This is a genomic window from Candidatus Pelagibacter ubique HIMB140, from assembly GCF_025558165.1.
GTDB classification, from domain to species: domain Bacteria; phylum Pseudomonadota; class Alphaproteobacteria; order Pelagibacterales; family Pelagibacteraceae; genus Pelagibacter; species Pelagibacter ubique_T.
The window spans coordinates 230,687-288,357 of record NZ_LAMZ01000001.1 but is presented as its reverse complement, the minus strand read 5'-3'; the positions used below and the strand labels follow the sequence as shown (position 1 = coordinate 288,357).

Annotated in this window: 57 protein-coding genes and 2 tRNA genes (2 of these 59 running past the window's edge); 49 read left to right on the top strand and 10 right to left on the bottom strand. The window is 28.0% G+C overall.

Features of this window, described 5'->3' with window-relative positions:
* From lon to lpxB, 38 genes are all read left to right on the top strand, one after another.
* A protein-coding gene (lon, locus tag VP90_RS01660; RefSeq protein WP_262589311.1) for an endopeptidase La crosses the window boundary here: on the top strand, positions 1 to 2,197 show its 3' portion. 182 nt of this gene lie to the left of the window's left edge; only the last 2,197 of its 2,379 coding nucleotides appear in the window; its start codon lies off the left edge, out of view; the stop codon is at positions 2,195 to 2,197.
* A gap of 50 nt (positions 2,198 to 2,247) precedes the next feature.
* Positions 2,248 to 2,323, top strand: a tRNA-Val gene (locus VP90_RS01655).
* Positions 2,324 to 2,335: 12 nt separating this feature from the next.
* A tRNA-Asp gene (locus tag VP90_RS01650) sits at positions 2,336 to 2,412 on the top strand.
* An 87-nt stretch (positions 2,413 to 2,499) separates the two neighbouring features.
* Positions 2,500 to 2,868 (top strand): NADH-quinone oxidoreductase subunit A, encoded by a 369-nt coding sequence (locus VP90_RS01645; protein WP_262589310.1) that lies wholly within the window; start codon positions 2,500 to 2,502, stop codon positions 2,866 to 2,868.
* A 10-nt stretch (positions 2,869 to 2,878) separates the two neighbouring features.
* A complete protein-coding gene (locus VP90_RS01640) occupies positions 2,879 to 3,394 on the top strand; it encodes a NuoB/complex I 20 kDa subunit family protein (protein WP_425321967.1) in 516 nt (171 codons plus the stop codon).
* Positions 3,395 to 3,396: 2 nt separating this feature from the next.
* On the top strand, positions 3,397 to 4,002 hold the full coding sequence (locus VP90_RS01635; RefSeq protein ID WP_262589309.1) for an NADH-quinone oxidoreductase subunit C: 606 nt from the start codon (positions 3,397 to 3,399) through the stop codon (positions 4,000 to 4,002).
* Positions 3,986 to 5,161, top strand: coding sequence for an NADH-quinone oxidoreductase subunit D (locus VP90_RS01630; RefSeq protein WP_262589308.1), 1,176 nt, complete (start codon positions 3,986 to 3,988; stop codon positions 5,159 to 5,161). The genes VP90_RS01635 and VP90_RS01630 overlap by 17 nt, the downstream gene beginning before the upstream one ends.
* Positions 5,158 to 5,766 (top strand): NADH-quinone oxidoreductase subunit NuoE, encoded by a 609-nt coding sequence (nuoE, locus tag VP90_RS01625; RefSeq protein ID WP_262589307.1) that lies wholly within the window; start codon positions 5,158 to 5,160, stop codon positions 5,764 to 5,766. The genes VP90_RS01630 and nuoE overlap by 4 nt, the downstream gene beginning before the upstream one ends.
* Positions 5,759 to 7,090 carry an NADH-quinone oxidoreductase subunit NuoF gene (gene nuoF, locus VP90_RS01620; protein WP_262589306.1) on the top strand — a complete coding sequence of 444 codons (1,332 nt, stop codon included), beginning with the start codon at positions 5,759 to 5,761 and terminating at the stop codon, positions 7,088 to 7,090. The genes nuoE and nuoF overlap by 8 nt, the downstream gene beginning before the upstream one ends.
* Positions 7,083 to 9,113 carry an NADH-quinone oxidoreductase subunit NuoG gene (gene nuoG / locus VP90_RS01615; protein WP_262589305.1) on the top strand — a complete coding sequence of 677 codons (2,031 nt, stop codon included), beginning with the start codon at positions 7,083 to 7,085 and terminating at the stop codon, positions 9,111 to 9,113. Before nuoF ends, nuoG begins: the two co-directional genes overlap by 8 nt.
* A 1-nt stretch (position 9,114) precedes the next feature.
* Positions 9,115 to 10,113 carry an NADH-quinone oxidoreductase subunit NuoH gene (nuoH, locus tag VP90_RS01610; RefSeq protein ID WP_262589304.1) on the top strand — a complete coding sequence of 333 codons (999 nt, stop codon included), beginning with the start codon at positions 9,115 to 9,117 and terminating at the stop codon, positions 10,111 to 10,113.
* A 2-nt stretch (positions 10,114 to 10,115) separates the two neighbouring features.
* Positions 10,116 to 10,601: an NADH-quinone oxidoreductase subunit NuoI gene (gene nuoI, locus VP90_RS01605; RefSeq protein ID WP_075506642.1), complete on the top strand. Its 486-nt coding sequence runs from the start codon at positions 10,116 to 10,118 to the stop codon at positions 10,599 to 10,601.
* The gene (locus VP90_RS01600) at positions 10,602 to 11,234 is read left to right on the top strand and encodes an NADH-quinone oxidoreductase subunit J (RefSeq protein WP_262589303.1); all 633 of its coding nucleotides are present in this window, start codon (positions 10,602 to 10,604) and stop codon (positions 11,232 to 11,234) included.
* Positions 11,227 to 11,538, top strand: coding sequence for an NADH-quinone oxidoreductase subunit NuoK (gene nuoK / locus VP90_RS01595; RefSeq protein ID WP_075506644.1), 312 nt, complete (start codon positions 11,227 to 11,229; stop codon positions 11,536 to 11,538). The genes VP90_RS01600 and nuoK overlap by 8 nt, the downstream gene beginning before the upstream one ends.
* Positions 11,539 to 11,540: 2 nt before the next feature.
* Complete coding sequence (gene nuoL, locus VP90_RS01590; RefSeq protein WP_262589302.1) at positions 11,541 to 13,454, top strand: NADH-quinone oxidoreductase subunit L; 1,914 nt, start codon at positions 11,541 to 11,543, stop codon at positions 13,452 to 13,454.
* A complete protein-coding gene (locus tag VP90_RS01585; protein WP_262589301.1) occupies positions 13,454 to 14,935 on the top strand; it encodes an NADH-quinone oxidoreductase subunit M in 1,482 nt (493 codons plus the stop codon). Before nuoL ends, VP90_RS01585 begins: the two co-directional genes overlap by 1 nt.
* Position 14,936: 1 nt before the next feature.
* Positions 14,937 to 16,355 carry an NADH-quinone oxidoreductase subunit NuoN gene (gene nuoN, locus VP90_RS01580; RefSeq protein WP_262589300.1) on the top strand — a complete coding sequence of 473 codons (1,419 nt, stop codon included), beginning with the start codon at positions 14,937 to 14,939 and terminating at the stop codon, positions 16,353 to 16,355.
* Positions 16,355 to 16,891: a biotin--[acetyl-CoA-carboxylase] ligase gene (locus tag VP90_RS01575; protein ID WP_262589299.1), complete on the top strand. Its 537-nt coding sequence runs from the start codon at positions 16,355 to 16,357 to the stop codon at positions 16,889 to 16,891. The genes nuoN and VP90_RS01575 overlap by 1 nt, the downstream gene beginning before the upstream one ends.
* 5 nt (positions 16,892 to 16,896) lie before the next feature.
* Positions 16,897 to 17,643: a type III pantothenate kinase gene (locus VP90_RS01570; protein WP_262589298.1), complete on the top strand. Its 747-nt coding sequence runs from the start codon at positions 16,897 to 16,899 to the stop codon at positions 17,641 to 17,643.
* A 1-nt stretch (position 17,644) separates the two neighbouring features.
* Positions 17,645 to 19,303 carry a ribonuclease J gene (locus VP90_RS01565; RefSeq protein ID WP_262589297.1) on the top strand — a complete coding sequence of 553 codons (1,659 nt, stop codon included), beginning with the start codon at positions 17,645 to 17,647 and terminating at the stop codon, positions 19,301 to 19,303.
* The gene (locus tag VP90_RS01560; protein WP_075506651.1) at positions 19,303 to 19,548 is read left to right on the top strand and encodes a DUF1467 family protein; all 246 of its coding nucleotides are present in this window, start codon (positions 19,303 to 19,305) and stop codon (positions 19,546 to 19,548) included. Before VP90_RS01565 ends, VP90_RS01560 begins: the two co-directional genes overlap by 1 nt.
* 1 nt (position 19,549) lies before the next feature.
* On the top strand, positions 19,550 to 20,884 hold the full coding sequence (gene proS / locus VP90_RS01555) for a proline--tRNA ligase (protein WP_262589296.1): 1,335 nt from the start codon (positions 19,550 to 19,552) through the stop codon (positions 20,882 to 20,884).
* Complete coding sequence (locus tag VP90_RS01550; RefSeq protein ID WP_262589295.1) at positions 20,881 to 22,110, top strand: lipoprotein-releasing ABC transporter permease subunit; 1,230 nt, start codon at positions 20,881 to 20,883, stop codon at positions 22,108 to 22,110. The genes proS and VP90_RS01550 overlap by 4 nt, the downstream gene beginning before the upstream one ends.
* Positions 22,103 to 22,780 (top strand): ABC transporter ATP-binding protein, encoded by a 678-nt coding sequence (locus tag VP90_RS01545; protein WP_262589293.1) that lies wholly within the window; start codon positions 22,103 to 22,105, stop codon positions 22,778 to 22,780. Before VP90_RS01550 ends, VP90_RS01545 begins: the two co-directional genes overlap by 8 nt.
* Positions 22,773 to 26,189, top strand: coding sequence for a DNA polymerase III subunit alpha (gene dnaE, locus VP90_RS01540; protein WP_262589292.1), 3,417 nt, complete (start codon positions 22,773 to 22,775; stop codon positions 26,187 to 26,189). Before VP90_RS01545 ends, dnaE begins: the two co-directional genes overlap by 8 nt.
* A gap of 129 nt (positions 26,190 to 26,318) precedes the next feature.
* On the top strand, positions 26,319 to 27,137 hold the full coding sequence (gene rpsB, locus VP90_RS01535; RefSeq protein ID WP_262589291.1) for a 30S ribosomal protein S2: 819 nt from the start codon (positions 26,319 to 26,321) through the stop codon (positions 27,135 to 27,137).
* 1 nt (position 27,138) lies between these two features.
* On the top strand, positions 27,139 to 27,990 hold the full coding sequence (tsf, locus tag VP90_RS01530) for a translation elongation factor Ts (RefSeq protein ID WP_262589290.1): 852 nt from the start codon (positions 27,139 to 27,141) through the stop codon (positions 27,988 to 27,990).
* The gene (gene frr / locus VP90_RS01525) at positions 27,991 to 28,542 is read left to right on the top strand and encodes a ribosome recycling factor (RefSeq protein ID WP_262589289.1); all 552 of its coding nucleotides are present in this window, start codon (positions 27,991 to 27,993) and stop codon (positions 28,540 to 28,542) included.
* The gene (gene uppS / locus VP90_RS01520) at positions 28,539 to 29,213 is read left to right on the top strand and encodes a polyprenyl diphosphate synthase (RefSeq protein WP_262589288.1); all 675 of its coding nucleotides are present in this window, start codon (positions 28,539 to 28,541) and stop codon (positions 29,211 to 29,213) included. The genes frr and uppS overlap by 4 nt, the downstream gene beginning before the upstream one ends.
* Complete coding sequence (locus tag VP90_RS01515; protein WP_262589287.1) at positions 29,213 to 29,833, top strand: phosphatidate cytidylyltransferase; 621 nt, start codon at positions 29,213 to 29,215, stop codon at positions 29,831 to 29,833. The genes uppS and VP90_RS01515 overlap by 1 nt, the downstream gene beginning before the upstream one ends.
* 4 nt (positions 29,834 to 29,837) lie before the next feature.
* Positions 29,838 to 31,001 carry a 1-deoxy-D-xylulose-5-phosphate reductoisomerase gene (locus tag VP90_RS01510; RefSeq protein WP_262589286.1) on the top strand — a complete coding sequence of 388 codons (1,164 nt, stop codon included), beginning with the start codon at positions 29,838 to 29,840 and terminating at the stop codon, positions 30,999 to 31,001.
* Positions 31,002 to 31,011: 10 nt separating this feature from the next.
* Positions 31,012 to 33,252 carry an outer membrane protein assembly factor BamA gene (gene bamA, locus VP90_RS01505; protein WP_262589285.1) on the top strand — a complete coding sequence of 747 codons (2,241 nt, stop codon included), beginning with the start codon at positions 31,012 to 31,014 and terminating at the stop codon, positions 33,250 to 33,252.
* Positions 33,252 to 33,764, top strand: coding sequence for an OmpH family outer membrane protein (locus tag VP90_RS01500; protein ID WP_262589284.1), 513 nt, complete (start codon positions 33,252 to 33,254; stop codon positions 33,762 to 33,764). The genes bamA and VP90_RS01500 overlap by 1 nt, the downstream gene beginning before the upstream one ends.
* Positions 33,765 to 33,767: 3 nt before the next feature.
* Entirely contained in the window at positions 33,768 to 34,214 is a 447-nt protein-coding gene (fabZ, locus tag VP90_RS01495) for a 3-hydroxyacyl-ACP dehydratase FabZ (RefSeq protein WP_262589283.1), read from the top strand.
* Positions 34,215 to 34,265: 51 nt separating this feature from the next.
* Positions 34,266 to 35,246, top strand: coding sequence for a UDP-3-O-(3-hydroxymyristoyl)glucosamine N-acyltransferase (gene lpxD / locus VP90_RS01490; RefSeq protein ID WP_262589282.1), 981 nt, complete (start codon positions 34,266 to 34,268; stop codon positions 35,244 to 35,246).
* The gene (gene lpxA, locus VP90_RS01485) at positions 35,243 to 36,025 is read left to right on the top strand and encodes an acyl-ACP--UDP-N-acetylglucosamine O-acyltransferase (protein ID WP_262589281.1); all 783 of its coding nucleotides are present in this window, start codon (positions 35,243 to 35,245) and stop codon (positions 36,023 to 36,025) included. Before lpxD ends, lpxA begins: the two co-directional genes overlap by 4 nt.
* A 1-nt stretch (position 36,026) precedes the next feature.
* On the top strand, positions 36,027 to 36,812 hold the full coding sequence (locus VP90_RS01480) for an LpxI family protein (RefSeq protein ID WP_262589280.1): 786 nt from the start codon (positions 36,027 to 36,029) through the stop codon (positions 36,810 to 36,812).
* Positions 36,809 to 37,942, top strand: a complete 1,134-nt coding sequence (lpxB, locus tag VP90_RS01475) for a lipid-A-disaccharide synthase (RefSeq protein WP_262589279.1) — start codon at positions 36,809 to 36,811, stop codon at positions 37,940 to 37,942. Before VP90_RS01480 ends, lpxB begins: the two co-directional genes overlap by 4 nt.
* Here the strand turns inward: lpxB and gltX are convergent.
* From gltX to VP90_RS01440, 7 genes are all read right to left on the bottom strand, one after another.
* A complete protein-coding gene (gltX, locus tag VP90_RS01470; RefSeq protein WP_262589278.1) occupies positions 37,922 to 39,319 on the bottom strand; it encodes a glutamate--tRNA ligase in 1,398 nt (465 codons plus the stop codon). The genes lpxB and gltX overlap by 21 nt on opposite strands.
* A gap of 22 nt (positions 39,320 to 39,341) precedes the next feature.
* The gene (gene lexA / locus VP90_RS01465) at positions 39,342 to 40,019 is read right to left on the bottom strand and encodes a transcriptional repressor LexA (protein ID WP_262589277.1); all 678 of its coding nucleotides are present in this window, start codon (positions 40,017 to 40,019) and stop codon (positions 39,342 to 39,344) included.
* 89 nt (positions 40,020 to 40,108) lie between these two features.
* Complete coding sequence (locus VP90_RS01460; RefSeq protein WP_262589276.1) at positions 40,109 to 40,900, bottom strand: indole-3-glycerol phosphate synthase TrpC; 792 nt, start codon at positions 40,898 to 40,900, stop codon at positions 40,109 to 40,111.
* On the bottom strand, positions 40,893 to 41,885 hold the full coding sequence (gene trpD, locus VP90_RS01455) for an anthranilate phosphoribosyltransferase (RefSeq protein WP_262589275.1): 993 nt from the start codon (positions 41,883 to 41,885) through the stop codon (positions 40,893 to 40,895). The genes VP90_RS01460 and trpD overlap by 8 nt, the downstream gene beginning before the upstream one ends.
* A 4-nt stretch (positions 41,886 to 41,889) precedes the next feature.
* Positions 41,890 to 42,456 (bottom strand): anthranilate synthase component II, encoded by a 567-nt coding sequence (locus VP90_RS01450; protein ID WP_262589273.1) that lies wholly within the window; start codon positions 42,454 to 42,456, stop codon positions 41,890 to 41,892.
* Complete coding sequence (gene trpE, locus VP90_RS01445; protein ID WP_262589272.1) at positions 42,456 to 43,916, bottom strand: anthranilate synthase component I; 1,461 nt, start codon at positions 43,914 to 43,916, stop codon at positions 42,456 to 42,458. The genes VP90_RS01450 and trpE overlap by 1 nt, the downstream gene beginning before the upstream one ends.
* On the bottom strand, positions 43,913 to 45,334 hold the full coding sequence (locus VP90_RS01440) for a SurA N-terminal domain-containing protein (RefSeq protein WP_262589271.1): 1,422 nt from the start codon (positions 45,332 to 45,334) through the stop codon (positions 43,913 to 43,915). Before VP90_RS01440 ends, trpE begins: the two co-directional genes overlap by 4 nt.
* A 56-nt stretch (positions 45,335 to 45,390) precedes the next feature.
* On the opposite strand from VP90_RS01440, the gene tpiA reads away from it, so the two are divergent.
* From tpiA to VP90_RS01400, 8 genes are read left to right on the top strand one after another with little or no spacing between them, the layout of a single operon-like run.
* The gene (gene tpiA, locus VP90_RS01435) at positions 45,391 to 46,131 is read left to right on the top strand and encodes a triose-phosphate isomerase (RefSeq protein ID WP_262589270.1); all 741 of its coding nucleotides are present in this window, start codon (positions 45,391 to 45,393) and stop codon (positions 46,129 to 46,131) included.
* 6 nt (positions 46,132 to 46,137) lie between these two features.
* The gene (gene secG / locus VP90_RS01430; RefSeq protein ID WP_262589269.1) at positions 46,138 to 46,437 is read left to right on the top strand and encodes a preprotein translocase subunit SecG; all 300 of its coding nucleotides are present in this window, start codon (positions 46,138 to 46,140) and stop codon (positions 46,435 to 46,437) included.
* Positions 46,438 to 46,481: 44 nt separating this feature from the next.
* Positions 46,482 to 48,098, top strand: coding sequence for a CTP synthase (locus VP90_RS01425; RefSeq protein ID WP_262589268.1), 1,617 nt, complete (start codon positions 46,482 to 46,484; stop codon positions 48,096 to 48,098).
* Complete coding sequence (kdsA, locus tag VP90_RS01420) at positions 48,095 to 48,916, top strand: 3-deoxy-8-phosphooctulonate synthase (RefSeq protein WP_262589267.1); 822 nt, start codon at positions 48,095 to 48,097, stop codon at positions 48,914 to 48,916. The genes VP90_RS01425 and kdsA overlap by 4 nt, the downstream gene beginning before the upstream one ends.
* Complete coding sequence (gene eno / locus VP90_RS01415; protein WP_262589266.1) at positions 48,913 to 50,169, top strand: phosphopyruvate hydratase; 1,257 nt, start codon at positions 48,913 to 48,915, stop codon at positions 50,167 to 50,169. The genes kdsA and eno overlap by 4 nt, the downstream gene beginning before the upstream one ends.
* Positions 50,169 to 50,471, top strand: coding sequence for an FtsB family cell division protein (locus tag VP90_RS01410; RefSeq protein ID WP_262589265.1), 303 nt, complete (start codon positions 50,169 to 50,171; stop codon positions 50,469 to 50,471). The genes eno and VP90_RS01410 overlap by 1 nt, the downstream gene beginning before the upstream one ends.
* The gene (gene lipA, locus VP90_RS01405) at positions 50,461 to 51,381 is read left to right on the top strand and encodes a lipoyl synthase (protein ID WP_262589264.1); all 921 of its coding nucleotides are present in this window, start codon (positions 50,461 to 50,463) and stop codon (positions 51,379 to 51,381) included. The genes VP90_RS01410 and lipA overlap by 11 nt, the downstream gene beginning before the upstream one ends.
* Entirely contained in the window at positions 51,381 to 51,818 is a 438-nt protein-coding gene (locus VP90_RS01400) for a type II toxin-antitoxin system RatA family toxin (protein WP_262589263.1), read from the top strand. The genes lipA and VP90_RS01400 overlap by 1 nt, the downstream gene beginning before the upstream one ends.
* Here VP90_RS01400 and VP90_RS01395 read toward each other — a convergent pair.
* From VP90_RS01395 to ispF, 3 genes are read right to left on the bottom strand one after another with little or no spacing between them, the layout of a single operon-like run.
* Positions 51,815 to 52,282 (bottom strand): CinA family protein, encoded by a 468-nt coding sequence (locus tag VP90_RS01395; RefSeq protein ID WP_262589262.1) that lies wholly within the window; start codon positions 52,280 to 52,282, stop codon positions 51,815 to 51,817. The genes VP90_RS01400 and VP90_RS01395 overlap by 4 nt on opposite strands.
* Positions 52,282 to 52,773, bottom strand: coding sequence for a phosphatidylglycerophosphatase A family protein (locus VP90_RS01390; RefSeq protein ID WP_262589261.1), 492 nt, complete (start codon positions 52,771 to 52,773; stop codon positions 52,282 to 52,284). Before VP90_RS01390 ends, VP90_RS01395 begins: the two co-directional genes overlap by 1 nt.
* On the bottom strand, positions 52,770 to 53,870 hold the full coding sequence (gene ispF / locus VP90_RS01385; RefSeq protein WP_262589260.1) for a 2-C-methyl-D-erythritol 2,4-cyclodiphosphate synthase: 1,101 nt from the start codon (positions 53,868 to 53,870) through the stop codon (positions 52,770 to 52,772). Before ispF ends, VP90_RS01390 begins: the two co-directional genes overlap by 4 nt.
* A gap of 23 nt (positions 53,871 to 53,893) precedes the next feature.
* Between ispF and VP90_RS01380 the strand changes: the two genes are divergently transcribed.
* The 3 genes in view from VP90_RS01380 to trkA are tightly spaced (at most 1 nt apart) and all read left to right on the top strand, a layout consistent with a single transcriptional unit that may run on beyond the window.
* Complete coding sequence (locus VP90_RS01380) at positions 53,894 to 55,675, top strand: sensor histidine kinase NtrY-like (RefSeq protein ID WP_262589259.1); 1,782 nt, start codon at positions 53,894 to 53,896, stop codon at positions 55,673 to 55,675.
* Between the two features lies 1 nt (position 55,676).
* Complete coding sequence (locus VP90_RS01375; protein ID WP_262589258.1) at positions 55,677 to 57,032, top strand: sigma-54-dependent transcriptional regulator; 1,356 nt, start codon at positions 55,677 to 55,679, stop codon at positions 57,030 to 57,032.
* Positions 57,033 to 57,671, top strand: partial view of a Trk system potassium transporter TrkA gene (gene trkA, locus VP90_RS01370; RefSeq protein ID WP_262589257.1) — the beginning only. The gene runs 753 nt beyond the window's last position; only the first 639 of its 1,392 coding nucleotides appear in the window; its start codon is at positions 57,033 to 57,035; its stop codon lies beyond the right edge, outside the window. It abuts the gene before it with no gap.

Below are 57,671 nucleotides of genomic sequence, written 5' to 3'. Positions count from 1 at the left end.
AACAGACGTATTTATGTATGGTTGTGAGGGAAGCATCCTGCAATTATTAAAATTACCAGATGGAACTGTAAAAGTTTTAGTAGAAGGAATTAAAAGAGTTAAAATTTTAGACTTTAAAGATAACGAGAAGTTTATTACATGTGACTATACATATTTCAATGACATCTTACCAAAAGATGAGGATTTATTTCCTTTAGCAGCTACTGCTTTAAGAAGATTAGAAAAGTTAACTTCAATAAATAAGAAAATTTCAAACGAAACAATAAATACAATTAAGCAGTTAAAAGATCCTTCCCAAATAGCTGATAATATTGCTTCACATATCACAGCTACAATTTCAGAAAAACAACAAATTTTTGAAACCGTTGATGTTAAGAAGAGACTAAATGCCATAATTAAAATTATGGAAAATGAAACAAGTATAATCGGAGTAGAGAAAAGAATTCGAGGAAGAGTTAAAACTCAAATGGAGAAAACCCAGAGAGAATATTACTTAAATGAACAACTTAAAGCTATTCAAAAAGAACTTGGTGAGATTGAAGACGGTAAAGACGAAACTACTAGTTTAAATAAAGCTATCACAAAAGCAAAAATGCCAAAAGAAGTTGAAAAAAAGTGTCTTCAGGAACTTAAAAAATTGAAGAATATGAGCCCAATGTCAGCTGAAGCTACTGTAGTTAGAAACTACCTTGATTGGATGACGGAACTACCTTGGCACAAAAAAAGTGAAGTTGATATCGATTTAACTAAGGCATTAAATATTCTTGATAAAGATCATTTTGGTCTAGAGAAAGTTAAAGAAAGAATAATAGAATTTTTAGCTGTTCAAAAAAGAATGGAAAAAATTAAAGGCCCAATATTATGTTTGGTTGGTCCCCCTGGTGTTGGTAAAACATCTTTAGGTAAATCTATTGCAAAAGCAACTAACAGAGAATTTGTTAGAATGTCTGTGGGTGGAATGAGAGATGAAGCGGAAATACGAGGTCATAGAAGAACTTATATTGGATCATTACCAGGTAAAATAATTCAAATGATGAAAAAAGCTGGAACTAAAAATCCTCTGATTTTACTTGATGAGATAGATAAAATTGGAAATGATTATAGAGGTGATCCATCATCAGCACTATTAGAAGCGTTAGACCCAGAACAAAATACAACTTTTAACGATCACTATCTAGAAGTTGATTATGATTTATCTGATGTAATGTTTGTAACAACAGCAAATACTTTAAATATATTGCCTCCATTATTAGACAGAATGGAAGTAATAAGATTAGCTGGTTATACAGAGGATGAAAAAATTAGTATAGCAAATAAATATCTACTTCCCAAACAAATTAAAGATAATGGTGTTAAAGAAAAAGAAATGAGATTGGAAGATGATATCATAAAAGAAGTAATTAGAGGATACACAAAAGAGTCAGGAGTTCGAAATTTAGAAAGAGAAATTTCTAAACTTGCTAGAAAAGTTGTTAAAAAAATTGTAGCTGGTGAAGAAAAAGAAGTTCAAATTAATAATAAAAATTTATCTGATTTTCTTGGTGTAGCTAAATTTAAATTTGGTGAATTAGAATCTGAAAATAGGGTAGGTATTGTAACTGGACTTGCTTGGACTGAGTATGGTGGTGAAATTTTAAAAATTGAAACAGTAACCATGCCTGGAAAAGGAAGAATGCAAATTACTGGTAAGTTAGGTGATGTGATGCAAGAATCTGTAAAAGCTGCAAAATCTTTTGTTAGATCAAAATGTCTGGAGTATGGAATCATTCCACCTCTATTTGAGAAAAAAGATTTTCACATTCACGTACCAGAAGGAGCAACACCAAAAGATGGTCCATCTGCAGGAATAGGAATGGTTACTTCAATTGTTTCGTCGATTACAAATATACCTGTGAGAAGAGATGTTGCGATGACTGGTGAGGTAACATTAACAGGTCAAGTATTACCAATAGGCGGCCTTAAAGAAAAATTATTAGCTGCTCATAGAGCTGGAATTAAAGAAGTTTTGATTCCAAAAGAAAATGAAAAAGATTTAGTCGATATGCCTAAGAAAATTATAGATGATATTAAAATTACGCCAGTTGAATATGCTGATCAAGTAATTAAGATTGCATTAACTAAAGAACTTAAACCAACGGAATGGGTTGAGGTTGATTTGGCTAAAAAAGACGATAAATCTCAAGCTAGTATTCAATAATAATTAATTTACTTTATTTAAGTGTTGATGTAATAAGTAGCTCAGTTTTGGGGCGGTTAGCTCAGTTGGTAGAGCATCTCGTTTACACCGAGGGGGTCAAAGGTTCGAGTCCTTTACTGCCCACCAAACAAATTAAGTGGGGGTGTAGCTCAGTTGGTTAGAGCGATCGCCTGTCACGCGATAGGTCGAGGGTTCGAGTCCCTTCACTCCCGCCACTTTTCCCCAATAAACTGTCTGTTAATATTAATAAATGTGACTTATCTTCCCTTCAACATCAGATAAAAACTGATATATAGATTTTCATGTTATCTGAATTTTTAAAAGATTACCTACCGATTATTCTATTTTTAGTTATTGCTCTTGGTTTAAGTATTGCTTTTGTGGTGTTAAATTTTTTACTTTCTCCAAAAAAACCTGATCCAGAAAAGTTATCTGCATACGAATGTGGTTTCGAACCATTTCAAGACTCTAGAATGGAGTTCGATGTAAGATTTTATTTAGTTGCAATTCTATTTATCATATTTGATCTTGAAATTGCCTTTCTATTTCCATGGGCAATATCATTAGGAAACATTGGTCTATTAGGTTTTTCATCAATGATGATTTTTCTATTCATACTAACAGTTGGTTTTATTTATGAATGGAAAAAAGGCGCTCTAGATTGGGAATAAAATTAATTTAATGAACGATAAAATAGAACAAGTTCCTGAAGAGTTTAAACAACTTGCTAAAGATTTTAGTAAAAATGGTTTTATAACTACATCACTAGATAACTTAATTAATTGGTCTAGATCTGGCTCTTTGCATTGGATGACTTTTGGTCTTGCATGCTGTGCTGTTGAAATGATGCAAACAGCAATGCCTAGATATGACTTAGAAAGGTTTGGAGCTGCTCCTCGTGGATCACCAAGACAATCAGATGTAATGATTGTTGCTGGAACTTTGACAAATAAAATGGCACCAGCTTTAAGAAAAGTTTACGATCAAATGCCAGAACCTAGATATGTAATTTCTATGGGTAGCTGTGCTAATGGTGGAGGTTATTATCATTATTCTTATTCAGTTGTAAGAGGGTGTGATCGTATAGTTCCAGTTGATGTATATGTTCCAGGATGCCCTCCTTCTGCAGAGGCGTTATTATACGGAATTTTGCAATTACAAAAAAAAATTAGAAAAAAAGGATCTTTTATAAGATAGTTATGAATAGTTTAGAGGGTCTAGAAAAAAAAATTAATTCTGAGTTAACTACTAAAATTAATAATTCAGAAATAAAACACAATCAAATTTATCTAGAAACAGATAAAGATGATTTTTTAGATGTAATTTTATTCTTAAAAACTAATTTAGATACAAAATTTCGACAGCTAATAGATATTACAGTTGTAGATTATCCAGAAAATAACCAAAGATTTCAAGTAGTTTACTTATTTTTGAGTCATGAGTTTAATCAAAGACTAATTCTAAAATACTCTATTTCTGAAAATGAAGTTATACCTTCTTTAACAAGTGTTTTTCCTGCAGCAAATTGGATGGAAAGAGAAGTTTTTGATATGTATGGTGTAAATTTCAAAGATCATCCCGATTTAAGAAGAATACTTACTGATTATGGTTTCGAAGGACATCCTTTAAGAAAAGATTTTCCTTTAACTGGTCACTCGGAAGTTAGATACAGCGAAGATCAAAAAAAAGTAATCAGCGAACCAGTTAAACTAGAGCAAAACTATAGAAATTTTGATTACGAGAGCCCTTGGGAAGGAACAAAATACATTAAAGAAGAAATTGAAAACAATGACAAAAAAAATTAAAAATTTGAATCTAAACTTTGGTCCTCAACATCCAGCAGCTCATGGTGTATTAAGATTAATATTAGAATTAGATGGTGAGGTTGTTGAAAAAGCAGACCCGCATATAGGCTTGCTTCATAGAGGTACAGAAAAATTAATTGAAAACAAGACATACATGCAAGCCGTTCCGTATTTTGATCGATTGGATTATGTAGCTCCAATGAATCAAGAACATGCCTTTGCCCTTGCTGTAGAAAAAATTCTTAAAATAGATGTGCCGATTAGAGCTCAGTATATAAGGGTTATATTTTGTGAAATTGGAAGAATATTAAGTCATATTCTTAACGTTACTACTCAAGCGCTTGATGTTGGTGCCTTAACCCCATCACTTTGGGGTTTTGAAGAACGAGAAACTTTAATGACTTTTTACGAAAGAGCTTCTGGGTCAAGATTACATGCCAACTACTTTAGAGCCGGTGGTGTTCATCAAGACTTACCCAAAGGTTTAGAGGAAGATATCTTAAACTTTTGCGATACATTTCCAAAAGTGATTAATGATTTAGAAAGTCTCTTAACAGACAATAGAATTTTTAAACAAAGAAACGTCGATATTGGAATTGTAAGTAAAGAGGATGCTTTAGATTATTCGTTTTCAGGAGTTATGATCAGAGGATCAGGGGTGCCCTGGGATTTAAGAAAATCTCAACCTTATGATTGTTATGAGGATTTAGATTTTAAAATACCAGTTGGAAAAAATGGTGATTGCTACGATAGATATTTATGCAGAATTGAAGAAATGAAAGAGAGTGTTTCTATTATTAAACAGTGTTTATCTAAAATGGAAAAAGGTCCAATTAAATCATTAGATGGTAAAATTAGTCCGCCATCAAAAAAAGATATTAAACAATCAATGGAAGCGTTAATTCATCATTTTAAATTATTTACAGAGGGTTATAGAGTACCTAAGGACGAAATTTATACAGCTGTTGAGGCACCAAAGGGAGAATTTGGAGTTTATTTAATTTCTGATGGTTCAAGCAAACCCTACAAATGCAAGATTAGAGCACCAGGATTTTCACATTTGCAATCAATGGATTATTTAATTAAAGGACACATGTTAGCAGATGTACCAGCTGTTCTAGGTTCATTAGATATTGTTTTTGGTGAGGTGGATAGATGAGTTTAAGAAAACCAGCAAAAGATCAACCAGAAAGTTTTGAATTTAATGCTTCATCTTTAGAGGCAGCAAATAATATTGTTGCAAAATATCCAAAAGGAAAACAACAAAGTGCTGTGATGGCCTTACTTTATATTGCTCAAAGACAAAATAATAATTGGATACCATTAGCTGCAATGAAGTATATCGCTAAGTTTTTAGACATGCCTTATATAAAAGTTTATGAGGTAGCTACTTTTTACACAATGTACAATCTATCACCTGTTGGAAAATATTTTGTTCAAGTATGTACTACAACACCATGTATGATTAGAGGAGCAAATAAATTGGTTGAAGCTTGTAAGGAAAAAATTTCTGAAAATGAATGTGAATTATCAAGCGATAAGAATTGTTCATGGATGGAGGTTGAATGCCTAGGTGCTTGCGTGACTGCTCCTATGATGCAAATAAATGATGATTATTACGAAGATCTTGATAAAGAAAAAACATCTGAGATTTTGGATAAAATTTTAAATGGAGAAACTCCAAAACCTGGTTCATACAGAGGAAGAATTAATAATGAGCCAGAGAACAATAGAAAAACACTAACGGATTTAAAAAATGCTTAAAGATCAAGATAGAATTTTTCAAAATTTATATAATGATAAAGGCTCTGATGTAGCAGCGTCACAATCAAGAGGTGATTGGGTAAACACTAAAGAAATTACTGAAAAAGGAAGAGATTGGATTATTAATGAAATTAAAGATTCTCAGCTTAGAGGTCGAGGTGGTGCAGGATTTCCTACAGGTTTAAAATGGTCATTTGCACCAAAAGAAGTTGGATCAAGACCACATTATTTGGTTATTAATGGTGATGAGTCCGAACCAGGCACTTGTAAAGATAGAGATATTTTAAGATTTGAACCTCATAAATTAATAGAGGGTTGTCTAATAGCATCATACGCAGTTCAAGCACACGTCTGCTACATATATATTAGAGGAGAATATTTTGTTGATGGTCAAAAACTCCAAGCTGCAATTGATGAGGCTTATGAGAAAAAACTATTAGGAAAAAATGCAGCTGGAACCGGGTGGGATTTAGATATTTATATCCACTATGGAGCAGGAGCGTATATTTGTGGTGAAGAAACAGCATTACTTGAAAGTTTAGAGGGTAAAAAAGGTCAACCAAGATTAAAACCACCTTTCCCAGCTTTGATTGGTTTATATGGATGCCCAACTATAATTAATAATGTTGAAACGATTGCTGTGGTGCCAACTATTTTAAGAAGAGGAGCGAAATGGTTTGCTTCTTTAGGAAGAGAAAAAAATACAGGTACTAAAATATTCTGTATTTCTGGAAATGTTAATAATCCGTGTAATGTAGAAGAGGAAATGAGTATTCCTCTAAAAGAATTAATAGAAGTTCACGCTGGTGGAGTGATTGGTGGATGGGATAAGTTACAAGCTGTAATTCCAGGTGGATCCTCTATGCCTCTAATTCCAAAAGATAGATGCGAAACATTAAAGATGGATTTTGATGCGTGTGTCGAAGAAAAAAGCGGATTAGGAACAGCAGGAATAGTGGTTATCAATAAAGACCAAGATATTATTAAATGTATGGCGAGAATTGCAAGATTTTACAAACATGAAAGTTGTGGACAGTGTACACCTTGCAGAGAAGGTTCTGGATGGATGTGGAGAATGCTTGAACGTATGGCAAAAGGCGATGCAACTAAAGATGAAGTAGACATGTTAGGAGATGTTACAACTCAAATCGCCGGACATACAATTTGTGCATTTGGAGAAGGTTCTTCATGGCCAGTTCAAGGTTTGTTGAGACATTTTAAAAAAGAAATTCAAGAAAGAAACAATTTGGACCCAATTGTTCAGAAAAAAAATAATATACCTTATTTGGTTGATCAACATTTATTAGATAAAAAAAATGCTTAAATTAAAAGTAAATGACATTGATGTAGAAGTTGAAGAAGGACTAACAGTTCTTCAAGCCTGTGAAAAAGCAGGAGTTGAGATACCTAGATTTTGTTATCATGAAAAATTATCTATAGCTGGAAATTGTAGAATGTGTTTAGTTGAAATGGAAAAATCACCAAAACCCATTGCATCATGCGCAATGCCTGCAGCTGAGGGAATGAACATTAAAACAAATACAAGTTTAGTTGAAAAGGCTAGAAAAGGTGTAATGGAATTTTTACTAGCAAATCACCCATTAGATTGTCCTGTGTGTGACCAAGGTGGTGAGTGTGATCTTCAAGATCAATCAATGTTTTATGGGGTAGATAAATCAAGATTTAAAGAAAACAAAAGAGCAGTTCCCGAAAAAAATATGGGACCATTAATCAAAACTCAAATGACAAGATGTATACATTGTACAAGATGTGTGCGTTTTGCTACTGAAGTTGCAGGCGTTCCGGAACTTGGTGCTATAGGTAGGGGTGAGGATATGCAAATTACAACATATCTTGAGCAATCAATGCAATCTGAATTATCTGCCAATGTAGTTGATTTATGTCCTGTTGGAGCTTTGACATCAAAACCTTATGTTTTTGAAGCAAGACCATGGGAATTGAAAAAGACTGAAACGATTGATGTTATGGATGCGATAGGTTCAAACATTAGAGTTGATACATACGATTGGGAAGTAAAAAGAGTACTTCCAATAATAAATGAAGATATTAATGAAGAATGGATTTCAGATAAAACTAGATATGCGTGTGATGGCTTACTTCATCAAAGATTAGATACCCCATATATTAAATACAATGGTAAATTTGAGAAAGCTTCGTGGCAAGAAGTTTATAAAATAATAAAATCTAAATTAGAAAATACATCAAAAGAAAAAGTATCTGGTTTTGTTGGAGATTTAACAAACATGGAAACTGCGTACATTTTTAAAGAATTTTTTGACCGAACAGTTGAAACTGATAATTATGAGTCAAGATCAGATAATAGATATATTAATATTTCAAAAAGAGAAAATTATTTGTTTAATTCCTCAATTAACGGAATTGAAGATGCTGATTTAATTTTATTGTTGGGCACCAATCCTAGATACGAAGCCACAATCTTAAATGCAAGAATTAGAAAATCTTATCTAAATAATAGTACAAGAATTGTATCATTAAATGATTGTGGAAATCTAACATATCCTTATGAAAGTTTAGATGGTCAAACTAAAACAATCAAAGAAATTATAGATGACACACATAAACTTTCAAAAGAAATAGAAAGTGCAAAAAAACCAATGATAATAATTGGCGAGTCTTTGTTAAGATTAGAAAATGCAGAATATTTGTTTGATAATTTAAAAAATTTTTTGAATAAAAAAAACAAGTTCTCAGAAGATTGGAATCCATTGAATGTTTTATCATGTGATGCGGCAACTGTAGGAAATCTTGATTTAGGAGTTTTAAATAATAAAACAAATTTAATAGAAGATTTAAAATCAAATAAATTTGAAATAGTGTTTTTAATAGGTCAAGATAATTTAAATTTTGTTAAAAAAAACGAGTTTGTTATTTACCAAGGAAGCCATGGTGACAAAGGGGCAGAGTGTGCAGATATAATTTTACCTGGTTCAGCTTATACAGAACAAGACGGTTATTATACAAATATAGAGGGAAAAATTCAAAAAGCATTTAAGGCTTCTTATCCTCCGGGAGATGCAAAAGAGGATTGGCAAATAATAAATGAACTAGCTGAATTCATGAATAATAGAAAATTGTTTAATGATAAAGAAGAGCTAGATAGCAGCATGTTAAATTATTTAAAATTGCAAAGTGAAATACAAACTGAACAAAATAATAACAACTCGAATTCTGATTTTAATAATGAAAATTTAAAAATTGAAATTAAAGATTATTATTTTTCTAATGTTGTTGCTAAATCATCAAAAACAATGATCGAGTGCAATAATGCAAAAATGAATTTAAAATTAACAGGCACAGAAGGTTAAGATGGAGTATTTAAATATAGTCTTTCAAGAGGTATACAAAATTCTATTTTTGTTAGTTCCAGTATTGGTTTCTGTAGCTATGATTGTTTGGCTAGATAGAAGAGTTTGGGCTTTCGTTCAAAAAAGACAAGGACCAAATGTAGTGGGACCATTTGGATTACTTCAATCATTAGCTGATGCTTTGAAATATATTTTTAAAGAAATCATCATTCCATCAAGCTCTAACAAGGTAATCTTTATATTAGCACCTATTGTTACTATGACATTAGCTTTGATTGCGTGGGCTGTTATACCATTTAGCGCAACCCAGGTTTTAGCGGATATTAATGTCGGTATACTTTATCTATTTGCTGTTTCATCCCTAGGTGTTTATGGAATAATTATGGGAGGATGGGCTTCAAACTCTAAATATCCTTTCTTAGGTGCAATTAGATCTGCGGCTCAAATGGTATCATATGAAGTTTCAATTGGGGTTATTATTATCAATGTATTGTTGTGCGTAGGCTCATTGAATTTGAATGACATCGTAATTGCTCAACAAAATCTATGGTTTGTAATTCCGTTATTTCCAATGTTTGTAATATTTTTTATCTCTGCTTTAGCTGAAACTAATAGACCACCTTTTGATTTACCTGAAGCTGAAGCAGAATTAGTTGCTGGATACCAGACAGAATATTCAGGAATGATGTATGCAATGTTTTGGTTAGGTGAGTATGCAAACATCTTATTGATGTGTGCTATGGGAGCTATATTATTCTTAGGTGGCTGGCTATCTCCAATAGATATTTATCCATTTACTTTAGTTCCAGGCGCAATTTGGTTAATTTTAAAAATTTTACTTTTATTTTTCTTATTTGCTTTAGTAAAAGCTATTGTACCAAGATATAGGTATGACCAATTAATGAGATTAGGTTGGAAAGTATTTCTTCCTTTGTCCTTAACTTGGGTTGTTTTAACTGCAAGTTATTTATTTTACTTTAATCTTTTACCAACAAATTAATTATGAATTTATCTAGATTTTTTAAAACTATTTTCATGGTAGATTTTGTAGGAGGATTATTCATTGCAATAAAAGAATTATTTAAACCAAAAAAAACAATCAATTATCCTTTTGAAAAAGGAAAAATTAGCCCAAGATTTAGAGGTGAGCATGCTTTAAGAAGATATCCAAATGGAGAAGAAAGGTGTATTGCATGCAAACTTTGTGAAGCTGTATGTCCAGCCCAAGCAATTACAATTGAATCTGCTCAAAGAGAAGATGGCAGTAGAAAAACTACTCGTTATGACATTGATATGATGAAATGCATTTATTGTGGTCTATGTGAAGAAGCTTGTCCTGTTGATGCTATAGTCCAAGGTCCAAATTTTGAATTTTCGACTGAGACAAGAGAAGAATTATATTACACAAAAGAGAAATTATTAGATAACGGCGACAGATGGGAGAATATTCTAGACGCTAATATTAAAGCGGATAGTTCACATAGATAAATGATTGCTCACGCTATTTTCTTTTATGTATTTTCTATAATTGCTGTTGTTTCAGCTATAATGGTAACCGCTTCTAAAAATACTGTTCACTCAGTATTTTTCCTAATTCTTGATTTTATCAGCATATCTTGTCTTTTCATAATGATTGGTGCTGAGTTCTTAGGTATGATTATGTTAATTGTTTATGTTGGAGCTGTAGCAGTTTTATTTTTGTTTGTAGTTATGATGTTAAATGTGGCTCAACAAAAAAACCAATGGTTTGCATCTAAAGAAAGCTCAAAACATATTCCAGTAGGATTAATAATTAGCACACTTATATTTTTTGAGATTATAATTGTAATTGGCGGTTGGAAATATAAACCTGAAATTTTTGATATTAACAATTCAATTACTCAAAACAGTTTAAGTAACACTCATTCATTAGGACAGATTTTATATACTGACTATATTCATGTGTTTCAAATCAGTGGAATGATACTTTTGGTTGCTATGGTTGGAGCCATAGTATTAACTTTTAGACAAAGATCTGGTGTTAAAAGACAAAGTTATATTAAGCAAATATCAAGAGAAAGAGCCGAAGGTGTTGAGATACTAGAAGTTCAAAGTAATAAGGGAGTTAAAATTGATGACTGAAATTGGTTTAGGACATTATTTAACTTTAGGTGCTGTGATTTTTTCAATTGGAGTTATCGGAATTTTTCTTAATAGAAAAAACATTATTGTTATATTGATGAGTATTGAGTTGATATTACTAGCTGTAAATATCAATTTAGTTGCTTTTTCAATTTTTCTTGGAGATTTAGCTGGTCAAGTATTTACCTTATTTATTTTAACTGTAGCAGCTGCAGAAGCTGCGATTGGTTTAGCTATAATCGTTGTTTACTATAGAAACTCTGGAACTATCAGGGTTGAAGAAATTGATGAGTTGAAAGGATAATAATGGAACTTTCAATTTTATTTCTTCCATTAATAGCATCAATTATTTCAGGCTTTTTTGGACGTTACATTGGTGATAGAAATTCTGAAATAGTAACTAGTGCATTAGTTTCTATATCTGCAATTTTATCAATAATTGTATTGTATCAGGTAATTGTTAATCAATATGAGGAAAATATTGTTATAACAACTTGGATTAATTCAGGTTCACTTGATGTTAATTGGTCAATGTTAATTGATCCTCTATCAGCTGTGATGTTGGTTGTAGTTACTTCTGTATCAGCATTAGTCCATATTTATTCTATCGGATACATGTCTCACGACCCACATAAACCAAGATTTATGGCTTACCTATCATTATTTACATTTGCAATGTTAATGCTTGTAACATCAGATAATTTTATTCAACTATTTTTTGGTTGGGAGGGTGTTGGGCTTTGCTCATATTTTTTAATTGGTTTTTGGTTTAAAAAAGAGAGTGCTAATGCAGCTGCAATCAAAGCTTTTGTTGTTAATAGAGTAGGTGACTTTGGTTTTGCATTAGGTATTTTTTTAGTCTTTTATTTGTTTGGGACTGTCAATTATGATGAAGTTTTCCAGCAAATTCCAACTGTGTTAGATAAAAATTTATCCTTCTTAGGAATTGAGGTTAAAGCGATAGATTTGGTTTGTTTATTGTTATTTATCGGAGCTATGGGTAAATCAGCTCAAATTTTACTTCATACTTGGTTGCCAGATGCAATGGAAGGACCAACACCAGTTTCTGCTCTAATTCATGCTGCAACAATGGTTACTGCAGGAGTATTTTTAGTTGTTAGATGCTCACCTATTTATGAATTTTCTCCAGTAATTTTAAATTTGATTACTGTAGTTGGAATGACAACAGCTTTTTTTGCTGCAACGGTAGCTTTAGTTCAAACAGATATTAAAAAAATAATTGCTTACTCAACATGTAGCCAACTTGGTTATATGTTTTTTGCAGCTGGTGTAGGCGCTTACAATGTAGCTATGTTTCATTTATTTACGCATGCATTTTTTAAAGCTTTATTATTTTTAGGATCAGGGTCAGTAATTCATGCTTTTAAAGATGAACAAAATATTAATAACATGGGAGGTGTATGGAGAAAATTACCTTACACTTATGCTTTAATGATTATAGGAACTCTTGCTTTAACAGGTTTTCCTTTCTTATCAGGCTTTTACTCAAAAGATGCAATTATTGAATTTGCATATTTAAAAGGAAATACAACAGGTTACTATGCGGCTGGTATTGGAATAATTACTGCATTTTTAACGTCAGTTTATTCTTGGAGACTAATATTCAAAACATTTCATGGCGAATATAACAATAAAGAGATTAAAATTGAGGAAACGCACGAGTCACCTTTGGTAATGCTTGTTCCGTTATTTGTACTTTCTATTGGTGCAATTTTTGCAGGCGTTTTATTTAAAGATTTGTTCATTGGAAATGGTGGTGACAATTACTTTTGGTCAGAATCAATCAAATTTTTAGAACCTCTAAGCACAGATCATCCACCAACATGGTTTTTACTTTTAACACCTAGTTTAGTTATCCTATCAATACCTATTGCTTATTATTTATTTGTTAAAAACAAAGAATTGCCAAATGAAATAGCTTCAATGAATAAACCTTTATACAATTTCCTTGTCAATAAATGGTACTTTGATGAGTTGTATGAGGTTATTTTTATTAAATCATCAAAAAAACTAGGGACATTTTTATGGAAAGTTTGTGATGGAACTATAATAGATGGATTTGGTCCAGATGGAATTTCTTCCTTTATAAAAAAATGTTCAATTAAAGCAAATAAATTTCAAAGTGGTTTTATCTACCAATATGCTTTTGTAATGTTGTTAGGTTTTTCTGCTTTATTAACCTTTTTGATAGTTAAATAATGAGCTTTCCAATTTTATCATCTTTAATCTTGTTGCCAACTATAGGATCTCTTTTTCTATTTTTTACAAAAGATAAAGATGGAAATAATTCAACAGCTAAATATGTAGCTTTATTTACAAGTATAGTTAATTTTTTAATTTCTATTTATTTATGGATATCTTTTGACCAAAGCATATCTGATTTTCAATTTGTTGAAGACAGAACATGGATTGAAGGATTAATTAATTATAAAGTTGGTGTCGATGGAATTTCTATATTATTTATAATCTTAACAACCTTCATAACTCCACTTTGTATTATTTCAGTTAACAATTCAGTAAAAAATAGATTACGAGATTTTTTAATTGCAATTTTAATCATGGAAAGTTTCATGATTGGTGTGTTTTGTGCACTTGATTTAGTTGTTTTTTATTTATTTTTTGAGGCTGGATTAATTCCAATGTTTTTAATTATTGGTATTTGGGGTGGTCCAAAACGTGTTTATTCAGCATTTAAATTTTTTCTATATACTTTACTTGGATCGGTCTTGATGTTGGTTGCGATCATCTCAATATACTGGATATCAGGCACAACAGATGTAGTTAAACTTTATGAAATTGGAATTGACGCTAAATACCAAAATTTATTATGGTTAGCTTTCTTTAGTTCTTTTGCAGTAAAAACACCTATGTGGCCTGTTCACACCTGGTTACCAGATGCTCATGTTGAAGCTCCTACAGCCGGTTCAGTTTTGTTAGCTGCTATCTTGTTAAAAATGGCAGGATATGGTTTTATTAGGTTTTCACTTGGGTTATTTCCAGTAGCTTCGGAAGTATTCACACCTTTAATTTATACTTTAAGTGTTATAGCAATAATTTTTACATCTTTTATCGCTTTAATGCAGGAAGATATGAAAAAGTTAATTGCATATTCGTCTGTTGCACATATGGGTTTTGTAACTTTAGGTATTTTTACTCTACAACAACAAGGTATAGAGGGAAGTATAATTCAGATGATTAGTCATGGATTAGTGTCTGCTGCTCTATTTTTATGTGTTGGTGTTGTTTATGACCGTATGCATTCAAGGATGATAAATTCTTATGGTGGAATAGTTGCAATAATACCAAAGTATTCGATTTTATTTATGTTGTTTACATTAGCTGCTTTAGGATTACCTGGAACAAGTGGTTTTATTGGTGAATTTTTAATTTTAATGGGTGCCTTTAAGGATAATTTTTTAGTAGCTGTATTAGCAAGCCTAGGAGTAATTTTAGGAGCTGCTTATATGCTTTGGTTATATAAAAGAGTTGTTTTTGGAAAATTAGTTAATGAAGATTTAAAGCAAATGTTGGATTTAAATAAATCAGAGTATTTAATCTTAACATGTTTAGCTATTCCAACTTTATTTTTTGGTTTTTATCCAGATCCGTTGATTAATACAATTGAGGTTTCAGTTTCAGATTTAATAAATATGCATGATATTAATTTAGCGAGCAAATAATATGGAAAATTTAAATTTAATTTTACCTGAAATTTTTATCTCATTATCAATAATGTTTTTGCTTGTATTGGGAGTGTTTAAAAAAAATAGTTCAGGCATTACTTTTAACTTGTCTTTATTTGTATTTTTAATTGCTGCTATAATAGCTATTAACGAAACTTTCTCTGTGAATAGAGAAACTTTGTTTAATGGTAGCGTTGTAATAGATAAGATGTCTTCATTTATGAAGATAATAACATTGCTAGGTGGTTTTCTAGTATTAGTTATATCTTCAAGTTATTTAAAAATTTTTAAAATTTTTAATATTGAGTATCCAGTTTTAATTTTGAGTTCTGTACTGGGAATGATGGTCATGATTAGTTCTAATGATCTAATTGTATTTTATATGGGTCTAGAGTTACAATCATTAGCCTTATATGTTTTAGCAACTTATAACAGAGATCAATTAAAATCATCTGAAGCAGGTTTAAAATATTTTGTATTAAGTGCTTTATCATCAGGATTATTACTTTATGGATGTTCACTAATTTATGGTTTTTCAGGATCTACAAACTTTGATGTGATTTCAACACAACTTAATTCAAATGAGTATGTACTGACTTTTGGGATAGTTTTTATTTTAGTAGGTTTAGCATTCAAAATTTCAGCAGTTCCATTCCATATGTGGGCACCAGACGTATACGAAGGATCTCCAACTACAGTAACTTTATTTTTCACAATGGTACCCAAAATTGCTGCGTTAACTGTATTTATTAGATTTTTATATGTTCCATTTTTAAATCTAATCGATCAATGGCAAATGATAATTGTATTTTTATCCATTGCCTCAATGCTTTTTGGAGCAATTGCAGCAATTGGACAAACAAACATTAAAAGACTAGTTGCTTATAGCTCTATTGGACACATAGGATATACATTGGCTGGTCTTGCCACTGCTTCTAATGAAGGAATTCAAAGTTCAATAATTTATATTTCGATTTATGTTGTTATGAATTTGGCTCTTTTTTCTTGTTTGTTAATGCTTAAAAGAAATAATCAATATTACGAAGATATTGATGACTTATCAGGTTTATCGAAAAATCATCCATTATTATCACTTTCTTTACTTGTAATATTGTTTTCATTAGCAGGGATACCGCCATTAGCAGGATTTTTTGCTAAGTTTTATGTTTTTAAAGCAGTTATAGAACAATCAATGTATTTCTTAGCTATTGTTGGATTGTTATCTACTGTTGTTGCAGCTTTCTATTACTTAAGAATAATCAAGATTATGTATTTTGATAAAGAAAAAGATAAATATGATACGGATCATAGTTTATGGTTAAAATTTTCATTAACTTTTTCTACAATATTAATTCTTTTATACTTCATATTTCCAAGCCAATTAATTGAGGTAGTATCTAGAATTAATATTATTTAATGAAATTTAAGAAATTTAATTTTAAAATAATAAAAAGTACTAACGATACAGCTGCAAGAATAATAAAAAAAACTAACTATAAATTTGGTATGGTTGTTGCTGAAAAACAATTTAGTGGTCGAGGTCAGTATGGAAGAAAATGGATTTCATATAAAGGTAATTTATTTGCCTCTTTTTTTCATCCATTTGATGAAAATAAATTCTCAATAGAAAGAGTTACAAAGTTAAATTGTAATTTAGTTAAACAAACACTCTCTAAATATATGAAAAATAAAATAATTTTTAAAAAACCAAACGATTTATTAATTAATAAAAAAAAGATTAGTGGGATTTTGCAAGAAATTATAACTAAATCAGATAAAAAATTTTTAATTACAGGAATAGGAATTAATGTAATAAAAAATCCCAATATTGAAAATTATCCAGCTACAAATTTGTATAGAATAACAGGAAAAAAAATTAATAAATCTGAATTAGAAAAAAATTTGAAACTAGTTTTTGAAAATAGAATATCAAAAATGTATAAAATAAATTAATTAATATGTATATTTTAGGTGACATAGGAAATACTGACACTAAAATTTTTTTAGTTTCAAAAAAAAATAAGATTTTGAAAAGAATTAATTTTATTTCAAAAAAAATAAGTAATAATCAATTAAAAATTTTATTTAAAAAAAACAAAATACAAATAAATAAAATTGAAAAAATATTATTTTGTAGTGTTGTTCCAAGCACTTTTAAAATTATAAAAAACTACTTTTCTAAAATCACTAAAGTTAAATGCAATGAAGTAAAAAATTTGAATTTAAAATCAATGATTAAAATTAAAGTTGATTACAAGCAGGTAGGTTCTGATAGAATTACAAATGCCATAAGCTTATTGGATAACAAAAATAATTATATAATTTTAGATTTTGGTACTGCTACAACATTTGATGTTTTAATAAAAAATACGTATATGGGAGGAATAATAGCTCCTGGTATTAAGTTGTCTCTTAATACTTTGTCAGACAGAGCTACTTTAATCCCAAAAATTGAGCTTAAACGTATGAAAAAAGTAATAGGCAGCAACACACTTTCTGCTGTTAGATCAGGTTTTTTTTGGGGTTATGCAGGTTTAATTGACAATATGATTAATTTAATTAAGAAGGAAACGAGAAAATCCTTTAAAGTTGTATTGACAGGTGGATTTTCTGATTTATTTAAAAAGTCAATTAAATCGAAAGTTAAACATAACCAAGATATTACAATTAAAGGTCTAATAAAGATTTCTGAGCAAATAAAATAATATGAAAGATGAATTGTTATTTTGTCCACTAGGTGGATCTGGCGAGATTGGTATGAACATGAATTTGTTTGGTTACGGTCAACCAAGCGATCATAAATGGATAATGGTAGACATTGGTGTAACTTTTGCGGATGACACTATACCAGGTGTTGATTTAATTTATCCTGATCCTGGATTTATTGTTGAAAGAAAAGATAACTTGTTGGGTATAGTTTTAACTCATGCACATGAAGATCACATTGGAGCAATCGCACATCTATGGCCAAAATTAAGATGTAAAATATTTGCTACTCCATTTACAGCAGTTTTGATTAGAGAGAAGTTTCGAGAAAAACAAATAGATATTACTAATGATTTACAAATTGTTGAATTAAATGGAACTGTTTCATTAGATCCATTTGAAATTGAATATATAACTTTAACTCATTCAATTTTAGAACCCAATGGGTTGAGAATAAAAACTCCTGCTGGTGTAATTTTACACACAGGAGATTGGAAAGTAGACCCTAATCCACTTATTGGTGACAATATAAATGACAAGAGATTAAAAGAAATTGGTGATGAAGGAGTATTAGCAATGATCTGTGACTCTACTAATGTATTTAGTGCCGGCAAGTCTGGATCTGAACTTGATGTTAGAAAAAATATGTTAAATGTAATGTCGAGATTGAAAAAGAGAATTATCATCACTTCATTTGCATCTAATGTAGCAAGAATGGAGACAGCATTTTATTGTGCTGAGCAAACAGGAAGACAAATTTCATTAGTTGGAAGATCGATGTATCGTATTTATAAAGCTGCACGTCAATGTGGATATTTAAAAAATACAATTGAACCAATTGACCCCCGTGAAGCTAAAAATTTCTCAAGAGAAAAAATAGTTTATCTTTGTACAGGTAGCCAAGGAGAACCAATGGGAGCTATGATGAGAATTTCTAGCTATGTACATCCTGATGTTTTTATTGAAAAAGGAGATGCTGTGATATTTTCATCAAAAATTATACCTGGAAATGAAAAAAAACTTTATAAATTACACAACCAACTTGTTAAAGATGGTATTGAAGTGATATCTGAAGAAACTGAATTTGTTCATGTTTCTGGTCATCCTAATAGAGAAGATTTAAAAGAAATGTATCAATGGGTTAAACCTAAATGTTTAATCCCTGTGCATGGCGAACATAGACATATGATAGAACACATAAATTTTGCAAAAGAAATGCAAGTTCCATATCCTGTACAAGTAGAAAATGGTGATATTGTTAAGTTATATCCCGGTAATCAGCCTGAAGTTTACGACAAAGCTCCAAGTGGTAGATTGTATTTGGATGGCAATATAAGCGTTGATCCAGACTCACAGTCAATAAAAGATAGAAAAAATCTGAGTGCTAATGGATATCTTGAAGTAACTTTGATGATAACACCTAAAGGAAATATTCATAACAATCCTGTGCTTTCTTTTCGTGGATTGCCGGTAAATGATAGAGAAGAATTTGTTTATGGGCTAGAAGAAGAGATAGAAAAAACTTCTAGAACTTTTAAAATTGGAAGCAAGCAACAAGAGCATAATTTAATTGATGCATTGAAAATTGCCTGCAGAAAATTTTCTAAAGAAAGAACGGGAAAAAAACCTTTCACTAATATTAACTTAGTCAGAATTTAATGAGTGTAACTGGTTTAGCAATTATCTACGTAATTATATGGTGGATAGTCTTCTTTGCTATACTTCCTATTGATGTAAACAGAGCAAAAACAGTAAAAATTGATGGTGAAGATCCAGGATCACCTGAAAACCCAAAAATGTTGAAAAAATTCTTGTATTGCACTGGTATAACAACTGTAATTTTTATCATTATTTATTTATTAATAAAATTTGAATATTTAAATTTAAGAAATATGATTAGTTAAGATGCTTTTATCAAATTCATTTATTCCGATATTAAAAAATAATCCTTCTGAAGCAAAAATTAAATCTCATCAATTAATGTTAAGAGTTGGTATGATAAAGCAAGCTTCTGCAGGGATATACTCATGGTTACCTTTAGGCTTTAAGGTAATGAAAAAAATAGAACAAATTGTTAGAGAAGAGCAAAATAAGATTGGCGCTCAAGAAATATTAATGCCAACAATTCAATCTAGTGAGATATGGAAAGAAAGTGGTCGATATGATGATTATGGTGAGGAGATGCTTAGAATAACTGATCGTCAAAATAGAGAAATGCTTTATGGACCTACCAATGAAGAACAAGTTACAGAAATTTTTAGATCTTCAATTAAATCTTATAAATCATTACCCCAACTTGTGTACCATATACAATGGAAATTTAGAGACGAAATAAGACCTAGATTTGGAATAATGAGGGGGAGAGAGTTTTATATGAAAGATGCCTATTCATTTGATGTATCAGATGAAGAAGCTTTTTTTTCTTATAATAAATTTTTTCTTTCATATTTAAAAACTTTTAAAAGATTAGACCTAACTGCAATACCTATGGCTGCTGACACAGGTCCAATTGGAGGAAATTTGTCTCATGAATTTATTATCCTAGCAGACACAGGAGAAAGTAAAATTTTTACTGATAAAAGAATTTTTGACTTAAACAGCGATGATACTAAATTAGAAAAATCTTCATTAGAAGAAATGAGAAAAAAATATGAGCAATTTTATGCTGTGACTGATGAAAAGTTTAACAAACATGAATTTGAAAAAATAGTTTCTAAGGAAAATCAATTAATCACAAAAGGTATTGAGGTAGGCCATATATTTTATTTTGGAGACAAATATTCAAAACCTATGAATGCATCAGTAGATTTACCAGGTGGAAAAAAAGATTTTGTTAAAATGGGTTCTTATGGAATTGGTGTATCAAGGTTAGTAGGGGCTATAATAGAGGCAAAATATGATGAAAAAAATGAAATCATGAAATGGCCATTGTCTGTTGCTCCATATCATATTGCATTGATACCGATGATAAATAAAAATGATAATTCAGCACTAGATAAGGCTAATAATATTAATAATGAGTTATTAAAAAATAATATTGACGCTATTATTGATGACACTGATGAAAATTTTTCATCAAAAATTAAAAAAATGAATTTGATTGGGGCTCCATACCAAATTATCATTGGCAAGAAGAGTGAGGGTGATTTACTAGAGTTCATAGAAACAGGTGGTGAAACTCAAAACTTACCTCTAAATAAAATTATAGAAATTATTAATAAACAAAAAAATTCAATTTGATTTCTACTTTAGAAAAAGAAATTACTTTTAGATTTTTAAAAGCTAGAAAAAAAGATGGCTTTTTAAATGTCATTTCAATATTTTCCTTTATTGGAATAAGTCTAGGTGTTGCAGTTCTTATTATTGTTATGTCAGTAATGAATGGTTTTAGAACTGAATTAATCAATAAAATTGTAGGATTTAATTCACACGTAACTGTTAAACCTTATTCAAATTCAATAGATGAAACTAAAATAAATAAAAAGCTAAAGTCAATCTCTAAGAATATTATTTTTAGTAATTCAGGAGAAGCAATTATCCTTAAAAACAATAATACCAAAGGAATAGTGTTACGAGGCTATAAACAAAATGATCTTTTAAATTTAGAGGTACTAACTAATGAAAAATTCAAAGGTGAATTAAATCAATTTGATGAAAATTTCATATCAATTGGAAGTGAATTAAGTTTTTCTCTAGATCTTGAAATAGGAGATGAATTGACTCTAATGTCACCATCTGGTGTTCAAACAATAATTGGCAGTATGCCAAAACAAAAAACTTTTATTGTTAATTCAATTTTTAATAGTGGTTTAGCAGAATTTGATAACAATATTGCATTTATTGAACTTAATGTTTTAGAAGAGTTCTTTGGATACGATCGCAATGAAAGAAATTTAGAAATTTATCTGAAAAATCCAAATAATATTGATTCCCATAAATTAATAGTGAAAGAAGTTTTTGATGATGAGTTTGTTTTTAGTTGGGCAGATATGAATAGCTCATTATTTTCAGCTCTAAAAGTTGAACGGAATGTTATGTTTATTATTTTGTCACTAATAATAATTGTTGCTGCATTTAATATTATTTCAGGATTAACTATTTTAGTAAAAAACAAAACGAGGGATATTGCTATCTTAAAATCAATTGGAGTATTAAATAAATCAATAATTAAAATATTTTTTTTAGTTGGAGTAATAATAGGTACTTCGGCAACAATTTTTGGTATTTTTTTAGGTGTTACTTTTTCTATTTATATTGAAAATTTTAGACAATTTTTAAGCTCAGTTTTCAATATAAGTTTATTTCCTGAAGAAATATATTTTTTAAGCAAGATGCCTTCTGAGATCAATCCGACATCAATTATTCTAATTTCAGTTTGCTCCATAATTATAACTATTTTAGTATCAATTTTTCCAGCTTTTAAAGCGGCTAGATTAGATCCAATTAAATCTTTGAAATATGAGTAAGTATTTAGAATTAAAAAGTATATCTAAAAGCTTTGAGACTGAAAAAAAGATTAAAGTCTTAAAACGTTTGTCACAAAATTTTGAAAAAGGTAAAATTTATTCAATCATGGGCCCTTCTGGTTCAGGTAAATCAACTTTGTTAAATTTAATTTCTTTAATAGACAGACCTTCATCTGGTCAAATTAAGTTTAATCAAAATCAAATTAATTTTAATGACACAGAAGAAAATGATATTTTTAGATCAAAAAAAATTGGTATTGTTTATCAACAAAACAATCTTCTTTCTGATTTTACTGCCATCGAAAATATTTATTTAGCATCACTTGCTAACAATAATGACAAAGAATTAGCAATTACAAAGGCTAAAAAATTATTAAAAAAAATTGGTCTTTCAAATAGATCAAAACACTTTCCTTCACAACTTTCAGGTGGTGAGGCTCAAAGAGTAGCTATAGCAAGAGCTATCATAAATGATCCTGAAATAATCTTGGCAGATGAGCCAACAGGTAGTTTGGATATGAATACAGCAAAAGAAGTTTTTAAACTTTTATATAATCAAAAAAAATCAGATAGATTAATAATATTTGCAACTCACAATAGATTTTTTGCTAATAAGGCAGATTGCCTATTGGAGATGAGAGATGGTATTATACGATCATCAAATGTCTGAATCATTAAATCAAAACTTTAATCATTTAAAAGTTCATACACAATATTCTATATGTGAAGGCGCAGCCAAGATTGATGATTTACAAGAATATTGTAAATCAAACAAAATTAAATCTTTAGGAATAAGTGACACTTCTAATTTATGTGGAGCTTTAGAATTTGCAGAAAAAATTTCTAAATCAGGAACACAGCCAATTATTGGTACTCAAATTAATTTTAAACTAAATGATACAACTGGATTGTTACCTTTATTTGCCTTGAACGAAATAGGTTATAAAAACATTATTGAATTGTCCTCGAATTCATATTTAGAAAATGATGAATTAAGTGACCCTCATGTAAATTTTGATGAATTATTAAAAAATTCTGATGGTGTTTCAGTTTTTTCAGGTACAGTTTTAGGTCTTTTTGGAAAATTATTTGATAAAGGAAAATTTATAGAAATAAACGAAATTTATTCAAAAATTAAAGAAGTTTTTGGAGATAGGTTTTATTTAGAAATTCAACGACACAACGACACTAATGAAAATGGGTTTGAAAAATTTAATCTAAAAAAGTCTATAGAACTAGAGATACCAATAATTGCTACTAATGAAGTTTTTTATTTATCAAAAGATATGCATGAAGCACATGATGCTTTGATTTGTATTGGTAACAAAACCTATATTAATGAAAAAAATAGATTAAAATTAAGCGATCAACATTATTTAAAAACTAACTCTGAAATGACAGAGTTATTTGCTGATATACCAGAGGCATTAGAAAACAATTATAACTTTCCTTTAAGATGTAATTTTAGACCATTATTCTCTAATCCTATATTGCCAAACATTAGTACTGATAAAGATGGTAATGCAGATGATCTTTTAACTAAATATTCTTTAGAAGGACTGCGAGATAAATTTTTAAAAGTTTTTAATGTTAAAGATAGCGAACTTGAAAATGATAAAAATTTTCTCCTTTACAAAGAAAGACTAGATCATGAACTTTCAATAATTATTAAAATGAAATATTCAAGTTATTTTTTAATTGTATCTGATTATATAAAATGGGCTAAAGAAAATGATATACCAGTTGGTCCTGGTAGAGGTTCAGGTGCTGGATCATTGGTTGCTTGGTGTATATCAATTACTGATGTTGACCCAATTAAGTTTAATTTAATTTTTGAGAGATTTTTAAATCCAGACCGAATTTCTATGCCTGATTTTGATATAGATTTTTGTGAGGATAAAAGAGACCTTGTTTTCGAATATTTAACAAAAAAATACAAAGATAGTGTAGCTCACATAATTACTTTTGGTAAACTTAAAGCAAGGATGGTGATCAGAGATGTCGGTAGAGTTATGGGATTACCTTATGGGTTTATTGACAGCATATCAAAAATGATACCTTTTGATCCTTCTAGACCTCAAAACTTAACCCAATGTATAGCTGGAGAGCCAAGATTACAAAAGCTAATTAATGAAGATACTAGAGTAAAAAAATTAACAGAGTTATCATTAAAATTAGAAGGTCTTAATAGAAACGTTGCTACTCATGCAGCAGGAGTTGTGATTGCAGATAAAAAATTAACAGAAGTGGTTCCTTTATATAAAGATACTTCTGCAGATTTACTTTTACCTTCAACACAATTTGATATGTATTCAGCTGAAAATGCTGGTTTAATTAAATTTGATTTTTTAGGGTTAAAGACATTAACGGTAATAAATAACACTCAAAAATTAATTAGAAAAAAAGATAAAAAATTTAATATTGAAGAAATAGATTTTGATGATCAGAAAGTTTTTGATCTATTATCATCTGGTAAAACAGTAGGCTTATTTCAAATTGAAAGTGCTGGAATGAGAGAAGCTTTGCTTCATATGAAGCCAAATCATATTGAAGATATTATTGCACTAGTAGCATTATATAGACCAGGCCCAATGAGCAACATACCAACCTATAACGACTGTAAACATGGAAAGCAAAAACCTGATTACTTACACCCATTATTGGAAGATATTTTAAAACCCACATATGGGGTAATTATTTATCAAGAGCAAGTAATGCAGATTGCTCAAAAACTCTCAGGATTTACTGCGGGTCAAGCCGATCTTTTAAGAAGAGCAATGGGTAAAAAGAAGAGAGCAGAACTAGAGAAACAAAAACAAGGTTTTATTACTGGAGCAGTTAAAAATGGAATTGCTAAAGACGTTGCGGCCGGAATATTTTTAAAAATAGAGCCTTTTGCAGAATATGGTTTTAACAAAAGTCATGCTGCAGCTTATGCAATAATTTCTTATCAAACTGCTTATTTAAAAACTTATTATCCTAAAGAATTTATTGCTGCATCAATGACTATGGATATTTCTAATCAAAATAAATTAAGCGAGTTTTATGAAGAATTAAAAAGACTTAATGTTGAAACAATTAGACCTGATATCAATGAATGTTTTGCTGATTTTAGAACTATTGATGGAAAATTTTATTATGCCTTAGGTGGAATTAAAGCTGTAGGTTATGAGGCAATTTCTAATATTATTGAAGAAAGAGAGTTAAATGGAAAATTTAAGTCTATTAATGACTTTATAAATAGAGTTAATCCAAAAGATATAAATAAATTACAATTAGAGGGATTAGTAAAAGCAGGAGCATTTGATAATTTAAACTCAAATAGACAAGCAATCTTTAACTCAATACCTAATTTAATTTTAAAAAATAAAAATATTTCTGAAAATAAGCTAGCCAATCAAATAGATTTATTTTCTGATAACATTGAAACAGAGGAAGACATTATAGTTAAAATAGAAGATTGGAAATTTGAAGAGCGATTATCAAAAGAATTTGAAGCAGTAGGATTTTTTATATCTGATCATCCATTAAATCAATTTACAGATATTTTTGATGATTACAAAATTAATGATTATACAAAATTTATATCAGATGATAATTCAGAAAATGTTAATGTAGCTGCAACATTACTTAAAGTTCAAGAGAGAAAAACCGCTAAAGGAAATGCGTATGCTGTTTTAAAGTTAACAGATTTAAATAATGTATTTGAAATATTTATTTTTTCAGATTTGTTAGAATTAAATAGAAAAATCTTAAAAGAAGGTAACTCATTAATTTTGACCTTAGTTAAGAATATTTCCAATGATGAAAACCGTTTTAAAAGAATTAATGTTCAAAAAATAGCTTCTTTGAAAGATTTATTTAATAGTCCAATTAATGAAATATCCTTTAATGTTAAATCTATTGAACAAATCCAAGAGATTTCAAAGTTCTTAAATCAAGACGGTAAAACCCAAGTAAAATTTAATCTCTCAACAGAAGATCAAATTTTAAATTTTCAATTAAAAAAACCAATAAATCTTGATAGAAAATCTTTAAATCTTTTAAGAAAACAGCAAATTCAAGCAGAAATTAGCTAAATAAAACTTGTCAATTTTGCTAAATATTTGTAAATAACCATTAAATTAAATTAACACGCACACAGTTGTTGGTTTTATACCTCCGGTCCTTAATTGGAAATTACTGTGGTGGCTTAACCGGGAATAAATATGAAAATACCTAACGTTACAATTCAACAATTATTAGAAGCAGGCGTTCATCTTGGACATAAGACTTTGAGATGGAATCCAAAAATGAAGAAATACATTTTTGGAAAAAGAGATTCAATTCACATTATAGATTTAACACAAACACTTGAGTTAACTAAAGTGGCTTTGGAAAAAGTCTATAATACAATAGCAAATAATGGAAAAATTTTATTTGTATCAACTAAAAAACAAGCATCAGAAGCAATAGCAGAAGTTGCTAAAGAAACAGATCAGTACTTTGTGAACTACAGATGGTTAGGTGGAATGTTAACTAATTGGGGAACAATATCTAATTCAATTAAAAAGTTAAAAAAATTAGAAATTGATTTGACGGCTGAAAACAGAGGTTTCACTAAAAAAGAACTTCTTAAAATGAGCGTTAAAAAAGATAAACTTCAAAGATCATTAGGCGGAATTGCAGAAATGAAGAAAGTACCTGAATTAGTTTTTGTAATTGATACTAATTATGAGTCATTAGCTATAGCCGAGTCTTCAAAATTAGGTATTCCTATAATTGCTATTCTAGATAGCAATTCTAATCCAGATAATATTGATTACCCAATCCCAGGAAATGATGATGCAAGAAGAGCAATAGATCTTTATTGTAATTTAATTAAAGAAACAATTAATAATGCAAAAAGTTCAATCCAATCATCTGAGCCCAAGCAAGAAAAAGCAAAGAATGTTAATGATGATATAAAAAACAAAACTATTCAAGAAATTGATAGAGAAAAATTAGAAAAAAAATTCTCTAACGAAGATAAAGGAAAGTTGAATTAATATGAGTGATATAGAAAAAGTAAAAAAATTAAGAGAAGCAACAGGCGCAGGGTTTAAAGATTGTAATTTAGCAATTAAAGAATCTGGTGGAGATTTAGATAAAGCAATTGAAATTCTTAGAGTTAAAGGAATATCTAAAGCTTCAAAAAAAATGTCTAGAGATGCAAAAGAAGGAGTTGTTGTAGTATCTGGTGACGAAAACAAAACTTCAGTAATTGAAGTAAATTGTGAAACCGATTTTGTTGCAAAAAATGATGACTTTATAAGCTTTGTTAAGGAATTAAGTGAATTAAACAACAAACATAGCTCTAATCAAGAAGAATTAAAAAAAGCAAATATGAAAAATGGGCAAAGTGTAGATGATAATTTGGTAGCTCTAATTGCAAAAATTGGTGAAAAAATTACGATTGGAAAATCAAAAACTATTGAAAATAAAAGTGGAGTAAATAACCATTACCTACATACAGTTGTAAAAGATAATGTAGCAAAATTAGCAGTATTAGTATCTCTTGATACAAGCGATAAATCAGATACAGTTAAATCATTTGGCAAACAATTATCTATGCATATTGCTGCTTCAAATCCTTTGGCATTAGAATCAAATTTAATAGACCAAGCAGTTATAGATAAAGAACAAGAACTTGTTGCTGAAGAATTAAAAAATTCAGGCAAACCTGATGAAATAGCAAAAAAAATTAGCTTTGGGAAAATGAATAAGTTTAAAGAAGAGAATGCTCTTTTAACACAGGCTTGGGTTATGGAACCAAAGAAAAAAGTTCAAGATATAGTTAAAGAACTTTCAATAGCAGATTTAAAAATTAAAGAATTTTTCAGAATAAAAATAGGAGAGTAAATGTTTGATGAAAAATCTTATGGTGTAAAAATGGATAAAGCCATAGATGTGTTTTCTAAAGAGTTATCTTCTTTAAGGACAGGAAGAGCAAATGCAGCAATGCTAGATTTGGTTAAAGTTGACGTCTATGGTCAACAAATGCCAATCAATCAAATTGGAAGTATAACTACTCCTGAGCCTAGAATGATTAATATTCAAGTATGGGATATTAATAATGTTCCGCTTTTAGATGCTGCAATAAAGAAATCTGATTTGGGTTTAAACCCTCAAATAGATGGTCAATTAATTAGACTGCCAATTCCTGAGTTAAACGAGGAACGTAGAGCAGAGTTAAAAAAAATAATTAAATCTATTGGAGAAAAATGCAAGGTTTCTATAAGAAATATCAGAAGAGAAGCTAATGAAGAACTCAAAAAATTACTTAAATCAAAAGATATTGGAGAAGATGACGAAAAATCAAAAGAAAAAACAATACAAGCTATAACTGATGAACATATTATATCAGTAGATGAAAAAGTTTCTTTAAAAGAAAAAGAAATAATGACAATATGAATCACTTAAATCATGTAGCCATTATTATGGATGGCAATGGTAGGTGGGGAATTAAGTATAAAAAATCAAGAAATGCTGGACATAGAGCTGGTTTAGATACAGTTGAAAAAATAATCAAACATTCAATTAAAAAAAAAATTAAATATTTAACACTTTTTGCTTTTTCTACTGAAAATTGGAAGAGACCAAAATCTGAAATAAATTACCTTTTTAAACTTTTAGAGTTTTTTATAAGTGAAAAAATAGATGAACTGAATAAAGAAAATATTAAAATTAAAATTATAGGAAGTAAAAATCTAAATAAGAAAATATTTAAATTGTTGAATTATGCTGAAAAAAAAACTGAAAATAACAATAAAATTCAAGTTAATTTAGCACTGAATTATGGATCAAGAAATGAAATTATAACATCAATAAAAAAAATTATTAAAAACAAAATAAGAGTAAATGAAAAAAATTTTGAAAAATTTTTATTTACTAAAAATATTCCTGATCCAGACATACTTATAAGAACTGGAAACAAAAATAGACTAAGTAATTTTTTATTATGGCAACTTTCTTATTCAGAAATTTTTTTTGAAAAAAAACTATGGCCAGACTTCAATGAAAAAGATTTCGAAATAATAATAAAAAAATTTAAAAGAATTAAGAGAAATTTTGGAAGTATATAATGAGCAATTTAACAAAAAGAATATTGAGTTCTTTTTTTCTTTTACCATTAATTTTTATTGTTATTAATGTAGGTTCGTATTTATTAATACTGTTTACTATAATATGTTTTTTTATTTCTTGTTATGAGTGGAATTTAATTGCAAAAGACAAAATATATAAATTTTTTGGTTATATATATTTTATTCTTTGTTTTTATTTATTTTACCAAACTTCTATTGATAAAGAAAAAATTTTTTTTGTTATATTAGTATGTGCTTCTACAGATATTGGAGGATATGTTTTTGGAAATATATTCAAGGGTCCCAAGTTAACCAAAATTAGTCCTAATAAAACTTATGCTGGTATGTTTGGAGGATATTTAATTTCAATATTGTTAATTTTTTTATTAAAAGATTTTTTTCTGCAATTAAATATTTTTAATGCAAATCTAATATTTTCAACAGTTTTACTCTCAACCGCAAGTCAAATTGGTGATATTTTTGTGTCTTTTTTTAAACGCAAATCTAACATTAAAAATTCAGGCAATTTAATACCAGGTCATGGAGGAATACTTGATAGAATAGACGGTATCCTGTTTGCTTTACCTACTTTCTATTTACTAAATTTAATAAATTTTTAATTTAATGAAAAAAAAAATTGCAATATTAGGTTCTACAGGTTCAATAGGAAAATATTTACTTAAAATAGTTGCTAAAGAAAAACAAAATTTTCAAATTCAACTTTTAACAGCAAATAAAAATTATAAAGAATTGCTAAAACAAACACAAAAATTTAATGTAAAAAATGTAATTATAACAGATCCTGTAAGTAATAAAAATTTTAGAAAAGAAAATAAAAATAAAGTGATTAAAATATTTGATGATTTTGATTGTTTCTCAAAAATATTTAAAAACAAAATAGATTACACAATGTCCTCTATTGTTGGTTTGGCTGGTTTATATCCTACTTTGAATATCATCGAGTATACAAATACTATTGCAATCGCAAATAAAGAGTCAATTATTTGTGGATGGAATCTTATTAATAAAAAATTATTAAAATATAAAACTAAATTTATTCCAGTTGACTCAGAACATTTTTCTATTTGGTATGCTTTAAAAGAAAACAAAAATTTGATTGATAAGATTTTTTTAACTGCATCAGGTGGACCCTTTTTAAATTTACACATAAAAAATTTTAAAAAAATAAAAATTAATGATGCTCTAAAACATCCAAATTGGAAAATGGGTAAAAAAATTTCAATTGACTCTGCAACAATGATGAACAAAGTTTTTGAAGTTATTGAAGCAAAAAAAGTATTTAATATTAGTTATAAAAAACTATCAATATTTATAAATCCCAACTCATATTTGCATGCAATTGTAGAATTTAAAAATGGCATAATAGAATTAATTGCTCATAATACAAATATGATGATACCAATTTATAATTCTTTATTTGACACAAAAAAGAAATTAAATTTTAGTAATAAACAGATTCAAATCACTAAGTTAAATAAATTGGATTTGAGAAAAGTAAATTTTATAAAATTTCCATCGGTCAAAATTTTAAAAAAAATGCCAAATAAGAACTCACTATTCGAAACAATTTTAGTTACAGCAAATGATGAGTTAGTAAATCAATTTTTAAATAAAAAAATTAAATTTAATCAAATTATATCTAAACTAACTAAGATTTTAGATAATAAAAAGTTCAGTAAATACAAACACATTTCTCCACAAAATATCAAGGAAATATTAAAATTAAATCATTATGTTCGTTTAAAAATACGGTCAAACGATATATAAACTCCAGTTTATGCTTAAAAAATTATTAATTATTAATCTTATTTATATCAATATATTTTCATTTAGCGTCTTTGCGGATGTTGTTAATGAAATTAAAGTTAAAGGTAACAATCGTATACCTGATAGTACAATCATAATGTTCTCAGGTGTAAAATTGAATCAAGATATGACAGATTATCAATTAAATGAAGTTATAAAAAATCTTTATAATACAAATTTTTTTGAAAACATTTCTATTAAGATTGAAAATAATCTTTTAAACATAACAGTAAAAGAGTTTCCATTAATTGAGAATATTAATATTGATGGAATAAAAGCAAAAAAATACCTTCAAGCAATTGAAAAAAACTATCAATTAAAACCAAGAAGTGCTTTTAATAAAATATTATTACCAGATGAGATTAAAAGAATTAAAACAATTCTAAAAGATTTTGGATTTTTTTTTGCTGAAGTAACTCCCTATATTGAAAAACTTGACAACAACAACGTTGATTTAACATATAAAATAGATTTAGGGAAAAGAGCCAAAATTACCAAAATATCATTTATAGGAAACAAAGTTTTCAAAGATAAAAAATTAAGAGATGTAATTGTGAGTGAAGAGTCTAAATTTTGGAAATTTATATCCAATAAAAAATTTTTAAATGAAGAATTGATTGAATTTGATAAGCGTTTATTAAAAAACTTTTTTCTAAATAAAGGATATTACAATATTGTAGTTAATTCCTCTTTTGCCAAATTAATCAATGATGACGATTTTGAACTTATTTACAATATTAACGCAGGTGATAAAGTTTATTTTAATGATTTGGATATCATTTTACCTACGGATTTTGACAAGGAAAACTACAAATCTCTTTTCGACTTATTACTTGATTTAAAGGGTCAACCTTACTCAATTTTGGATATTGAAAATATCTTAGATGAAATTGATTTAATTACAATAAATGAGGAGTTTCAGAGCATCAAGGCTACTTTAGAAGAAAATTTAGAAGTAAATCAACTTAATATCAATTTTAAAATTGAACAAGTTGCAAGAAACAATCTTGAACGAATAAATATATTTGGAAACAATATTACTAGAGAAAACGTTATAAGAAATTATTTAGAAATTGATGAAGGCGGAAACTATAATGAGATACTTTTAAATAAATCTGTAAACAATTTAAAAAGCTTAAATTTCTTTAAAACTGTAAACTCTGAAGTTGTCGATGGTTCAGAAAAAGACTCAAAAATTGTAAATATAAGTGTTGAAGAAAAACCAACTGGCGAGATTTCTGCCGGGGCTGGTTTAGGAACATCAGGAGGTACGATTGCTGTAGGAATTAAAGAAAATAATTATTTAGGTAAAGGGTTGTCTTTAGATGCCAATGCCTCTGTTACTGCAGATACATTTAAGGGACAATTCAGTGTAACAAATCCTAAATTTAATAATACAGACAAATCAGTTTTCTTTAATATTCAAGCACTAGAAATAGACAGACTAAAAAAGAGCGGTTATAAAACTAATAAAACAGGCTTTGAAGTTGGTACAGATTTCGAACAATTTGAAGATTTTAATTTTGGAATTTCTACAAGATCTTTTTATGAAAAAATTGAAACTAATTCTACTGCATCAGCAAGACAAAAAAAGCAAACAGGTGATTATTGGGACACCTTTGTAAAATTTGACTTTTTTTTGGATAAACGAAACCAAAAATTTAAAACTACAGATGGGTATTATTCAAAATATGATATTGATTTACCATTAATAAGCGAAAATAATACTTTAACGAATACATATGATTACAAAATCTTTTCTGAATTATATGAAGATAATGTTTCATCATTTTCTGTAATGTTAAAAAGTGCAAACTCTATAACTGGAGATGATATCAAGTTAACAGAGAGATTACTTGTACCTTCTAAAAGATTGAGAGGATTTGAAAGTGGAAAAGTTGGTCCCAAAGATGGAAATGACTTTATTGGAGGTAATTTTGTATCAACAGTGAACTTTAATACAACATTGCCCCAATTATTTACTAACATTCAAAACCTAGACGCAGTTTTATTTATAGATGCTGCAAATATTTGGGGTGTTGATTATGACTCTTCTATAAATGATGGAAGTAAAATTAGAAGCGCTATAGGTTTAGGCGTTGATTGGTACACTGTACTTGGACCTTTGACATTTTCTTTAACCGAGGTAATTACTAAAGAGGACACTGATATTGAGGAAACATTTAGGTTCAACATTGGAACAACTTTTTAATGCTTAAAAATTTAAAATTTTTATTTTTTAGTTTAATTTTTCTTTTCATTACGGCAAATAGTTTTGCTAATAATAAAATTGCAATCATAGATTTAGATTACTTGATACAAAATTCAAATTCGGGAAAATTAATTTTAGATAATCTTAATAAATTAGATAAACAAAATATTGAACTATTAAAAAAAAAAAGTGAAGAATTGGCTAAACTTGAAAATGAAACTAAAAATAAACAAAAAATAATTTCTAAAGAAGCTTATAATAAAGAAATTTTATTATTAAGAAATAAAATTGATGATTTTAGAAAAGAAAAAAATTTATTAGTAAATAAATTCAGTGAATATAGAGATAAAGAGTTATCAAATTTTTTTAATAAAATTTCACCAATTATTAAAAATTATATGGATGAGAACTCTATAGGTATTTTGTTAGACAAAAAAAAAATATTTATGGGCAACTCTAATGTTGACATAACTAATGAAATATTAATTATTATAAATTCAGAAACAAACTAAAATATGGATAAGTTAGATAAGAAACAAATAATTGATCTCTTACCTCATAGAGAGCCAATGTTATTAATTGATGAGTTGCATGATATAGTAAAACTAACCTCAGCAACAGCTATATTGAATGTAAAAAAAGATAGTTTTTTCGTGCAGGGACATTTTCCTGGACAACCAGTCATGCCAGGAGTGTTAATTGTTGAGTCATTTGGTCAAGCTGCCGCTGCATTAACAGCTCATGGTTTAGATAGATCAACTTATGAAAATAAACTTGTATTTTTAATGGGAGTAGAAAAAGCTAGGTTTAGAAATCCTGTTATACCTGACTGTAAATTAATATTAAAAATCGAGGCCATAAGATCTCATGGTAGAGTTTGGAAATACAAAGGTGAAGCTTTTGTTAATGAGGTTAAAATGGCTGATGCAATTTGGTCAGCTACAATTGTAGACAAGAAATAAATAGCAATAAATATTGATAACTTTAACATAGTTGCTCTGTTAAAAGCAAATATGTCAAATCCTTTCTTTAAAAATAGAGGACCTTTTTTAATTGGAGATATTTTAAATTTTCTAGACATTAAAAATGTATCTGTGGAATCAGATACTAAAGTAAAAGATATAAAGGATTTATACAGTTCAAATAATTCTGACATTACATTTTTACATTCAAAAAAATATAAAGAATTAGCTAAACTGACAAAGGCCTCTTATTGCATTACCACAGATTCTTTGAAAGATGAACTTCCTAAATCTTGTATCCCTCTAGCTGTTGAAAATGTATTAGTGAGTGTGTCTAAGATTACTTCAATGTTTTATCCAGATGCTATCAATGATGATTTTGATGATAGTGCAATTGATATTCAAGAAACATATTTTAAAGATAAAGTAGTTTCTGGTAAGAATGTATTGATTGGAAAAAATGTATCATTAGGTACAAATTGTAAGATTGGTCATAATACAATAATTGAAAAAAATGTTTCTATCGGAGACAATTGCTCAATAGGTTCCAATACAATAATAAGAAATTCACTAATAAGTAATAACGTAAAAGTTTTAGATAATTGCGTTGTTGGAAAGCATGGTTTTGGTTTCTTTCCAAATAAAAATAAAAATTTAAGATATCCGCATATTGGTATTGTAATTATTGAGGAAAATTGTGAAATAGGTTGTGGATCGACTATCGATAGAGGTTCGATGTCGAATACTGTTATTGGCAAAAATACATATTTGGATAATCAAATACATATAGCTCATAATGTTAAAGTAGGAGAAAATTCTATTATAGCTGGTCAGGTAGGAATTGCTGGTAGCTCAATTATTGGTTCAAATGTAAAAATAGGTGGCCAAGCAGGAATTTCTGGACATATTAAAATTGGCAATAATGTAGAAATAGGAGGTGGCTCTGGTGTAATAAAAAATATTCCCGACAATACAAAAGTAATGGGTTATCCAGCAAAAAATATAAGAGATTTTTTAAGAGGTAATAAATGATACACAAAACTGCAATTATTGATTCAAATGCTAAAATCTCTAAAAATGTAAAAATAGGACCTTATTCTATAATTGGCCCTGATGTAGAAATTGGAGAAGGTTCTGTTGTACAATCTCATGTTAATATCACCGGCAATACAAGTATAGGTAAAAATAATCAAATTTATCCATTTGCATCAATAGGAAATGATCCACAAGATTTAAAATTTAAAGGTGAAAAAACATTATTAGAGATAGGTGATAACAATAAAATAAGAGAGTATGTAACCATTAATCCAGGCACCGAAGGCGGTGGTGGCAAAACTATAGTCGGCAATAATTGTCTTTTTATGGTTTCCTCTCATATTGCTCATGACTGTATAGTTGGTGATAATGTTATTTTAGCAAATAATGTTCCGTTGGGGGGTCATGCTCATGTAGATGATAATGCCATAATTGGTGGCAATTCAGCTGTACAACAATTTACTAGAGTTGGTAAATTTGCAATGATAGGCGGTATGTGTGGTGTAGTAAGAGACGTGATACCATATGGTATAGCGCATGGAAACAGAAGTAAATTGCAAGGATTAAATTTAATTGGTTTGAGAAGAAAAAATATTCCAAATAAAGAAATATTATCCCTTAGTGAAGCTTATAAAACAATATTTAAGAATGAGAATTTGACAGAAAATTTGAGTAGTTTATCAAATGATTTACGAAAAAATGAATTAGTTTCCGAGGTAGTTAATTTTATAGAAAAAGATAAAAAAAGACCAATTTGCACACCTTTTTCAAAATAAAATGATTGGTTTGTTTTTAGGTGATACAGATTTTCCTGAAATAGTTTTAAATAAAATAAAAAAATTAAAAAAAGAATATTTTGTTATCGATTTTTCAAAAAATAATAAATTTCTTAAAGATAAAAACTCTTACAGAATAAGTATTGGAAAATTTGGACAAATAATAAATTTAATTAAAGAGAAAAATTGTAAAAAAGTATTATTTGCTGGCAAAATAGCTAAACCTAATTTTACTTCTCTTAGATTAGATTTAAAAGGTATTTACTATATGCCAAGTGTAATTAGAGCTTCCAAAGTTGGTGATGCTGCGATTATCAAATCAATAATTAATATCCTTGCAAATGAGGGTATAAAAGTAATTAGTTCTATTTACTTTAATCCAGAACTATCTCTTAAAAAAGGAAACTATACGAAAACTAAGCCTAACAAGAAGGATAACAGCTCAATTGAAAAAGCTAAAAATTATTTTAATAAAATTAATAGCTTAGACCATATACAGGCTTTAGTTGTCAAAGATGAAAAAATAATTGCAAAAGAGGGAAGGCAAGGGACAAAAAAAATGCTTTCAAAAGTAAAGAAAAATTCACAAGGCATATTAATAAAATTACCTAAAAATAAACAAGATTTAAGAATGGATTTACCAACTATCGGTTTGCAAACTTTAAAAGATATTAAAAAATATGGATTAAAGGGTCTCGTTTTAAAATCTAAAAAGAATATTTTCCTCGATAAGAAAGAAGTATTAAATTTTGCAAATAAGAACAAAATTTTTGTTAAAGTTATATGAAAAAAATCTTTGTATTAACAGGCGAACCATCAGGAGACAAACTTGCATCAACTATAATTTCAAGATTAAAATTAGAAAATTCTGAAATTGAATATTTATCTGTTGGAGGTACTCACTTAAAGAATCAGGGAATTAAATCTATTTATGATTTGAAGGAAATTACATACTTAGGTTTTACAAGTGTATTACTTAATATTTTTAGAATTAAATCAAAAATAAATAAAACTGTAGAAGAAATAGTAAAATTTAACCCTGATATATTGCTAAGTGTAGATAGTCCTGATTTTACTTTACGAGTAGCAGAAAAGGTTAAAAAAATAAACAGCAACATTAAAACAATTCATTATGTAGCACCTCAAGTATGGGTATGGCGAAAGAATAGAGTTAAAAAAATTAAAAAATTTATTGATCACATTCTTTTGTTATTTGAATTCGAAAAAAAATACTTTGATGAAGAAAATATTAATAATACTTTTGTTGGACATCCTCTGATAGAAAGAAATCAAAACAACAAAACAAATATTGACAATATTTTACCTAAAAATAAAAAAATAATATCTATATTTCCTGGTAGCAGAAATTTTGAAATTAATGTTTTGCTACCTATATTATTGGATTTTATTAAATTAATGAACAATAAACATAATGAATATTTTTTTTATATTCATGCAACCGAAGAAAATAAAAGTTTAATTTTAGAATATGTAAAAAAATATAACTTTGACAATATTGATATCGTTTTTGAAGAAAATATTAAATCTGAAATTTTGTCTAAATCTATTTTTGCTGTTTCTAAATCTGGAACGGTTTCATTGCAAATTTGTAATTTTAATGTTCCATCAATTATTGTTTATAAACTTAGTTTTATTAATTTTATGATTTTTAAAATGTTAGTTAATGTAAAATTTGCAAATATTATAAACATAATTAATAATCGAGAGGTAATTCCTGAATTACTTCAAAAAGAATGTAACGCAGATGAAATATATAGGTCTGTTATTTATTTTCTTAAAAATCCCGAGTTGATGAAAAAACAAGTAAGTGACTCCTCTAAAACTTTAGAGGGTATCAGGTCTAAAACTTCATCTGCTGGTGAGGCAAGTTCAATCTTAATTAATTATCTTTCTTAACCTTTTTTCAACATCTGCTTTACCTAAAGATATAACAATATCATATAGACCTGGACCAAATTTAGATCCTGTTAGAGCTACTCTTAACGGTTGACCTACACCTTTGAAATTTGTTTCATGTTTTTTTATCAAGTTGTTAACTATTGGTTCTAAATTATCTCTAGTTAAACTTTCTAAGTTTTTAATTTCATCTTGAAATTCATTAATTATTTTTTTTGATTTATCGTCAATTAGTTTTAAATCATTTTCATTAAAATTAACTTCATCGTTAATAATATATTTTGCATTATTAAATATTTCTTCCAGTGTTTTTGCTTTGTTTTTTAAAAATACTAAAGATGATTTTATTTTTGTTGCTTTTTCTGTATCAATTTTATCTTTATATTCTTCACAATATCTAAAAAGATGATCGTAAAGATCATTTTCATCAATATTTTTGATATAATGTTCATTCATTGATAAAATACGGCTCATATCTAATTTTGATGGTGATTTACCAATACCCTCTAAGTTAAAAAATTTAATACTTTCCTCTAAAGTAAATATTTCTTTGTCTTGATATGACCATCCTAGTCTTAGTAAATAATTCCTTAAAGCATCAGGCATAATTCCAATTTTTGAATAGTCATCTAATGTTGAAGCATTATCTCTCTTAGATAATTTTTTACCTTCTATTGTGTGAATTAAAGGTATGTGGGCAAACAGTGGTACATCCCATTTCATTACTTCATAAATTTGAATTTGTTTGAAGGTATTTATTTTATGGTCATCTCCCCTAATTATGTGTGTCATTCCCATTTCATGATCATCTACAGTTGCTGATAAATTATAAGTTGGAGTTCCATCATTTCTTAATATTACAAAATCTTCAATTGTGCTGTTTTCTATTTCAACATCACCTTGAACCAAATCTTTAAGAATTGAACTTCCTTCAATTTTACTTTTAAATCTAATTACAGGTTTAATTTCTTTAGGAGCATCCTTTTCTTCTGCATCCCTCCATTTTCTGTTGTAAATATAAGGTATCTTTTTTTGTCTAGCCCTTTTTTTTTGCTCTTCTATCTCTTCAGGTGAACAGTAACATTTATAAGCAAATCCATTTTTTAATAATTCGTGTACAATTTTTACATGATCATCAATTTTTGTTGACTGAATATATTCTTCACCATCATGTTTTATTCCTAACCAATTTAAGGATTTAATTATTTGTATTTTGTGTTCTTCTTTCGATCTTTCTTTGTCAGTATCTTCAATTCTTAAATGAAAAGTCCCTTTTTGATTTTTTGAATATAACCAATTAAACAATGCAGTTCTAACACCACCAATATGAAGAGCCCCAGTAGGAGAGGGAGCAAAACGAGTTGCTACTTTTGACATCAGAGATGTTTAGACTATTTTTTTAGAAGTTTCTATATAAAGATACCAAAACACCCTGAACTTTTACTCTATCGGGGCCAAATATTTTGGTTTCATAGTTTCTATTTGCACTTTCCAATGCAACAACTTTACCTTTTTTACGAATTCTTTTTAACATTGCTTCGTGTTCGTCAATTAATGCTACTACAATTTTTCCATTATCTGCTGTATCTGTTCTTTTAATAATAACCGTATCTCCCTCGTGGATTCCAGCTTCAATCATTGAGTCTCCTTGAACTTTCAATCCAAAATAATCTCCATTTTTTTCTAAATTATTTGGTAATGGTATTCTTGAAACTTCATTTTGTATTGCTTCTACAGGAGTACCTGCTGCAATTTTTCCTAATACTGGCACTTCCATTTCATCTGAATTGTTAATTTCTTCGTCTAAACCACCTTTGATAACACTTGGTGAAAAACTATTGTAAATATCGTTTGCTGAAGCTGTTTCTGGCAATTTTACCACTTCTAAAGCTCTTGCTTTATGAGCTAATCTTTTAATAAATCCTCTTTCTTCTAAGGCGCTAATCAATCTATGAATACCTGATTTTGATTTTAAGTTTAGAGATTGTTTCATCTCTTCGTAAGAAGGAGATACACCAGAGCTTCTCAACTTCTTGTTGATAAATAAAAGCAGGTTTTTTTGTTTTTTTGTTAGCATAAGAACAAATATCGTACAAAATATGTTCTATAAAAGTTCTTTTGTTTTAACAATACTAAAAAAAGTGAGTAAAATAGGGCTTAAATTGACTACAAAACTGAAAAAATTGAATTTTCATCCAATTTTTTCAAAAGTGATTCACCAATTAAAAAAGTATTAATTGATGTCTTACTGTTTAATTCCAATAATTCTTCTTTAGATTTAATACCACTTTCAGAAATTAGAGGTCCTTTGTGGTTTTTTACAACATTATAAATATCATAGGTTGTATTTATATCTGTTTTAAGTGTTTTTAAGTTTCTGTTGTTAATACCAATTAGTGCATCTTTAAAATTTAATGCCTTTTGAGCCTCCTCAACAGTATGTACTTCTACTATTACTGACATATCTAATTTCAATGCCTCTTGATATAAATTGTTTGCAAGATCATCTGAGACACCAGCTAAAATAATCAGAATTGCATCTGCACCATAACTTTTGGCAAGGGGCACTTGAAAAGTATCAATAAAAAAATCTTTACATAATATCGGTAAATTAACCTTATCTTTTATTTTGCTTATATGGATTAAATTTCCTAAAAAATAATCTTCTTCAGTTAAAACTGATAAACAAGTAGCATTATTTTTTAAATAAATATCAGCAATTTCTACTGGATTGTAGTCTTCAATTATAACACCTGCAGAAGGACTTGCTTTTTTTATTTCAGCAATAATTGAAGTTTTATTTTCTTTTAAATTGTTTTCAATTTTATCTTTAAAATTTATGTATGATTTATTTTTTTGTATTAATTCATATAATTTTTTAAGATCTATTGATTTTTTTAGATTATCAATTTTTTCGATTTTTTTTTTAATTATATTTTCTAAAACGTTTTCAGACATTTTGTATTTGTTCCAAATGTGAAAAAGTTTTACCAGAAAGAATAAATTGTCTTGCGTGATTATAGGCCTCTTCAAAATCAACAAACTTTTCTGCAACGATTAAACCAGCTGCTGCATTTAGACAAACTGCTTTTGAAAAATCATTATCTTTACCTTTAAATATTTCAATCATTTTATTTGCATTGAATTTTGCATCATTACCAATTAAATTCTCAAATTTCTCAGCGTTCACACCAATTGAATTGGGATCAACCAAGATTTCAGATATTTCTCCATTCTTCAATTGCATTATATTTGTTTTTGCATAAGGAGATATTTCATCCAATCCATCTTCGCTGTTTACTATCCATGCAAATTTTATATTTAAATTTTTTAATCCTTCTGCAAAAATTTTTAATAATTTTTTATCAAATACTCCAACAACTTGTCTTTCTACTAAAGCAGGATTGCTTAAAGGACCAATCATGTTGAAAATAGTTCTTTTACCGATTTTCTTTCTTACAGGACCTACAAATCTCATAGCGCTATGATAATTTGGAGCAAACATAAAACCAAAATTGTTATTGCTTATTTCTTGTTCTATTTCTTTCGGCTCTAAATCAACTTTAATATTAAGAGCTTCCAAAACGTCTCCAGAGCCACATTTTGAGGATACCGCTTTATTGCCGTGCTTTGCAACTTTTATCCCCATACTAGCTAAAAGTAAGGCTGATGCAGTTGATATATTAACAGTGTTCATACCGTCACCACCTGTACCGCATGTATCTATGCAATCTTGAACGTGTACTCTTTTAGATTTTTCTCTAAGTACATAAACACCTCCAGCAATTTCATCTGCGACTTCTCCTTTTTCAGACAGAAGTGTTAAAAAATTATAGATTTGATCCTCATCAGCTTTACCAGTCATTAAAATTTCAAATGCTGACTTACTTTCTTCAAAGGTTAAATTTTCTTTATTTTTAAGTTTTTCTAAAATCTTTTCCATAAAATTAATAATTTATAAAACTTTTTAAAATTTTTATTCCTATCTTAGTTTTAATACTTTCCGGATGGAATTGTACACCATGAATATTAAATTGCTTATGTTGGATAGCCATAATTACCCCATCATCAGTTTCAGCAGTAATCTCTAAATCTTTCGAAAGGGTTTTTTTATCAATAATTAAGCTATGATATCTTGTAGCTTCAAAGGTACTGGGTAGATTTTTTAAAATCCCAATTTTTTTTGATTTAATTTTGCTAGTTTTTCCATGCATTAATTTTTTTGCTTGAATAATTTTAGATCCAAAAACTTGACCTATAATTTGATGTCCAAGACAAACACCTAAAAAGGGCAATTTTTTATGTAATGATTTTAAAATGCTTATGCAATTTCCAGATTGATTTGGATTTCCAGGTCCAGGTGAAATAACAATTTTATCATATTTTTTTCTTAATATTTCTTTAGAGTTAATTTTATCATTTCGTATGACATCAACTTTTACATTTAATGAAGAAATGTAATGATAAAGATTAAATGTAAAACTATCATAATTATCTATTAATAATATTTTCATTATCTTAAAGCATTTATCAAAGCTTTCGCCTTGTTCACTGTTTCATCATATTCGTTTGTAGGCTTACTATCGGCTACGATACCTGCTCCAGCTTGTACATAGAATTTTTTATTTTTTGCAACAGCTGTTCTTAATGCAATACAAGTATCAAATTCACCATTAGCAGAAAAATATCCAATTCCACCAGCATAAACTTTTCTTTTAGATGTCTCTAATTCATCAATAATTTCCATTGCTCTTATTTTAGGAGCACCAGATACAGTACCAGCAGGAAATCCTGCCAACAGTGATTTAAATTTTGAAAACTTTTTATTATACTCTCCAACCACATTGGAAACTATATGCATTACATGAGAGTACCTCTCAATTATAAAACTCTCGGTTACCTTTACAGTATTTATTTTTGATACTTTACCAGCATCATTTCTTCCCAAATCTAAAAGCATTAAATGTTCAGAAAGTTCTTTTTTGTCTTTAAGAAGGTCTTTTTCATAAAAAAGATCTTCTTTTTTATTTTTTCCTCTTGGTCTAGTACCTGCTATTGGTCTTACTGTAATTTTATTATCTCTTAGTCTTACTAAAATTTCTGGACTTGCCCCAATAATTTGGAAGTCATTAAAGTTGAAGTAAAACATGAAAGGAGAGGGGTTAGTTACTCTAAGTTTTTTATAAATTTCTAATGGTTTTTTTGTTAATTTTGCTTCAAATCTTTGACTTAAAACAACTTGAAAAATATCACCAAGTTTAATGTATTTCTTAGCTTTATTAACCATTGCAAGAAATTTATTTTTAGATGTGTTTGATTTAACTTTAATTTTTTTTTCTTTTAACACTCTTTTTGTATCAATATTTTTGATCGTTGATTGTATTAATAGTTTAAATAGATCAGTTTTTATAGCGTCATACTTTTTTTGATAATTTTTAATTTTTTCATCATTAAAAACATTACTTATATAAAATATTTCTTTTTTTAAATTATCATGAATAACCAAGGTTCTTGGTCTCATCAATCTTACATCAGGTAAATTAAGATCATTTTTACATGAGTTAGGAATTTTTTCTATGTATCTTATAGAGTCGTATGAAAAATAACCTGAAATTAGCGAACAAATCTTTGGTAAATTCTTAGGTGTATCAAATTTAAAATTTTCAATAATTTTTTCTATTAATTCTTCTGGTTTATCTTTAAGAATGATTTTGTTATTTTCAGTGATTAAATATGACTTTTGGTTGTTGAACTCCCATATCTTATCAGGATCTTTACCAAAAATTGTGTATCTACCTTTAATTTTTCCTTTTTCAACAGACTCAAATATAAAACTATTTTTTTCCTCTAAAAAATTATCAATTAAATTTATTACTTCATCATCAGAATTTACTTTTTTAGAAGTGTATATAATCTGATTTTTTTTGCTTCTATGTCGAAACTTAAAATCTTTGAAGCTTCGATTAATTATCATTTGAAATAGTTTTTAATTCTATCAATAGTTTTTTGATTCAATTGAACCTGATATTTATTATTCAACAGGGTATCGTAAGATTGTAAAATACTTTTTCTATTGTTTGTATTTTGTGAATTTACAAATCCTTTATATTCCTCGCCTTGTTTATTTATCGTATTTTTATTTATACCTTTTATTTTGACTAAAAATATTTGATTATTAGTATTGTTTACTAAAGCAAATGAATTTTGAGGTAATGAGTAGAGCATTTTAATTGAATTTACTTCAAACAGCCCATCATCACTAATTGAATTAATTGATCCAGTTTGGATTTTACCTGAACTTAACTCTATAAATTTACTTTCATTAAATCCATCATTCTGTATTTCTTCAATTATTTTTCTATTGTAATCAAATTTACCTTTTTGATAAATAAGCTCGACAATTTCACTTTTTACTGTCTCATCATTTAAATCTGGCGAACGATCATATTCATTCTCTATTTTATAAAGAATATAATTATCGCCACTTTCAAATATATCTAATTTGCTTGATTTTTTTGAGTAAATTAACTTTTCGTTCGTACTAGTGTTTTCATCTGGAGCAAATTCATTAATATTATTCACATCTACATTTATGTTTTCGATTATCGAACTAAAACTTTCATTTTGAGAAATTTTATTTTCTATTGCATCAATTTCGTTAAAAAAATCTTGATTAAATTCATCAATTCCAATTAAATTTTTTGGATTTAAAATCACATATTTGAAGTCAATATATTCTCTTTTTAATTGATCTTTATTTTCTTCAATAAATGTATTGATTTCATCTGATGTATAATCTTCTTTAATCTTATATAAATTCTCCATATCAAAGTATTCAATAGATAATGTTTTATTGTTTTCTTCAAATTTACTTTCTATTAGAAATTCAGGGGTAACAGTACCTGCACCAATAAAATCAAATAAGTGTTTCTGTAAACCTTGATTTTTTAATTTCAACTCAAACAAAGGAGCAGACATATTATTTGAAAGTAAAAATTTTTCGTATTTAATTCTTTCAAAAGCACCATTCTCGTCTTTAAAATTTTTATTGTCTTTTAGATATTTTAAAATTGTCTTTTCGTTTATAGAAAGTTTAAAATCTTCAATCTCTAGATCAATTAAAGTTGTTGAAATAAGTCCTGATAGTAATTCTTCTATAATGTTGTTATCTAAATTATTTCTTATTGCTTCTTGTGAAATTCCACTTTGATTAACATAGTCCATGAAATCTTGAGTGGTAACGTTAGTTTTATTTATTTTAGCAATATTATTTTGATTATTAGTGCTAAAGCCACCGCCAAATCCACCAAATCCAAAAGCTATTATGATGATTACTATTAAAACTAATCCGCCAAATTGTTTCCAACCTAAATTTTTTAATTTTTCAACCATAACGTTATATATTTATTGATCTGTAAAAAACAAATCTATAGATTAAAAAGTCAATTATGACAAATAAATATATGTATTTTATAGCTAATTGGAAAATGTTTGGAGATTTAAAAACTATAAATTCATTAGATAAAGTTATTAAATTCTCAAAAAGTCATAAAAAAAATAAGTTCAAACTAATTTATTGTCCTCCAAATACTCTAATACGTCCAATTTCAAAAAGACTTAGTAAAACAAATATTGAAGTTGGTGCACAAAATTCTCATCAAAATTTAGATTATGGAGCTTTTACAGGTCAGGTTAATGCAAGAATGCTTAAAAGTGTTGGAGCAAAATATGTGATCTTGGGTCATTCCGAAAACAGAATGGCTGGAGAAAATGACAATCTAATTAATCTTAAAATAAAAAATTCAATCAAATCTGGTTTAAAAATTATTTTTTGTATTGGTGAAACTCTGAAACAAAAAAGAGATAAAAAGACTAATCAAGTTTTAAATAGTCAATTAAAGAAAGGATTAAAATCTATCAAAAAAATTAATGATATAATTATTGCGTACGAACCAGTATGGTCAATTGGAACTGGTTTAATTCCTTCATCTGAGGAACTGTCTAAATCAATTAAATTTATAAAAAGTAAATTTGGAAAAAAATCTCCAAAAGTTTTATATGGAGGCTCTGTTAACAGTAAAAATATTGATCAATTAAAAATAATTCCTAACATAGATGGTTTTTTAATAGGTGGAGCATCACAAAATCCAAAGAAATTTATTGATATAATTAAAAAAACCATTAATTAGACCCACATGGAAACATTATTACTTGTAGTTAATATCATACTTGCGTTTATTTTAGTTGTGCTTGTGCTACTTCAAAAATCAGAGGGTGGCGCTTTAGGTATTGGTGTTTCACAAGAAAATTTCATGCTATCAAGGTCTGCTGGTAGTTTTATTACTAAAGCAACTGCGATAGTTGCAACTTTATTTATCATTTGTAGCTTAGCACTGACAATAATTTCTAGAGCAGAATTAACGCCTACAGGATCAGTTTTAGACACGGTTGAAGAAAAAACTGAAGATACTCCATCAATTCCTGAAAATAATTAATTAATACTTTCTATTTCTTTTTTTATCAGCTATAAAATAATTCCATGGCGCGATATATATTTGTCACTGGCGGCGTGGTTTCATCCCTTGGAAAAGGTCTATCATCAGCATCATTAGCTTATCTATTACAGTCACGTGGTTATAAAGTTAGGCTTAGAAAATTAGATCCATACTTAAATGTAGATCCTGGAACAATGAGCCCATTCCAGCATGGAGAAGTTTTTGTAACAGATGATGGTGCTGAAACAGATTTAGATTTAGGTCACTATGAAAGATTTTCAGGAGTTACTGCAAAGAAAACAGATAATATTACTACAGGAAAAATTTATAGCGATGTTCTGAGAAAAGAAAGAAAAGGAGAATATCTTGGAAAGACAGTACAAGTTATTCCACATATAACCGATAGAATTAAAGAATTTATTAAATACGATACGTCAAAAGAAGATTTTGTAATTTGCGAAATAGGTGGAATTGTAGGTGATATTGAAAGCTTACCATTTGTTGAGGCTATAAGACAATTTTCAAATGATATTGGGAAAAAAAATTCTTTATTTATTCATTTAACGTTAGTTCCATACTTAAAAGCATCAGATGAAATAAAAACCAAACCAACACAACACTCTGTCAAAGAATTGAGAAGTATTGGTATTCAACCTGATATAATTATTTGTAGATCAGAAAGACCAATACCTTTAGAGCATAGAAAAAAAATATCTCTATTTTGTAATGTTGATATTAAAAATGTAATTGAAACGGTTGATGTAAAAACAATTTACGAAGCACCAATTAGTTTTGCTAAAGAAAAGTTAGATGTTCAAGTTTTAGATTACTTTAAAATAAAATCTAAAAAATCAAATAACCTAAATCCTTGGAAGAAAATTACCAAAATTACACTTAATACAAAAAAACAAGTTAATATTGCGATAATAGGTAAGTATGTAGAATTAAAAGATGCATATAAATCATTAGATGAAGCCTTAACGCATGGAGGAATTACAAACAACTTGAAGGTAAATTTAGTTAGAATTGATTCAGAAAAATTAAAAGTTTCTGAAATTAAAAGCAAACTTAAAAATGTTTCAGGTATTCTAATACCAGGAGGATTTGGAAAAAGAGGAACTGAGGGAAAAATCGAAGCAATTAAATATTCAAGAATTAATAAAATACCATTTTTAGGTATTTGTTACGGTATGCAAATGGCAATAATAGAATTTGCTAGAAATAAATTAAAAATTAAAAAAGCAACTTCTTCTGAGTTTGATAAAGGTGGTGTTCATATAATTGGTTTAATGAATGAGTGGGAAAAAAGTGGAAAAAAAGTTAAAGGTACAGATAAAAATTTAGGTGGAACAATGAGACTTGGTTCTTATGATGCAATTTTAAAAGATAAGTCTAAAATTAGAGATATTTATAAATCAAGATTAATCAAAGAAAGACACAGACATAGATATGAAGTGGATATTTCATTTAAGGAAAAATTTGAGAAAAATGGACTGATATTTTCTGGTTTATCACCAGATAATAAACTTCCTGAGATAATTGAACTTAAAAATCATCCTTGGTTTATTGGAGTTCAGTTCCACCCTGAATTTAAATCTAGACCTTTATCTCCTCATCCTTTATTCTCTTCATTTATCAAAGCAGCAAAAAATCATAAATGAGTAGTATTACAGTCAATTGTGGGAACATAGAAATTTCAAACGATAAAAAAATTTGTATCATTGCTGGTCCATGTCAACTTGAAACAGAACAGCATGCAATGGACATGGCTGGAAAAATAAAAGAAATAACTTCCAAATATGGTCTAGGTTTTATTTATAAAACTTCTTTTGATAAAGCTAATCGAACAAGTTTAAAAGGTAAGAGAGGTGCTGGTTTGGAAGCTTCATTACCTGTGTTTGACAAAATTAAAAAAGAATTAAATATTCCAATTTTGACCGACATTCATAATTCAGAGCAATGTTCAGTAGTTGCTAATCACGTTGATGTTTTACAAATTCCAGCTTTTCTTTGCAGACAAACTGATCTTTTAATTGCTGCTGCAAAAACAAATAAAATTATAAATGTTAAAAAAGGTCAATTTCTAGCTCCTTGGGACATGGTAAATGTTACAAAAAAAATATCAGACTCAGGAAACTCAAATATTCTTGTTACTGAAAGAGGCGCAAGTTTTGGATACAACACTTTGGTTTCTGACATGAGATCTTTACCTATTATGGCTAAGAATGGGTATCCAGTTATTTTTGATGCAACGCATTCAGTTCAACAACCTGGAGGACAAGGAGAGTCTTCTGGAGGTCAAAGAGAATTTGTTGAGTATCTTGCAAGAGCAGCTGTTGCCGTTGGGGTTGCAGGTGTATTTATAGAAACTCATCAAGATCCAGATAATGCACCATCTGATGGGCCTAACATGGTTCCTCTAGATAAACTAGAAAATTTACTAAAACATTTAACCGAAATTGATAAACTTATTAAGTGAGTAAAATAACAAAAGTTAAAGCACGACAAGTTTTTGATAGTCGAGGAAATCCAACAGTAGAAGCTGAGGTCTATACTAATAATTTAAGTGCATCTGCCATATGCCCATCAGGTGCATCAACTGGAACATACGAAGCTTTTGAAAAACGAGATAAAAACAATAAGAAGTATTTAGGTAAAAGTGTTTTAAAAGCTGTTGAATTAGTAAATTCAAAAATTTCAAAAAAATTAAAAGGTCAAAGCGTTCATAATCAAGAGAGAATTGATGCCTTATTAATTAATTTAGATGGTACGAGACAAAAAACCAATTTAGGTGCAAATGCTATGCTTGCAGTATCAATGGCTGTAAAAAAACTTTCTGCAAAAGTAAAAAAACTACCTTTGTATAAAACATTTTTTTTAAAAAATAATTTTCAATTACCTTATCCACTGATGAATATTATTAACGGTGGAGCTCATGCCAACAATGGTCTTAGAATTCAAGAGTTTATGATAAGACCAGATAGAGCAAAAAGTTTCTCAGAAGCAATGAGGATTTGTTTCGTTGTAATTAAAAACTTAAGTAATTTAATTAAAAACAAAGGTTATTCTACCTCAGTTGGTGATGAAGGCGGTTTTGCACCTATGATTAGTAGTAATAACCAGGCTTTAGATTTGATTGTTTCAGCAATTAAGAAATCTGGATTTGTTAATGGTAAAGATGTTTCAATTTGTTTGGATGTGGCTGCAAATGAACTATTAAAAAAAAACAAATATTCAATCCATTCAAAAAGTTTTGTAAGCGTTGAAAAATCAATAAAAGAATACCAAAAAATTATCAAGAAATATAAAATTAAATCTATAGAAGATCCTTTTGCAGAAAATGATTGGTTAGCTTGGAATAAATTAATGCGTTCAGTAAAAAAAGTTCAGATTGTGGGAGATGATCTTTATGTTACAAATCTTGAGAGATTAAAAAAAGGATTTTTAAATATTTCATCTAATTCTATATTAATTAAACTTAATCAGATAGGTACTGTTTCTGAAACTCTAGATGTAATTAAATTTGCTCAAACTATCGGTTATAAAACAATAATTTCTCATAGGTCTGGAGATAGTGAGGACACATTCATTGCTGATTTGGCAGTTGGAACAAATTCTAATCAAATTAAAACAGGATCTTTAGCACGTTCAGAAAGAGTTGCTAAATACAATCAATTAATTCGTATTGAAGAAGAACTTGGAAATAAGGCAAGAATGAATAAAATCAATTAATGTTGAGATTAATAAAAAGAAATTATTTTTTATTAACATCAATTTTTTTAATATTTTATTTTATTTTTAATTTAGTTTCTGGAGAAAGAGGGCTTTTTTCATATTTTGAAAAAAAAGAACTTTTGTCTGACTTGAAAAAAGAAGAGGCATTATTAATTAATAAAATAGAGGATATTGATCATAAGAATTCTCTATTAAGTACAAATCTGGATTTAGATTATGTGGAAATATTAATCAGAGAAAGATTTTTATTTGGTAAAAAAGGTGAAACAATTTATTTAATTAAAAAAGATGAAAAGTAGACATCCCGAAAAAGAAAATAAGCCAATAAATCCAATTAAAAAAAAACCAGATTGGATTAGATCAAAGCTTACAAATAGCAAAGAATTTTTTTTAACAAAAACAATAGTTAATAATAATAATTTAGTAACTGTTTGTCAGGAAGCAAACTGTCCAAATATTACTGAGTGCTGGAGTAAGAGACACGCAACTTTTATGATAATGGGTGATACATGCACAAGAGCGTGTGCTTTCTGTGATGTTAAAACTGGTGTTCCAGGAAATTTAGATCCATTAGAGCCGATCAAAATTTCACAAGCTGTAAAAAAATTAAATTTAAAACATGTTGTAATAACTTCAGTTGATAGAGATGATCTTCATGATGGAGGATCTGAACATTTTTATGATGTGATCAACCAAACAAGAAAATCAAACCCACATACAACTATAGAAGTTTTAACACCAGACTTTTTAAGAAAAGGGGACGCATATAAAAAAGTTATTGATGCCAAACCAGATGTTTTCAATCATAATATTGAGACTGTTCCTAGTCTTTATTTAAAAGTAAGACCAGGATCTAGATATTTTGCATCCTTAGAACTTTTAAAAAATGCAAAGAAAATTGATAAAAATATTTTTACTAAATCTGGAATTATGGTTGGGTTAGGAGAAACAAGAGATGAAATATTGCAAGTTATGGATGATTTAAGAGCAGCTGATGTAGATTTTATAACTATCGGCCAGTACTTGCAGCCATCAACAAAACATTTTCCATTAGATAGATATTATACCCCAAAAGAATTTGATGATTTAGGAACTGTAGCAAAAGCTAAGGGATTTTTATTAGTTTCCTCATCACCTTTAACAAGATCTTCTTATCATGCCGATGAAGATTTTGCTAAGTTACAACAAAATAGAATAAAAAGTAATTAATGCCCAAAGCATCAGTTACACGTCACATTGCACGTGATAAACAAACATTAATTGATTTTGTTTTAGATATTGAAAAGTATCCTGAATTCATTCCATTTTGTATAGACTCAAAAGTTTATGAAACAAATGACGAGAGAGATGTAAAAAAAATAATTGCTGATCTGACCATTGGTAAAAGACCTTTTGTAGATACTTATAAAAGTGATGTAAGATATGATAAAAAAAACGACTCTATTCATGTAACCAATATTGATGGTCCCTTAAAACATCTTGAAAATAATTGGAAATTTGTAGAAAAAGATAATTTAACAGAAGTTCAATTTGATGTTGATTTTGAAATTAAAAATAAGTTTTTGAATTTAATAATGGAAAAATCATTTCAATTTGGTTTAAACAAAATAGCTGATGCTTTTCAAAAAAGAGCTGAAAATCTTTAAGAAATAATTTTTGTAATTTTATTTAATGCCTCTTTTACTGTATTTTTTTGAATAATTGATCTGTTCCTAGATTTAAATTTATTTTCTAAAATTAATAAATATTTTCCTGTTTTAATCCCAATATAGACAAGACCAACTGGTTTTAATTTTGATCCTCCTCCTGGTCCAGCAATACCAGTAATTGATACATTAATTTTGCTTTTAGAAATTTTAGATAAATTCTTTACCATTTCTTCACAGCATTCTTTGCTTACAGCACCATATTTTTTTATGATATTTCTATCTACTTTTAAGATTTTAGTTTTTGCCTCATTAGAGTAAGCAATTAAACCCATTTGAAAGTATTTGGATGAATTTGCTAGTTTAGTAAGATTGTTAGATAACAAACCTCCTGTACAAGACTCAGCTACAGAAATTGTTAATTTTTTATCTATCAGTTTTTTATGTAGTTTTTTTAAATACATTAAAATATGAAACTAACTAAATAGACTACAACCATTGAGTAAAGACCAGCCATTATATCATCCATAATTATACCAAAATAATTTTTATGATTTTTATCGAAATAGCTTACCGGAAATGGCTTTAAAATATCAAAAAATCTAAACGATAATAAAGAAATAATATAATAAAATTCAATAGCAATATTGATTTGATTAGTTTGCTTTAAATAAAGCAGAAGTATCAAAGGCATCGATTGGCCCAAAACTTCATCAATTACAATTTGTCTAGGATCTTTATTTTCAAATTCACTTTCTGTGTCTTTGACTGCATAAAAAGAGTAAAAAAACAAAATAATAAAAAAAACTATCGAGAATTTTAAACTTGTATAATCAAGAATTTCATAAGCTATATAAATAAAGATTGTTGTGACAACCGATGTAACAGTGCCAGGCATTTTTGTTAAGTAACCGTAACCAAAGAAAGTTGAGATTAAAACGTTAATTTTTTTCATTTTGATATTGAGCAAATTACTTCACAGGCAATTGCTTTTTCTTTTCCTATTAATCCAAGTTTTTCTGTAGTTTTACCTTTTAAATTAATTAAATCTTTATTTAAATCTAAAAGATTTGAAAGTGAATTAATTATTTTATCTCTGTATTTTGATATTTTTGGTTTTTCACATATAAGATTAATGTCTAAATTATTGATATAGTAATTATTTGAATTTAATAAATTTATTATTGGTTTTAGCATTTTTGGAGATCTAATATTTTTAAACTTGTTACTGTTATCTGGAAAAAAAGTACCAATATCTTTTTTTCTCATTGCTCCTAATATCGAGTCAATTATTGAATGAATAATTACATCACCATCTGAGTGTCCTTTTAATCCTGAGTGATAAGGTATTTTAATACCTCCTAAATAAAGTTTTTTACCTCTGATTAGTCTATGAATATCAAACCCTATACCAAAGTAAGTTAATTTTTTCTTAATATCTTCTTTGAAAGTAATTTTAGTATTTAAATTTTCACCTTTAATGAATTTTACTTTAATATTGTTTTCAATAAATAATGTTGCTTCGTCTGTAACTACCTTTTTTTGTTTTATTGATAAATTATATAAATCTTTAAATTTAAAAGCCTGGGGGGTTTGAGTTAAAATTGAATTATCTCGATTTAAATTAAATATCAAATTCTTAATCTGATATTTAATTGAGTCTTTTGATTTAATTACAGGTATGACAGCATTATGTTTTTTTAGCGTACTGATTAATTTTTTTAAAAGAAGCAAAGTAAAATTTGGTCTTGCTGCATCGTGTATAAGAACATTGGTGGGTTTGTATTTCTTAATAAACTTTAAAGCAATTAACGAAGAATCAGATCTTTCTTTCCCACCAATTATAATTGAGACATTTTTTGGAAATTTTTCTTTAATCTCATTTTTTTTGTTAACTACAATTATTATTTTTTTAAAAAGTTTTGACTTTAAAGCCTTATCAACAGAGTGTTTGAATAAAGGTTTGCCTTCATAAATGTTGTATTGTTTGGGTTTTTTTGAATTAAACCTTTTGCTTTGTCCTGAAGCTAGTATTATAAAATAGTTACTCATATTTATAGAAATTTTATACCTAAATGTCAGATTTTATTAAAAAAAATATTTATTTGATAATATTATTTATTATCACATTATCGATAGGTTTTTTAACGTTTTTAACTTTTATTGATAAAGGTTTTATTCAACTAACAGACAAAAATTTACAATATCTGCTGATACTAAATATTTTTTTACTAGCTGCTCTTTTTGTTTTTATTTTTTTTGAAATTAGAAGGGCCATAAGAACAGATATTGATAAAGATGGTTTAAAATCTAATAAAAAATACATCACTGTTTTTGCTCTCTTTACTTTAATACCTTCAGTTTTAATATCTATTTTCTCTTTGTTCCTTTTTTCGTTTGCTTTAGAAAAATATTTTGACAAAAAGGTTACTACAGTTGTTAATAATTCTTATGAACTTGCTAGAAACTATGTTGAAGAAATTAGAAACAAAATTCAATCCGATATTGTATTAATTGCTTTTGATACCAATAAAAGTAAAAATTTTCTAAATGATAATCCTAATGAATACAAAAGATTCTTAGATACACAGAAATTAATCAGAGGTGTTGATGAAATACATATTATAAATGTTGATAAAGAACTATTGTTTACATCTCTTAAAGATAATCAGCCATATATACCACCTGTTGATAGAGCATTAGCATTAGTACTTGATGATGATAGACCATTGAAAATAATTAATGCCCCAGAAAATATATCAGCAGCAATTATGAGATTACAAAATTTTGATAATAGATTTTTGTACGTTGTAAAATATCTTGATAAAGATATTTCAAGATACTTAAACGAGTCACAAGAAGCTATTAATTTTTATTACACTGTTGAAGAAAAGAGTACAGGCATTAAAATTTCTTTTGCAATTATTTATGTTATTGTTGTAAGTGTATTGTTGTTTGTATCTATATCAATAGCCATACGATTTTCTTCTAGATTTTTTAGATCTATTAATAATTTAATTAATGCCTCTGTCTCAATTGGAGAAGGAAAATTTGATACAAAAGTTCCAGAGGTAAAAACTGATAAAGATTTAGAAATATTAAACAAAAATTTTAACTTAATGATCGATAGACTTAGAAATCAACAAGAAAAATTAATTATTAATGAAAGACATGAAGCGTGGAGTAATTTAGCAAGAAAATTAGCACACGAAATTAAGAACCCATTAACTCCAATTCAGTTGACAATAGATAGAATGAAATCAAAATATTCTAAACAAGTCAATGAAGATGATAAAAAAAATTTTGATGAAAATCTAAAGATAATAAATAATCAAATTAAACAAATAGGAAATTTAGTTAATGAATTTTCTGATTTTGCTCGTATGCCAAAACCAATTTTAAAAGAAAATAATTTAATTCAAATTATTGAAGAAAATATCAAATTATTAAATGAGTTAGATAATTCGATTAATATTTCTGTTAACACCAATTCAAAAGAAGTTTTTTTAAATAGTGACAAAGAACAACTTGCAAGAGTTTTCTTTAATTTAATTAAAAATTCTATCGAAAGTATCCAACAAAGAGCAGAAAATGACAGTAATTTAGATAAAATAATCACGATTGAAGTTAATGAAGAAAATAACCATATAAAAATTAATTTAATTGATAATGGTGTCGGTTTTGGAATATTTGCAGCAAATATTAAAGATATCTTAAATCCATATTTTACTACTAAAAAAAATGGAACTGGATTGGGTCTCTCAATAGTAAGTAAAATTATAAATGACCATAATGGAAAAATTGAATTTATACCTTTAGACGAAGGTGCAAAAATTAAAATAGATTTTATTAAATAGAATGAGTTCTGAAATTTTAATTGTAGATGATAACAGTGATATAAGGAATATCATTAATGAGTTAATTTTGGATGCTGGTTATAAAACAAGACTTGCTGCTAATTATAATCAAGCATTATCTGAAATAGATAAAAAACTTCCAGATGTTGCAATTCTTGATGTTAAATTAGATAAGGGTGATAATGATGGAATAGAACTGTTATCACATATTAAATCAAAAGATAAAGATGTTCCTGTTATAATAATTTCAGGTCATGCAAACATTGAAATGGCTGTAAAATCTCTTCATGAAGGAGCTTTCGAATTCATTGAAAAACCTTTTGATCAGGAAAGATTGTTAAATTTTGTAAGAAGAGCAGTTGAGAATTATAATCTTAAAAAACAAAATAAAGAATATGAAACAAAATTGTTTTCATCATACGAATTAATAGGAAATAGTAAAAATATTTTAAACATCAATGATCAAATTAAAAAAATTTCAATTACAGAAAGTAGGGTATTTATTAATGGTCCTTCAGGATCTGGAAAAGAATTAATTGCAAGAAAAATTCATAAATTATCAAAAAGAAATAAAAATCCCTTTGTAGTTTTGAATGGAGCCTTATTAGACTCAAACAAATATGAACTTGAATTGTTCGGAGAAGAGAAGGATAATGGTTCTATATCTTATGGTGCATTAGAAAAAGCTAACAAAGGAACCTTATTGATAGATCAAGTTTCTGAAATACCTTTAGATATACAATCAAAAATTTTAAGAGTTTTAACTGATCAAAAGTTTAAAAGAGTTAATGGTTCAAACGACGTAAGTGTAAATGTTAGATTAATATGCTCCTCAAGTAAGGATTTGAAGAAAGAAATTGAAATAGGTAATTTTAGAGAAGATTTATTTCATAGACTTAATGTTTTTGAAATAAATGTTGAACCATTGAGTCAACGAATTTCAGATATTCCACTTTTAATTAAATACTTTTCAAAAAAAATATCTGAAAACTATAATATTAACCAATTAGAAATAGATGAAGACAATACCTATATTTTAAATCATGACTGGCATGGTAATGTGAGAGAATTAAGAAATTTAATTGAACGAATTGCAATTTTACAACCTGATACAAAGGAAAAAATTTCAAATATAATTAAAGAATCCTTAAAAAATATTAATTTCAATGAACAATTGGCTGAAAACAGCTTATCTGTGCCATTAAAAGAGGCTAGAGAAAAATTTGAAAAGGAGTATTTAACTATTCAATTGAAAAAATTTAATGGAAATATTTCGAAAACAGCTAATTTCGTAGGAATGGAAAGAAGTGCCTTACACCGAAAATTAAAAGGGCTAGGAATTAAAGAATTTAATTAAATGAATATAATAATTTGTGGCGCTGGTAGAGTAGGCTTCACTATAGCTAAACAGCTAAGTGAGCAAGGTCATTCCATTACCGTAATAGATCCTTCTAGCGAAGATATTCAAAAAATTGATGATGCACTTGATGTCAAAGCTATTGTTGGAAAAGGAAGTTATCCTTCAATACTTGAAAAAGCTAATGCACAAGAAGCTGATATGATTATTGCTGTAACTCGAAATGACGAAATTAATATGGTTATATGCCAAATTGCTTTTTCGATATTTAAAATTCCAAAAAAAATTGCAAGAATAAGATCACAAGATTATTTAAATCCTAAGTTTACAACAGTTTATAATAAAGAAAATTTACCTATAGATGTTATTATTTCACCAGAAATTGAAATTGCAAAATCAATCCAAAGGAAACTCGAAGCTCCTGGAGCATTAGATAGTGTTCCTTTTGCAGACAATAAAATCAGGTTATTAGAAATATTAATTAATGAAAATTGTAGTTTGATTAATATTAAACTAAGTGATCTCACAAAAAAATACCCCAATCTCAAAGCAAATGTAATAGGTGTAATAAGAGAGGATAAGTTTTTTATTCCAAAAAAAACCGATGAAATAAAAACCAATGATAAGATTTATGTGATT

What these genes read in the sequence shown, in the direction of transcription:
- VP90_RS01645 (WP_262589310.1), top strand. Translation starts at nt 2,500, where the DNA reads ATGTTATCTGAATTTTTAAAAGATTACCTACCGATTATTCTATTTTTA.
- VP90_RS01640 (WP_425321967.1), top strand. Translation starts at nt 2,879, where the DNA reads ATGAACGATAAAATAGAACAAGTTCCTGAAGAGTTTAAACAACTTGCT.
- VP90_RS01635 (WP_262589309.1), top strand. Translation starts at nt 3,397, where the DNA reads ATGAATAGTTTAGAGGGTCTAGAAAAAAAAATTAATTCTGAGTTAACT.
- VP90_RS01630 (WP_262589308.1), top strand. Translation starts at nt 3,986, where the DNA reads ATGACAAAAAAAATTAAAAATTTGAATCTAAACTTTGGTCCTCAACAT.
- nuoE (WP_262589307.1), top strand. Translation starts at nt 5,158, where the DNA reads ATGAGTTTAAGAAAACCAGCAAAAGATCAACCAGAAAGTTTTGAATTT.
- nuoF (WP_262589306.1), top strand. Translation starts at nt 5,759, where the DNA reads ATGCTTAAAGATCAAGATAGAATTTTTCAAAATTTATATAATGATAAA.
- nuoG (WP_262589305.1), top strand. Translation starts at nt 7,083, where the DNA reads ATGCTTAAATTAAAAGTAAATGACATTGATGTAGAAGTTGAAGAAGGA.
- nuoH (WP_262589304.1), top strand. Translation starts at nt 9,115, where the DNA reads ATGGAGTATTTAAATATAGTCTTTCAAGAGGTATACAAAATTCTATTT.
- nuoI (WP_075506642.1), top strand. Translation starts at nt 10,116, where the DNA reads ATGAATTTATCTAGATTTTTTAAAACTATTTTCATGGTAGATTTTGTA.
- VP90_RS01600 (WP_262589303.1), top strand. Translation starts at nt 10,602, where the DNA reads ATGATTGCTCACGCTATTTTCTTTTATGTATTTTCTATAATTGCTGTT.
- nuoK (WP_075506644.1), top strand. Translation starts at nt 11,227, where the DNA reads ATGACTGAAATTGGTTTAGGACATTATTTAACTTTAGGTGCTGTGATT.
- nuoL (WP_262589302.1), top strand. Translation starts at nt 11,541, where the DNA reads ATGGAACTTTCAATTTTATTTCTTCCATTAATAGCATCAATTATTTCA.
- VP90_RS01585 (WP_262589301.1), top strand. Translation starts at nt 13,454, where the DNA reads ATGAGCTTTCCAATTTTATCATCTTTAATCTTGTTGCCAACTATAGGA.
- nuoN (WP_262589300.1), top strand. Translation starts at nt 14,937, where the DNA reads ATGGAAAATTTAAATTTAATTTTACCTGAAATTTTTATCTCATTATCA.
- VP90_RS01575 (WP_262589299.1), top strand. Translation starts at nt 16,355, where the DNA reads ATGAAATTTAAGAAATTTAATTTTAAAATAATAAAAAGTACTAACGAT.
- VP90_RS01570 (WP_262589298.1), top strand. Translation starts at nt 16,897, where the DNA reads ATGTATATTTTAGGTGACATAGGAAATACTGACACTAAAATTTTTTTA.
- VP90_RS01565 (WP_262589297.1), top strand. Translation starts at nt 17,645, where the DNA reads ATGAAAGATGAATTGTTATTTTGTCCACTAGGTGGATCTGGCGAGATT.
- VP90_RS01560 (WP_075506651.1), top strand. Translation starts at nt 19,303, where the DNA reads ATGAGTGTAACTGGTTTAGCAATTATCTACGTAATTATATGGTGGATA.
- proS (WP_262589296.1), top strand. Translation starts at nt 19,550, where the DNA reads ATGCTTTTATCAAATTCATTTATTCCGATATTAAAAAATAATCCTTCT.
- VP90_RS01545 (WP_262589293.1), top strand. Translation starts at nt 22,103, where the DNA reads ATGAGTAAGTATTTAGAATTAAAAAGTATATCTAAAAGCTTTGAGACT.
- dnaE (WP_262589292.1), top strand. Translation starts at nt 22,773, where the DNA reads ATGTCTGAATCATTAAATCAAAACTTTAATCATTTAAAAGTTCATACA.
- rpsB (WP_262589291.1), top strand. Translation starts at nt 26,319, where the DNA reads ATGAAAATACCTAACGTTACAATTCAACAATTATTAGAAGCAGGCGTT.
- tsf (WP_262589290.1), top strand. Translation starts at nt 27,139, where the DNA reads ATGAGTGATATAGAAAAAGTAAAAAAATTAAGAGAAGCAACAGGCGCA.
- frr (WP_262589289.1), top strand. Translation starts at nt 27,991, where the DNA reads ATGTTTGATGAAAAATCTTATGGTGTAAAAATGGATAAAGCCATAGAT.
- uppS (WP_262589288.1), top strand. Translation starts at nt 28,539, where the DNA reads ATGAATCACTTAAATCATGTAGCCATTATTATGGATGGCAATGGTAGG.
- VP90_RS01515 (WP_262589287.1), top strand. Translation starts at nt 29,213, where the DNA reads ATGAGCAATTTAACAAAAAGAATATTGAGTTCTTTTTTTCTTTTACCA.
- VP90_RS01510 (WP_262589286.1), top strand. Translation starts at nt 29,838, where the DNA reads ATGAAAAAAAAAATTGCAATATTAGGTTCTACAGGTTCAATAGGAAAA.
- bamA (WP_262589285.1), top strand. Translation starts at nt 31,012, where the DNA reads ATGCTTAAAAAATTATTAATTATTAATCTTATTTATATCAATATATTT.
- VP90_RS01500 (WP_262589284.1), top strand. Translation starts at nt 33,252, where the DNA reads ATGCTTAAAAATTTAAAATTTTTATTTTTTAGTTTAATTTTTCTTTTC.
- fabZ (WP_262589283.1), top strand. Translation starts at nt 33,768, where the DNA reads ATGGATAAGTTAGATAAGAAACAAATAATTGATCTCTTACCTCATAGA.
- lpxD (WP_262589282.1), top strand. Translation starts at nt 34,266, where the DNA reads ATGTCAAATCCTTTCTTTAAAAATAGAGGACCTTTTTTAATTGGAGAT.
- lpxA (WP_262589281.1), top strand. Translation starts at nt 35,243, where the DNA reads ATGATACACAAAACTGCAATTATTGATTCAAATGCTAAAATCTCTAAA.
- VP90_RS01480 (WP_262589280.1), top strand. Translation starts at nt 36,027, where the DNA reads ATGATTGGTTTGTTTTTAGGTGATACAGATTTTCCTGAAATAGTTTTA.
- lpxB (WP_262589279.1), top strand. Translation starts at nt 36,809, where the DNA reads ATGAAAAAAATCTTTGTATTAACAGGCGAACCATCAGGAGACAAACTT.
- gltX (WP_262589278.1), bottom strand. Translation starts at nt 39,319, where the DNA reads ATGTCAAAAGTAGCAACTCGTTTTGCTCCCTCTCCTACTGGGGCTCTT.
- lexA (WP_262589277.1), bottom strand. Translation starts at nt 40,019, where the DNA reads ATGCTAACAAAAAAACAAAAAAACCTGCTTTTATTTATCAACAAGAAG.
- VP90_RS01460 (WP_262589276.1), bottom strand. Translation starts at nt 40,900, where the DNA reads ATGTCTGAAAACGTTTTAGAAAATATAATTAAAAAAAAAATCGAAAAA.
- trpD (WP_262589275.1), bottom strand. Translation starts at nt 41,885, where the DNA reads ATGGAAAAGATTTTAGAAAAACTTAAAAATAAAGAAAATTTAACCTTT.
- VP90_RS01450 (WP_262589273.1), bottom strand. Translation starts at nt 42,456, where the DNA reads ATGAAAATATTATTAATAGATAATTATGATAGTTTTACATTTAATCTT.
- trpE (WP_262589272.1), bottom strand. Translation starts at nt 43,916, where the DNA reads ATGATAATTAATCGAAGCTTCAAAGATTTTAAGTTTCGACATAGAAGC.
- VP90_RS01440 (WP_262589271.1), bottom strand. Translation starts at nt 45,334, where the DNA reads ATGGTTGAAAAATTAAAAAATTTAGGTTGGAAACAATTTGGCGGATTA.
- tpiA (WP_262589270.1), top strand. Translation starts at nt 45,391, where the DNA reads ATGACAAATAAATATATGTATTTTATAGCTAATTGGAAAATGTTTGGA.
- secG (WP_262589269.1), top strand. Translation starts at nt 46,138, where the DNA reads ATGGAAACATTATTACTTGTAGTTAATATCATACTTGCGTTTATTTTA.
- VP90_RS01425 (WP_262589268.1), top strand. Translation starts at nt 46,482, where the DNA reads ATGGCGCGATATATATTTGTCACTGGCGGCGTGGTTTCATCCCTTGGA.
- kdsA (WP_262589267.1), top strand. Translation starts at nt 48,095, where the DNA reads ATGAGTAGTATTACAGTCAATTGTGGGAACATAGAAATTTCAAACGAT.
- VP90_RS01410 (WP_262589265.1), top strand. Translation starts at nt 50,169, where the DNA reads ATGTTGAGATTAATAAAAAGAAATTATTTTTTATTAACATCAATTTTT.
- lipA (WP_262589264.1), top strand. Translation starts at nt 50,461, where the DNA reads ATGAAAAGTAGACATCCCGAAAAAGAAAATAAGCCAATAAATCCAATT.
- VP90_RS01400 (WP_262589263.1), top strand. Translation starts at nt 51,381, where the DNA reads ATGCCCAAAGCATCAGTTACACGTCACATTGCACGTGATAAACAAACA.
- VP90_RS01395 (WP_262589262.1), bottom strand. Translation starts at nt 52,282, where the DNA reads ATGTATTTAAAAAAACTACATAAAAAACTGATAGATAAAAAATTAACA.
- VP90_RS01390 (WP_262589261.1), bottom strand. Translation starts at nt 52,773, where the DNA reads ATGAAAAAAATTAACGTTTTAATCTCAACTTTCTTTGGTTACGGTTAC.
- ispF (WP_262589260.1), bottom strand. Translation starts at nt 53,870, where the DNA reads ATGAGTAACTATTTTATAATACTAGCTTCAGGACAAAGCAAAAGGTTT.
- VP90_RS01380 (WP_262589259.1), top strand. Translation starts at nt 53,894, where the DNA reads ATGTCAGATTTTATTAAAAAAAATATTTATTTGATAATATTATTTATT.
- VP90_RS01375 (WP_262589258.1), top strand. Translation starts at nt 55,677, where the DNA reads ATGAGTTCTGAAATTTTAATTGTAGATGATAACAGTGATATAAGGAAT.